A 56,607-nucleotide genomic window follows, 5' to 3' on the forward strand; every position below is an offset into this window, starting at 1 on the left:
CCACCTCGCGCAGTGCGAGAGCTGCCGCGACGAGGTCGCCTCCCTGCGCGAGGCCGCCGCCCTGCTCCCCTTCGCCGCCGAGGTCGCCCCTCCGGCCGGCCTGCGGGCCTCCGTGCTCGCCCAGAACTCCAACGTCCGGCCGCTGCCGCCCGAGTCCGACGCCCCGGTCCCCGCCGTCGGCGCACCGGCCGCGTCGACCGCCCCGATCGGGGTCCCGGCCGGGGTCGGCGCGAGCCACGCCACGGCTGCGGCACCGGGGGGTGACCTCCCGGGCCGCGACACCAACGTGGTGCCGCTGCGGAGGCGTCGGTTTCGCACCGCGCTGGTCGCGGCAGCCGCGGCGGTGATCGTCGCCGGCGGCGTCGGCACGGTCGTGCAGCTGACGGGCGACGACTCCTCCAGCAGCCAGAACCAGGCGGACGAGCCCGTGACCGCCGAGGCGGTCCTGGCCGCGGCGGACGTCCAGGCGACCCACTCGACGCTCCCGCTGCCCGACGGCGCGGAGGCGAGCGTGCACTGGTCGGACGACCTGGGCGCGGCCGTGATCAGCACGGCGGACATGCCCGGGCTGAACGCCGACCAGGTCTACCAGCTCTGGTTCCAGGACGAGGACGACGCGATGGTGCCGGCCGGCCTGATGCCCGGCGACACCGACCTGGTGCTGCTGGACGGGGACGCCGACGCCGCGAACGCGGTCGGCATCACCGTCGAGCCGGCGGGCGGCTCGGACGAGCCGACCTCCGACCCGATCGCCCTGTTCCCGCTCGAGGAAGCATGAGCACTCGCTCCACCCGCGTCGCCGTCGTCGGCTCCGGCGTCGCGGGCCTGACCGCTGCCTACGTCGCCTCGCGCAGCGCGCACGTGACGCTGTACGAGGCCGACGACCGCCTCGGCGGGCACGCCGACACCCACCTCGTGCCCGTCCCGGACGGGCGCGGCGGCGAGACGACGGTGCCGATCGACACCGGCTTCATCGTGCACAACGAGCGCACCTACCCGGTGCTGCTGCGCATGTTCGCCGAGCTCGGCGTGGCGACGCAGGACTCCGAGATGTCCATGTCGATCCGCGACGACGCCGCCCCGGGCGGCCCGCTGGAGTGGGCCGGCGCGCTCGGCCTACCGGGCCTCTTCCCGACGTGGCGCAACGCGGCGCGACCCGGCTACCTGCGGATGCTCACCGAGATCCCCGCGTTCCACCGGCAGGCGCGACGCCTGCTCGACGCGGAGGGCTCCGACACGGACGCCCGGGTCACCTTCGGCGAGTTCCTCGACGCCGGCGGCTTCTCGCCCGCCTTCCGCACGCACTTCGCCGAGCCGCTCGTCGGCGCGGTCTGGTCGACCGACCCCGCCGAGGCGCTGGACTACCCCGCCCGCTACCTCTTCCGGTTCCTCGACCACCACGGGATGCTCGGCATCTTCGGCTCCCCGCAGTGGCGCACCGTCACGGGCGGGTCGCGGGAGTACGTCGAGCGCGTCGCCGCGCTGCTGCCCGACGTGCGTACCTCCACCAAGGTGATCGGCCTCGAGGAGACCGCGACGGGCGTCGAGATCACCGACGGCAACGGCGCGGTCGAGACGTACGACGCGGTCGTCGTCGCCACCCACCCGCACCAGGCGCTGTCGCTGCTGACGCAGCCGACCGCGGTCCAGCGCGAGCTGCTCGGCGCGATGACCTACACCCCCAACACCGCGCAGCTGCACACCGACACCTCGGTGCTGCCGCGCCAGGAGCGGGCGCGGGCGTCGTGGAACTACCTGCGTCGCGAGCCGGCCACGGGCGCGGCGCTGGAGCAGCGCGGCGGCCCGGTCACCATCACCTACGACCTCACCCGGCTGATGCGCGTGCCGCACCTGCCGGGCGCGCCCGACACCCGCTTCCTCGTCACCCTCGGCGGTCTCGACATCGTCGACCCGGCGACGGTGATCGCGACGATGGAGTACGAGCACCCCCTCTACAACCGGGCCTCGGTGGCTGCGCAGGCGCGCCTCGGCGAGGCCGAGACCGACCGCGTCGCCCTCGCGGGGGCGTACCACGGCTGGGGCTTCCACGAGGACGGCGCGCGCTCCGGCGCCGAGGCCGCCGCCCGGCTCGGGTTCACCTGGGACGACACGACCACGACCGCGACGACCCCTGCGGCCGCCGCGCGACGCCAGGCCACGCCGGGCACCGACCCGGCGGGCACCGTCTACCGCACCACCGTGCGGCACACACGGCGCCGGCCGTGGAAGCGGACGTTCGAGCTGACCTCGCGCACGTGGGTCGTCGACGTCGACGACCTGCCCGACCACGGCCGCCTGGCCTGGGCGAAGGGGTCCTTCGAGGCCCGCGACCACCTGGGCGAGCCCGACCGCTCGATCCGCGCGAACGTCGAGCACCTGCTCGACCTCCAGGGGATCGAGCTCGACCGCGACGGTCGCCGCGGGCGGATCCTGATGGCGGCCCAGCCCCGGGCGTTCGGCTACTGCTTCAACCCCATCAGCGTGTTCTGGTGCTTCGAGGCCGGCGCCTCGACCGCGGACGTGCCGACGGCGGTCGTCGTCGAGGTGCACAACACCTACGGCGACCGGCACGCGTACGTCGTGCACCCCGACGCGCAGGGCCGGGCCCAGACCCCGAAGGCCATGTACGTCTCCCCGTTCCACGGCACCGACGGCACCTACCGCATCGCCGTACCGACGCCGAGCGCCGGCGCCCACGGCCGCCTCGACATCGCCGTCACGCTCGACACCGACGACGGGGCGCGGTTCACCGCGACCCTCGCCGGCCGCCCCGAGCACCGGCGTACCAGGGTCTGGCGCGCCGCGCCCGAGGCCCTGAGAGGATCCCTGCTGATCCGGCTCCACGGCGTCTGGCTGTGGGCCCGCCGGCTGCGGATCCAGCCCCGTCCCGACCACCACCAGGAGGGTGTGCGATGAGCACCGACGCCGCTTCCGGTCCCCTCGTCTCCGTCCCGCCGCCGGACCGCCACCTCGACCGCGGCCGCTGGCCCGGGCTGCTCGACGTGCCGCACGGCGCGCGCACCCAGGCGTACGCACGCATCGCCCGCGCCCTGTTCCACCAGGTCGTCGAGCGTCTCGACCTGACCGTCCGCGTCGGCGAGGGCCCCGACGCCCCCGTGTGGGGCCGTGGCGGGCCGGTGATGATCCTGCGCCGGCCCGACGAGTTCTTCGCCCGGCTCGGCCGTGGCGGCCTGATCGGCTTCGGCGAGGCGTACCTCACCGGCGCCTGGGACGTGCCCGGCGGCGAGGAGGGCGCCTCGCCCAGCGCGCTCGGCGACGTCCTGACCGTGCTGGCCGCGCAGATGCCGACGCTCGTGCCCGGATGGATGCAGCGGCTGCGCACGGCGTACGTCCAGCGGCCCCCGCGCCACCAGGTCAGCTCGACGGAGAACAGCCGCTCCAACATCGCGCACCACTACGACCTGTCGAACGACCTGTTCACGGCGTTCCTCGACCCGACGATGAGCTACTCCTCGGCGCTGTTCGAGCACCAGACGATCGCGCGGATCGACCCCGTCGGCGGCCACGAGGTCGCCACCGCCCCCGACCCCCGCGAGCCCGCGTCGCTCGAGGAGGCACAGGCCCGCAAGATCGAGCGGCTCCTCGACGAGGCCCGCGTCGGCCCCGGCAGCCGGGTCCTGGAGATCGGCACCGGCTGGGGCGAGCTCGCGCTGCGGGCCGCGCGCCGCGGCGCGACCGTGCACTCCGTGACGCTCTCGACCGAGCAGCAGGCGCTGGCCCGCGAGCGGATCGCCGCGGACGGGTTCGCCGACGCGGTCACCGTGGACCTGTGCGACTACCGCGACGTCGTCGCCCCGGAGGGCGGCTACGACGCCGTCGTGTCGGTCGAGATGATCGAGGCGGTCGGCTTCGACTACTGGACGACGTACTTCCAGAAGATCGACGAGGTGCTCGCGCCCGGCGGACGGGCCGGCATCCAGGCGATCCTGATGCCCCACGACCGGATGCTCGCGACGCGGCGGACCTACACCTGGATCAACAAGTACATCTTCCCGGGCGGCTTCCTGCCGTCCGTGCCCGTGATCGACGAGATCACGCGGGACGCGACGTCCCTGCGCCTGCTCGGCGAGGCCAACCGGCTCTCGTTCGGCGGCCACTACGCGGAGACGCTGCGCCGCTGGGACGAGGCGTTCCTGACGTCGTGGGAGGACGTGCGCGCGCTCGGCTTCGACGACACGTTCGCCCGGATGTGGCACTTCTACCTCGAGTACTCCCGCGCCGGCTTCGCCTCGGGGTACATCGACGTGCAGCAGCTCGTGCTGGAGAAGCGGGCCTGAGCCCTGCGCAGGAGTTCCCGGTTAACCGGGGAGTCCTGCACTGTGTGCCCGTCGAAACGGTAGCCAAGTGTCGGAGTTCCCGCTTAAGCGGGAACTCCGACGAAGAAACAGACGTGGAGACCCCATGACCACCACCCCCATCGCGCCGCGCCTCGAAGAGGCGCTGCGTCCGTTCGTCGGCGGCGACCTCCCGGTGCGGCTGCGCGCCTGGGACGGCTCCGAGGCCGGTCCGGTCGGCGCGCCGCTCGTCGAGCTGCGCTCCCCCGCCGCCGTGCGCCGCCTGGTGCGCCACCCCGGCGAGCTGGGCGCGGCGCAGGCGTACGTCACCGGGGAGCTCGAGGTGCACCACGACCTCGACGACGCCCTCACCCACGCCTGGGCGGTCGTCGCCGAGCGCGACCTGTCGGGCGTACGCCCGGGACCCCAGGCGTACGCGGCCGCCCTGCGCGTCGCGCTCGACTCCGGCGCCGTCGGCCTGCCGCCGCGGGCACCGCGCAGCCAGGCCCAGGTCGGCGGTCCGCTGAACGCCCTGCTGGGTCGCCGCCTGCACTCGAAGCTGCGCGACCGGTTGGCGATCAGCCACCACTACGACCTGTCCAACGAGTTCTACGCCGCGATCCTCGACGACCACATGGCGTACTCGTCGGCGTACTACACCCAGGACCCCGCCACCCCCGGCTACACGCTGGAGGACGCGCAGGCCGACAAGCTCGACCTCGTGTGCCGCAAGATCGGTCTGCAGGCCGGCGACCGGTTCCTCGACGTCGGCTGCGGCTGGGGCTCGCTGTCGCTGTTCGCGGCGGAGAGGTACGGCGCGCAGGTCACCGGCGTGACCATCGCCGCCGAGCAGAAGCGGTTCATCGACGCCCGCATCGCCGAGCGCGGCCTGGCCGACAAGGTCGAGATCCGGCTGCAGGACTACCGCGACGTGCCCGAGGCCGACCCCGCGCGCAACGGCGGGAAGGGCCACTTCGACGCGGTCGCGAGCCTCGAGATGGGCGAGCACGTCGGCCAGCGGAACTACCGGGCGTACGCCGGCGTGCTCCACGACGCCGTCAAGCCCGGCGGTCGCGTGCTGGTGCAGCAGATGTCGCGCTCCGGCGGCCGCAAGGGCCACCCCGGCGGCGGGCCGTTCATCGAGTCGTTCATCGCGCCGGACATGCACATGCGACCCGTCGGCGAGACCGTGGACCTGCTCGAGCAGGGCGGCCTCGAGGTGCGCGACGTGCACGCCCTGCGCGAGCACTACGTCTGGACCGTCGACGCCTGGATGGAGCGCTTCGAGAAGAACGAGGCACGCCTGACCGAGCTGGTCGGCGAGGAGGTCGTGCGGGTGTGGCGGCTCTACCTCGTGGGCGGCCGGATGGCCTTCCGCGACGGCCGCATGGGCGTCGACCAGATCCTCATGGTGCGCCCCGGCGCGGCGCACACGCTGCCGCGTCGCCGCGACTTCTGACGTGGCCGTCCTCCTCACGCTCGCCGCGGCCGCGGCGACCGTGGCGGTGCTGATGACGGGTACGGCGGTGCTCGCGCGCCGCACCGACCGCCTGGCCGTCGTCGACGTGACGTGGGGCGTCGGCTTCGTCGTGGTCGCCGCGGTGATGATCGTCGTCGGCGCCTCGCTCGCCGACGACACCTCGACGTGGCGCTCGGCGCTGCTGCTGGCGCTCGTCGCGGTGTGGGGCGGACGGTTGGCCTGGCACGTGCGCAGCCGCGCGCACGGACTGCTCGGCCCGGGCGAGAAGCCGCCGGAGGACCCGCGCTACGCGGAGCTGATGGAGGGGCGGCCGTTCTCCTACGCCGTCACCCGCGTCTTCCTCACCCAGGGCGTCGCCATGTTCCTCGTCTCGACCCCGGTCGCGGTGGCGATGGCGCTGCCGGTCGCGGGTGGAGCGGAGGGCGGCTGGGGCTGGTGGGTCGTCGGCCTCGGCGTCGTCGTCTGGCTCGTCGGCATCGTCTTCGAGGCGGTCGGCGACGCGCAGCTGGCGGCGTACAAGGCGATCCCGAAGCCCGAGCGGCCCCTGGTGATGGACCGCGGCCTGTGGGCCTGGACCCGGCACCCGAACTACTTCGGCGACGCGTGCGTGTGGTGGGGCCTGTGGCTCGTGGGCGGCCTGGCCTCGGGCTGGGTCGTCGGGCTGGCCACGCTCGTCGCGCCGGTCGCGATGACGTGCTTCCTGCTCTTCGCCACCGGCGCGCGCCTGCTCGAGCGCGAGATGATGCGGCGGCCGGGCTACCCGGCGTACGCGGCCCGCACCTCCATGTTCGTCCCGCGCCCGCCCCGCCGCGCGTAGGCCCCGGTCCGCCTGCGTCGCGCCCGCCCGTCGGGCAGGATCGGCGCATGAGCGAGACGCGGGTGGCCCTCTACCTCGACTTCGAGAACCTGGTGGCGTCGCAGTACGACGCGGTGCACGGCCGCAACGCCTGGCACAAGGACCGCGTGGTGCACGCGCCCGCCGGGGAGCCGGAGGTGCGCGCGAAGCTCAAGGCCTCGCGCCTCGACGTGGACGCGATCGTCGACTACGCCGCCTCCCTCGGGGTCGTCGCGGTCAACCGGGCGTACGCCAACTGGGCGTGCCCGGCGTTCACCGGCTACGCCGAGGACCTGACCTCGCGGGCCGTCGACCTCACCCAGCTGTTCCCGCTGTCCGGCACGAAGAACGGCGCCGACATCCGGCTCGCCACCGACGTGCTCGACGACCTCGGGCGCTTCCACGACCTCACCCACGTGGTCATCGCGGCCGGCGACTCCGACTACGTCGCCGTGGCGCAGAAGGCCCGGCGCGCCGGGCGCTCGGTCGTGGGCGTCGGGGTCGCGGGGTCGATCGGGAAGTACTGGGAGGCGGCCTGCGACGAGTTCAAGCGGTACGACGCGCTGCCCGGCGTGGACCCGCAGCCGGCGGAGGAGCCCGCTCCGGAGACCTCGACCGCGGACCCCGCCGAGGGGTCCGACGCGGGCACGCCGGACGACCGCGCCAAGCCGGTGCCGTACGCCAAGCTGTTCCGCCGCGCGATGAACAACATCCTGCGCCAGCGCAGCGACGACCGCGTGCCGATGAGCGAGCTCAAGCAGGTGCTGATGCGGATGAGCCCCGGATTCGACGAGGCGACGCTCGGCTACTCGTCGTTCTCGGCGTACGTGCGCGACCAGGCCGGCGTCGCGACCGACGCGAAGAACCAGCTGGTGTGGTTCGAGGGCTGAGCGCTGGGCGGAGGGGACCGCTGGCTCGGCGGCCAGCCGGAGAAAACGCGGACGGCGTGCGGGAGAACGCGGACGGAGCGGCTCCGCCCGGCGGCCCGGGTCCGCGTTTTCTTCCCGGTGAGGCACCCGGCGGCTCAGCCGGGGTCCGTCCACCCGCTCACGCCGGCACGTCCACCGTCGTCGTCACGCGCGTCGCGGAGGGCCGGCGCGGGGTGGAGCTGAAGCCGAACCGGCAGGGCGGGTCGACGGGCGCCAAGGCGCCGAGGTCGGCGCCGTCGAAGCGGCCCTCGGCGGCGACCAGGGAGCGTACGCCCGTCGCGCCGTAGGACTCCGTGCGTCCGTTGCCGGCCGTGCCGCGGGTGCGTACGCCCCGCAGCACCACCCGCGCCACGGGGTCGGTGACCGCGCACCACGCGGGCGAGGTGGCGACGCGCCGCGGCACCAGGCCGACCAGCCGGCCGAGCAGCGTGGGGGCGCCGAGGCGCCAGGTCAGCTGCAGCGAGGGGCTCTCGAAGCGGCGGGCGGGGCCGTCGGCGATCGCGGTCACCGGCTCGATCCGGACCTCGTCGAAGGTGTAGGTCGCGGCGATGAACTCGGCCAGGTCCTCGGTGGGCGCCACGAGCACGCGGTGGCCGTCGGCCCGCTCGACCATGGCGTCGGCGACGTCGCCGAACGGCGAGTCCCACCACCGCCCGACCACGACGCGGGTGCCGCTGGTCGACCCGACCCCGGAGATCTCGCCCTCGAAGCGCATGCGCATCCGTCCAGCCTGCCAGCCCACTCTTGAACTACGTTCAACAGCGTGCGACGATCCGCGCCATGACCGTCGACCTGGCCGACCCGCTCGTCCTGCCCTGCGGCCGGACGCTGCCGAACCGCCTCATGAAGTCGGCGCTCTCCGAGTCCCTCGGCACGTCCGCCGGTGCCCCCACCCGCCGTCTGGAGCGGCTCTACGACGCCTGGGCCGGCGGCGGCTGGGGCCTCGTCGTGACCGGCAACGTGATGGTCGACCTGCGCCAGCGCGGCGAGCCCGGCAACGTCGTGGTCTCCGACGAGCGCCACCTCGACGCCCTGACCCGCTGGGCGGGCGGCTTCCGCGCGTCCGGCACCCCGTTGTGGATGCAGGTCAACCACCCCGGTCGTCAGGCCAACGCGCTCGTCGGCCGCGCCCGCCCGGTCGCCCCCAGCGCGGTCGCCGCGAACGTCCCCGTCGCCACCCGGCCGCGCGAGCTCGGCGACGCGGAGATCCGCGCGACGGTGGAGCGGTACGCCGCCACCGCGGCCGTCGCGGAAGCCGCCGGGTTCGACGGAGTGCAGGTGCACGCCGCCCACGGCTACCTCGTCACCCAGTTCCTCTCGCCCCTCGCCAACCGCCGCACGGACGCGTGGGGCGGCGACCCCGAGCGCCGTCGCCGCTTCCTGCTGGAGGTCGTGCGGGCCGTCCGCGCCCGGGTCTCGCCGGGCTTCGCCGTCGGCATCAAGCTCAACTCGGCCGACTTCCAGCGCGGCGGGTTCACGGAGTCCGAGTCCCGCGACGTCGTCGCCGCGCTCGCCGCGGAGCGCGTCGACCTGATCGAGATCTCCGGCGGCACCTACGAGGCGCCGGTCATGTTCGGGCCGGACACGCGGCGCGCGTCGACGCGCGAGCGGGAGGCGTACTTCCTGGAGTACGCGAGCAGCGTGCGCGCCGCGGCCGGCGACGTGCCGCTCGCCGTCACCGGCGGCTTCCGCAGCCGCGCGGCCATGCTCGGCGCCGTGACCTCCGGCGACTGCGACGTGGTCGGGCTGGGACGCCCGGCGTCCGCGTACCCCCACGTCGCCGGCGAGCTCGTCGCCGGGACCCGCGAGCGCATCGACCTGCCGACCGTGCGCGTGGGGGCGGGGCGCGGCCTCGTCGGGCGCGTGACGACGCTGCACACCCTCGACAGCGCGCTCGACCTGTCCTGGCACACCGACCAGCTGCATCGCATCGGCGCCGGCAAGGCGCCCGACCTGGCGCGGCCGTGGTGGCGCACCGCCGTCAGCGCCGCGTTGCGCAACGGCCCCGGCGCGTTCGTGCCCAACCGGGGCTGAGGCCGCAGGCTGACCGGTGCTCGCCTCAGTTCGCGAGCCAGCGCGCGGCGATCTCGGCCAGCTCGCGGCGCCGGGCGCCGTCCATCCGGTCGAGGGTGCGCACCGTCATCGCGGTGCGTTGGTTGGCCTCGAACCCGTCGCGGTGGTCGGTGACGAACTGCCAGTACAGCGCGTCCCAGGCCTCCGCCCAGCCGTGGCCGTCCTCGTCGTGCTCACCGTCCGCGCGGCGGAAGTCGCTCATCTTGCGCAGGTAGTTGGACCCGGAGACGTACGGCTTCGTGGTCACGGCCTCCGCGGCGGCGAACTGGCTCATGGCGTACACGTTCGGCACCATCACCCAGTCGTAGGCGTCGACGAACAGCGCCGAGAACCACTCGTAGACCTCGTCGGGGTCGATGCGCAGCAGCAGCATCGCGTTGCCGAGCACCATCAGCCGCTCGATGTGGTGGGCGTACCCGTGCTCGAGCACACGACGCACCACCACGTCGACCGGGTGCAGACCGGTGGTGCCGTCCCACCAGCCGGGGCCGAGCTCGCGGGTCAGGTGCAGGCGGTTGGTCGTGCGCAGCCGGCGACCCTGGGTGACGTAGACGCCGCGCATGTACTCCCGCCACCCGATCACCTGCCGCACGAACCCCTCGAGGCTCGCCAGCGGCACGTCCTCGGCGGCCAGTGCGGCGTCGAGGACCTCGCCCGGCGAGAGGAGGCCGATGTTGATGACGGGGCTCAGCGTGCTGTGGAAGCCGAACGCCTCGTCCGCGGCGATCGCGTCCTCGTAGGGGCCGAAGCGCTCGAGCCGCTCCGCGACGAAGACCGCGAGCCAGCGCCGCGCCTGGGTACGCGTGGTCGGCCAGCGGAAGTCCTCGGGGTCGCCGGGGTTGTCGGGGAACTCGGCGGCCACCCACGCGATCGCGGCGCGGACGTGCTCGTCGCGCCGTAGCCGCGGCAGCGGCGGGATCTCGACGCCGCCCTTCGGGAACGGCTCGCGGTTGTCCTCGTCGAACGACCAGCGGCCGCCGACCGGCTGGTCGCCCTCCATCAGCACGTCGAGGCGGCGACGCTGCCAGGAGTAGAAGGTCGCCATCCGCGGGCGGCTGCCGCGCCGCGGCGCGAGCTGGGCGTGCACGTCGGCGTCGCTGGTGAGGAAGGCGGGCGTCTCCTCCACGACAAGCTCCGCGTGCGCCTTGCCGACGATGCGGCGCAGGTCGCGCTCGAGCCAGTCGTCGACGACGTCGAAGCAGCTCACCGTCGTCGCGCCGCGCTCGGTCAGCAGCTCGGTCAGCTGGGCGTCGGTGCCGCGGTCGGCGCGGCTCTCGACGTACGCCGTCGCGTGCCCGGCCGCCTGCAGCTCGGCCTCGAAGCGCCGCATCGACGCACGGTGCAGGACCAGCTTGTGGGTGTGGAAGGCGTACTGCCGGAAGAAGAGGTCCGGCTCGACCAGCACGACGAGGTCGGCCTCGACGCCGCGCTGCTCCTCGAAGAGCTGGTGCGGGTGGACCAGGCGGACGTGCACCTCAGGCCCGCTCGGACCCGTCGGCGCCCAGGTGTGCGGGCAGCCGGTCGAGGCAGCTGACCCAGCCCTCGCGGTGGCTCCCGACGTCCTCGGGGCGCAGGCCGTCGTGCAGCAGGTGCAGCCGCGTGCCGTCCGGGGTGTCGAGCTCCGGCGCCGTCGGGGCGAGGGTGACGGCGACGACGCTCTCGTGCTCCTCGCCGTCCCAGCGCCACGTCCAGCTCAGCGAGAGGGGGCGGGCGACGGCGAGGAAGCGGCCGCCCACCGCCGTGCCGTCCGGCGCGGAGGCGATCCGCCACGCGCCGCCGACCACCGGGTCGCACTCGACGGCGGGGGCCATCCGCTCGGGCCAGTACCAGGCCGCCAGCTCGGCGGGGTCGGTCAGCGCCCGCCAGACGCGCTCCGGGTCGGCGGGCAGGTCGCGCTGCAGCTCGACGGTCGTCATGCGTCGAATCTAGCCACACCGGGTCGCGGTACCTCCGGTAGTTCTCGACCATCGGAGGTACCGCAACCCTCGCCGCCGTTGGTTACCCGGTGGTAGGAAGTGCTCCATGACCTCCCGGACGATCTTCATCACCGGCGCCGCCGCCGGCATCGGGCGAGCCACCGCCCTCACCTTCGCGCGCGCCGGCTGGACCGTCGGCGGCTACGACGTAGACGAGGCCGGGCTGGCCTCGCTCGCCACCGAGGTCGCGGCGTCGGGCGCCACCGCGATCACCGCGCGTCTCGACGTCAGCGACTCCGCCGCCTTCGCGGCCGCGGTGGGCGACTTCGTCGAGCGGACCGGCCGTCTCGACGTCCTGCTCAACAACGCCGGGATCCTCAACGCCGGCCGCTTCGAGGACATCGACGTGGCGCGCCACCAGCGCGAGGTCGACGTCAACGTCCGTGGCGTCGTCAACGGCCTGCACGCCGCGCACCCCCACCTGCGACCGGGCTCGACCGTGGTGAACCTGGCCTCGGCGTCGGCGATCTACGGGCAGGCCGAGCTCGCGAACTACAGCGCCACGAAGTTCTTCGTGCGCGGCATCACCGAGGCGCTGGACCTCGAGTGGGGCGCGCAGGGCATCCGGGTCGTGTCGCTGTGGCCGCTGTTCGTCGAGACCGCGATGACGCAGGGCGTCTCCACGGGCACGACCGAGTCGCTCGGCATCCACCTCGGCCCGCAGGACGTCGCCGACCAGGTGCTCGCGGCCGTCACGCCCTCGCGCCTGGCCCGCACGCTGCACCAGGTGCACTTCCCGGTCGGACGTCAGACCCGGGCGCTGTCCCTGGGCTCCCGCTTCTCGCCGGCCTGGCTGACCCGGCTGGTCAACAAGCGGCTCGCCTCGCACTGACGTCCGCCCCAGGCACGTGGTGCCCGGCGCCCGGGCTCAGCCGGCCGCCGCCTCGAGCTCGCCGAGCACGGCGTCGAGCTCGGTGCAGAAGCGGTCGACGTCGCCGGAGGAGAACGGCAGCGGCGGACGCACCTTCAACGTCGACCCGTGCGGGCCGCACACCGACGTGAGCACCCGGCGCCGGCGCATCAGGTTGATGACGTCGGCCGCCGTGGTCGTGCCCGGTTCGTCGACGCCCGGCGCGGCCCGCAGGTCGACGCCCAGGTAGAGCCCGGCGCCGCGCACCTCGCCGACCAGCGCGCGCCGGGCGGCGACCTCGCGCAGCGCGGTGAGGAACTCGTGGCCCACCCGCGCGGCGTTGGCCTGCAGCTGCTCGTCCTCGATGACGTCCAGCACGGCGCTCGCCGCGGCGATGCTGACGTGGGTCCCGCCGAAGGTGTTGAAGTACGGCGTCGACGCCGCCAGCGCGTCCAGCACCGAGCGTCGCCCGGCGAGACCCGCGACGGGCAGCCCGTTGCCCATCGGCTTGCCCATGGTGACCAGCTCGGGGTCGAGACCGTGACGCTCGAACCCCCAGAACGTCGCGCCCGTACGGGCGAACCCGGGCTGGACCTCGTCGGCGATCAGCACGCCGCCCGCCGCCCGCACCGCGGTGGTCGCGGCGGCCAGCCCGTCGACGTCGGGGTGGACCCCGTCGGAGGACAGGACGGTGTCGACGAGCAGCGCGGCCGGGCGCACGCCCGCGGCCGACATCTCCGCGAGCGCCTCGGCGACCGCGGCGGCCATCTCCCGCACGGGCACCCGCCAGACGTGCTCGCCGCGGGGTGCGCCGGGGCCCAGCGAGGGGGACACGCCGGTGACCAGCGCGGTGTTGCCGTGGTACGCCTCCTCGCTCACGATCACGCCGGTGCCCCCGGTGACGGCGCAGGCCGCGCGCAGCGCCAGGTCGTTCGCCTCCGAGCCCGTGCAGGTCAGGACCAGCCGGTCCAGGGCCGCGGGCATGGTGGCCAGCAGCCGCTCGGCGTACCCGACCAGGCCCGCGTCGAGGTAGCGGGTGTGGGTCGTGAGCGTCGCCACCTGTCGCGCGACCGCAGCGGCGACCCGGGGGTGGGCGTGGCCGACCGCGGCGACGTTGTTGTACGCGTCGAGGTACTCCGCCCCGTCCGCGTCGTAGAGGTGCACGCCGCTGCCGCGCACGAGCTGGACGGGCTCGCGGTAGAAGAGCCGGTACGCCGACGCGAGCACGTCCGCGCGGCGGCGCACGAGGGTCCCGTCGGCGCCCCGGCCCTGGTACGCGTTAGCGTCGAGGATGCTGGACGTGGTCGGAGCGGAGCCCGAGTTTTTGGTCTGCTGCACGGGCCAAGCATGCCCGGTTGCTTGTTACGAGTGCGTGAAGACTGTGTCGCATTTGGTCTGCCCCCCGGTTCCGGCGGGTTGACTCGTCCCCGTGCTGCTGACGACCGACGACTGCGACGAGCTGCTGGCGCTGGCCCTGCCCGCCTACGGGATGGGCCCGGCGGTGGACGTGCGCCTGCTCAGCCTGTCCGAGAACGGGACCTACCTCGTGCGCGACGACGACCGGGTGGTGGTCGCCCGGGTGCACCGGCACGGCTACCAGGACGCCGCGTCGATCCGCTCCGAGCTGGCCTGGACCGACGCCCTGCGGGTCGACGCCGACGTGCGTACGCCCGCGGTCGTGCCCACCCTGGACGGCGAGCAGGTGGTCCGCCTCGACCGCCCCGAGGGCGAGCGGCACGTCGTGCTCTTCACCTACGTGCCCGGCACCACCGCGGAGGAGTCCCCGCTGCCCGTCGCGTACGACGCCCTCGGTGCGCTCACCGCTCGGATGCACCGGCAGGTCGAGGACTGGCCCCGGCCCGACGGGTTCACCCGCTTCCACTGGGACGCGGCCGCCTGCCTCGGCCCGGACGCCCGTTGGGGTTCATGGCGCGACGCGCCCGGCGTGGACGCCGGCTCGGCCGTCCTCGCGGAGGCCGAGGAGGTGGTGCTCGCGCGCCTCGAGGAGTACGGGACCGGGCCCGGCCGCTACGGCCTCGTCCACGCCGACCTCCGCCTGGCGAACCTGATGGTCGACGACGAGCGCCGGCTGACGGTGATCGACTTCGACGACTGCGGCCACGGCTGGTTCCTCTACGACCTCGCCGCCGCCCTGTCCTGGCAGGAGCACGAGGCGCACGTGCCGGCCGCCGTCGCCGACTGGCTCGCGGGCTACGCCACCCAGCGGAGCCTGGGCGCCGACGACCTGGCGATGGTGCCCGTCTTCGTGATGCTGCGGCGCCTGATGCTGACCGCCTGGCTGGGCACCCATCCCGACTCCCCGCCCGCGCTCGGGTGGGGGCGGGCGTACGCCGCCGGCACGGCCGACCTGGCCGACCGCTTCCTGTCCGACCCCACCTGGCTCCGTGCCGACCCCGAGGAGCGACCGTGACCGACCTGTCCCACACCCGCGTGCTCGTCACCGGCGGTTCCCGCGGCATCGGCCTCGGCATCGCCCGCGTGCTCGCCCGCGCCGGCGCGTCCGTCGCCGTCACCGCCCGCTCCGGCGACGCCCTGGCCGCCGCGGCGGCCGAGCTGGAGGCGCTCGGGGCCCCGCAGGTCGTGGCCGTCCCGGGCGAGATCGGCTCGCGGGCGGGCGCGCACGCGGTCGTCGAGGCGGCCACCGAGGCCCTGGGCGGTCTCGACGTGCTGTGCGCGAACGCCGGGATCTTCCCCGAGACCCGGATCGGCGATCTCACCGAGGCCGACCTCGACGAGATCCTGGCCGTCAACGTGAAGGGCACGATCTTCGCGGTCCAGGCGGCGGTGCCCGCCCTGACCGCGTCGGGCCGCGGCCGGGTGGTGCTCACCTCGTCCATCACCGGTCCGCTCACCGGCTACCCCGGGTGGTCGCACTACGGGGCGACGAAGGCCGCCCAGCTCGGCTTCATGCGCAGCGCGGCCATCGAGCTCGCGCCGGCCCGGATCACGGTCAACGCGGTGCTGCCCGGCAACGTGCTCACGGAGGGTCTGGCCGAGCTCGGCGAGGACTACCTCGCGTCGATGGCGCGCTCGGTGCCGCTGGGGGCGCTCGGGACGACCGACGACATCGGCCACGCGGTGGCGTACCTGGCCAGCCGCGAGGCCGGCTACGTCACGGGCCACGCCCTCGTCGTCGACGGCGGGCAGGTGCTGCCCGAGTCGCCGGAGGCCCTGGCCGGACCCTGAGCGGGCATGATCCTCCCGTGGACGAGACGGAGGGCGGCGCGGTCGCCGAGGAGGTACGCCGCCGCCTGCTGCGCACGATCGCGTCCGGCGCGCTGGGGCCCGGCGACCGGCTCGGCACGGAGCGCGAGCTGGCCGAGCGCTTCGGCGTCGCCCGCGCGACGCTGCGCAGCGCGCTCGTCCCGCTGCACCGCGCCGGCGTCCTCGAGCGACGCACCGGCCGGGGCGGTGGCACCTTCGTGCGCGGCGGGGTGATCGAGCGGGAGGCCGCCGAGCGCCTGGGCCTGCCGGAGCGGCTCGAGTCCGGTGGGCACCCGTCCGCCACCGTCGTGCTGGGCGCGCGCGTGCGGCCGGCGACGCCCACGGAGCGGGCGCTGCTGGAGCTGGAGGCCGGCACGGCGGGCACGGGGGACCCGCAGGTCGCCGAGGTCGAGCGCCTCCGCTTCGCCGACGCCCTGCCGCTCTCCGTGGAGACCGCCCGCTTCCCCGCGGCGCTGGTGCCCGGCCTCGTCGACGGGAGGCTCGACGGCTCCCTCTACGACCTGCTCGCCGACCACCACGGCCTGCGGCCCGACGTGGCCGAGGAGCAGATCACGGTGGTGCACGCGACCCCCGCCGAGGCCGAGAACCTGGAGGTCCCGGTCGGTGCGCCGCTGCTGCACCTGCTGCGGGTGGCGCGCACCGCAGTCGGCACGCCCTTCGAGCTCTCCGACGACCTGTTCCGCGCCGACCGCGTCCGCCTCGTCGCGCGGCGCGACGCCGCCGACCGGCACGAGGTCACCCTGCGCTGAGGCGCCCTGGTGCCTGGGGTTGCGGTTCCTCCGATAGTCGTCGACTACCGGAGGTACCGCGACCCGGGCGACTCAGGGGATGTCGGGCAGGGTCGGCAGCTTCGCCGGGTTGCGCACGAGGTCCACGCGCAGGATCCGGCCGTCGGCCACGGTCAGCGACGCCACCGTGGTCACCGCGCCGCCCTCGACCAGCGCGAACCCGAGCCGGCCGTTGACCTCCACGGGCAGCACCGTGGCGCCCGAGGCCTGGCGTCCCAGCGTGCCGACGAGGAACCGGCCGACCCGGTCCGCGCCGTGCACGGGCCGGCGCGCCGACGAGACCACGCCGCCGCCGTCGCCGGTGAGCACGACGTCGGGGTCGAGCACCCGCACGAGCGCGTCGAGGTCGCCGGCGGTCGCCGCGAGCGCGAAGGCGCCGACGACCGCGTCGTGCTCGCTGCGGGCGACGGGACGGCGTACGCGCTCGGCCGCCAGGTGGCGCCGCGCCCGGCTGGCCAGCTGCCGCACCGCGGCGGGCGTACGTCCCACGACGCCCGCGACCTCGTCGAACCCCATCCCGAACACGTCGTGCAGCACCCACGCCGTGCGCTCGGCCGGCGAGAGGCGCTCCAGCAGGGCGAGCAGGGCGTAGTGCACCTCGTCGGCCAGGGTCACGGTCTCCGCGGGATCGGCGCCCAGCCCCACGACGACGGGCTCCGGCAACCAGGGGCCGACGTACGCCTCGCGCCGCACCCGCGCCGAGCGCAGCACGTCGAGCGCCCGGCGCGAGACCGCCACCACCGACCAGGCCTCGACGTCGCGCACCGGGCCGCCGGCCGCCGGCGCGTCGGCGGCGGCGAGGCGCAGCCACGTGTCGGCGACGACGTCCTCGGCGTCGGCGGTGCTGCCGAGCAGGGCGTACGCGACGCCCACGAGGCGCGGACGGAGGGCGGCGTACCGCTCCGCGAGCTCCCCGAGATCTCCGGACCCGGCGTGCTCAGCCACGCAGCCACTCCGCGAACGCCTGGCGGCCGACCAGGTCGGGCGCGTCGGTGGTCAGCGCCCCGGCCCGCACGGCCCGGCCGAAGGCGCCGGGCACCGGGACGCCGAGCACGAACCGCGGACCGCCGCCGCGACGGGCCGTGCGCCGCGCCATGTCGGCGAGGTCCTCCCGCGCCGGCCCGGCGAGCTCGAGCACGGCCCCGCGAGCCGGCTGCGCAGCGAGCCGCGCGAGGTGCTCGCCCACCTCGGCCACGGCGACCGGCTGCACCGGCATCCGCGGCGCCAGCCCGACCGGCCCGAACGAGAGCCGCTCCAGCATCTGGCCCGCGAACTCGTGGAACTGCGTGGCGCGCAGGATCGTCCAGGGCAGCGACCCGGCCTGCACCAGCTCCTCCTGGCGCAGCTTGCCGACGTAGTAGTCGTAGGGCGCGCGGTCGATCCCGACGATCGAGAGCACGAGGTGGTGGCGTACGCCCGCCCGCTCGCCCGCCGCGAGCAGCGCGGCGGTGGTGCGCTCGAAGAAGTCGCGGGACTCGTCGGCCTTCATCGTCACCACGTTGAGGGTGTCGACCACCGCGTCGACGCCGGTGAGCCGATCGGCCAGCGCGGCCGTCAGCTCGTCGTGCGGGCGCGCGAGGTCGATCCCCGTCGAGCGAGCCAGCACGACGGCCTCGTGCCCCGCCCGCTCCAGCGCCTGCACCGTCAGCGCACCCGTCAGTCCCGTGCCGCCCGCCACCGCGATCCGCATCGCGTCCGTCCTCTCGTCCGAGGCCCCGTCGGGGCCGCTCGCACCCAGGACGAGACGGCCGCGCGCAGTGTGACACTCCTCCACCTCCCGGCGAACCGGCTGCGGGCGGGCGAGGGGTGTCCTACGGTCGCCCGGTGATCGACCTGCGCCCCGACCTCGTGCAGCTGTTCCTGGATCCCGTGGCCGGCGCCGACGGGCGCGCCGCCCGGCACCACGCCGTCGTCGAGCTCGCCCGCGCCGAGGGCCTCGTCGGCTCGGCGTTCGAGGACCCGGACGGCAGTGGCCTGCTGTCGGTGCTGCTCGCGGTCGACGCCGACGGGCGCGCCGTGCGCCTGCGCGACGGCACGCTCGGCCCCGGTCGGGCCCTCGCCGAGATCGAGGCGGACCTGACTGCGCGGCTGGCCGCGCTGCGCGCGGAGCGGGCCGGTGCCGCCCCGACGCCCGCCCACGAGCCGGTCCCGTCCGCCGACGCGCCCGTGCGTCGTGTCGCCGTCCTCGAGCGTCCGGCCGTCGTCGACGACGCGCTGGCGATCGAGGTCGCCGGGATCCTCGGCACGGACGTGCTGCTCGTGCCCGCCGACGCGCGGCTGCTCGCCGTGGCGACCGACGGGGAGGCGATGCCGGTGTGGCCGCGCCGGCTCCGGCCGGTGCTGGTGCTGGAGGAGGTCGGCGCGGACCTCACGCTGGAGGCGTACCTGCCCGACGCGGGAGCCGGGCAGCGCGGCGTCCGCGACCGCCTCGCGGCGCACGCCCTGCCGTCGTGGTCGTGGACGTGGTCGGCGCACGAGGCGACGCTGTTCGTCGACGGCGAGCGGCTCGCGGCGCTGGCGGCGGGCGTACGCACCGAGGTGCGCGAGCTGCAGGGCCAGGCCGACCCGCAGGTCCTGGCCGACGCGCTCGCGCTCGACGCCACCGGCGCCCGAGCCTGGGCCGCGCTGCTGGACCGGACCTCCGCGGCCTCGGCGGCCGAGGTCGTCGCCGCCCTCGGTCTGCCCGCCGCCGTGCCCGGCCTGCTGGCGGGCACCGCCCCCGCGGAGGAGGCCGAGGAGGCCCCCGGCGCCCGGTCGGCCGCGTACGCCGGGGCGGTGCGCGGCATGGCGGCGACCGTGCTGGCGCGACCCGAGGGCGACTCGCTGACCGCGCGGGTGCGGCGCTGGGACTGGGACCGTCCGCTGCTGTCGGTGCTGTGGATCCTGGGCGAGCTGGCGCTGGCGGGCGTGGCGGGCTGGTTCGCCGCGACGAGCGGGCACGCGCTGGACGCGACGCCGTGGCGGATCGGCCTCGGCGTCGTCGCCGCGCTGCTCGCGGTCGAGGCGGCCGGCAGCACCGTCACGCTCGTGGCGGTGCGCCGGCGGCTGTCCCGGTCGGCGGCTCAGTAGGACTTCGGCAGCCCCAGCGTGTGCATCGCGACGAAGTTGAGGATCATCTCCCGGCTCACCGGCGCGATCCGGCCCAGCCGGGCGGCGATCAGCATGTTCGCGAGGCCGTACTCCTGCGTCAGCCCGTTGCCGCCGTGCGTGTGGACCGCGACGTCGGTGGCGTTGCAGGCGATCTCGCCACCGGCGTACTTGGCCATGTTGGCGTACTCGCCCGCCCCGAAGTCGTCGCCCGCGTCGTAGAGGGCGGCGGCCTTCTGCCAGAGCAGTCGCGCCTGCTCGAGCTCGATCTTCACCTTGGCCAGCGGGTGCGCGATGCCCTGGTGGGCGCCGATCGGGGCGTCGCGCCACACCGAGCGCTCCTTCGCGTACGCGACCGCCTTGCCCAGCGCGAAGCGCGCCATGCCGCAGGAGAACGCGGCGCCCATGATCCGCTCCGGGTTCAGCCCCGCGAACAGCTGCCACATGCCGCCGTCCTCGGAGTGCGGGTCGCCGACCAGCGACGTCGCGGGCACGCGCACCTCGTCGAGGAACAGCGTGAACTGCTTCTCGGGGGCCTGCCACGCCATCGGGATGACCTGCTTGGTGAACCCCGGCGCGTCGGTCGGCACGACGAACAGGGCGGGGCGCAGCTTGCCGCTGGCCGCGTCCTTCATCCGGGCCACGACCAGGACGCTCTGCGCCTCGTCGACGCCGGAGATGTACGTCTTCTGGCCGCTGAGGACGTAGTGGTCGCCGTCCCTCGTGGCCGCGGTGGTGATGTTGTGGGAGTTGGAGCCGGCGTCGGCCTCGGTGATCCCGAACGCCATCAGGTGGGTGCCGTCGGCGATGCCGGGCAGCCAGCGCTCCTTCTGCTCGGGGGTGCCGCAGCGGGAGATGATCGAGCCGCAGATCGCGGGGCTGACCACCATCATCAGCAGCGGGGCGCCCGCCGCGGCCGACTCCTCCAGCACCGCCGCGAGGTCGGCCATCCCGCCGCCGCCCCCGCCGTGCTCCTCGGCGATGTTGACGCCGAGGAAGCCGCTGCGGCCCATCTCGAGCCACATCTCGGTCATCTTGCCGCCCTCGCGGGCCTGCTTCTCGACGTACTCGTGGCCGTACTTCCCGGCCAGCCTGGCGACCGACTCCCGCAGCGCCACACGCTCCTCGGGCTCGACGAACATCGTGCTCATCCCTGCTCCTCCCGGTCCTCGGCGGGCTCGACGACCGCCAGCACGTCGCCCGCCGCGACCTGCTGCCCTGCTGCCACGCCGATCTCGGTGACCACGCCGTCGTGCGGCGCCGCCACGGTGTGCTGCATCTTCATCGCCTCGAGCACGAGGACCGGGTCGCCGGCGCCCACCCGCGCGCCCGCCTCGACCGCGACCCGCACGACCGTGCCGGGCATCGGCGCCAGCAGCGACCCGCTGGCCACCGCGTCGGCCGGGTCGACGAAGCGCGGCACGACCCGCAGCTCGACGTGGCCCTGGGGCCCGTCGACGTCGACGGCACCGACGCCGCCGGGCGGCACGACGACCGCGTAGGTCGAGCGCACCCCGTCGGTCTCCAGCGTCACGGCGTCCGGAGCGGCGGCGACGACGGTGTGCCCGTCCAGGACGTAGCCGTCGCGCCCGCCCCACCACGCGACCTCGACCCGCTCCTCGGCCCCGGACCCGGACCCCGCGACCTCGAACGCCGTCACCTGCGGCTGCGAGACCACGTTGCGCCAGGCCACGGGCACGCCGCGCTGCACGGTGCGCGCCGCGCGGGCCGCCTCCGCGAGGGCGAGCGCGGCAGCCGCGGCTGCCGGGCGTACGCCCGCGGACCCACCGCCCCACGACCGCTCGCCGAGGAACGCCGTGCTCACGTCGCCGGCCAGGAAGGCCTCGTCCGTGAGCAGGGCGACGAGCTGGTCGCGGTTGGTGCGTACGCCGTGCAGGCGCGCCCGCCGCAGCGCCCCGGCGAGCCGCCGGGCCGCCTGGCGCCGCGTCGGCGCCCACGCGACGACCTTGGCCAGCATCGCGTCGTAGTGCGTGCCGACCTCGTCGCCCGCGGCGAACCCCGCGTCGAGGCGCAGCCCCTCCGCGGCGGTGCCGACGGCGAGCTCGGTGTCGACGTCCGGCACCTCGAACGCGCCGAGCCGGCCCGACTGGGGCTGGTAGTCGGCACCCGGGTCCTCGGCGTAGAGCCGCACCTCGATGGCGTGGCCGACCGGCTCGGGCCGGGCGGCCGGCAGCGGCGAGCCCTCGGCGACCGCGATCTGCGCGGCGACCAGGTCGACGCCGAAGACCTGCTCGGTCACCGGGTGCTCGACCTGCAGCCGGGTGTTCATCTCGAGGAAGAAGAAGTCCTGGGTGGCGGCGTCGAGGAGGAACTCGACGGTGCCCGCGCCGCGGTAGTCGATCGCCTCGGCGGCCTTGCGGGCCGCCTCGTGCAGGGCCCGCCAGGTCTCCTCGCGCAGCCCGGGCGCCGGGGCCTCCTCCACCACCTTCTGGTGGCGCCGCTGCAGGGAGCAGTCGCGCTCGCCGAGCACGACCACGCCGTCGTCGGTGCCGACGACCTGCACCTCGACGTGGCGCCCGCGCTCGAAGAAGTGCTCCACGAAGACGGTCGGGTTGCCGAAGGCGGAGGCGGCCTCGTCGGAGGCGAGCCGCACCGCTTCGTTCAGCTCGGCCAGCGTGCGCACGACGCGCATGCCACGTCCGCCGCCGCCGGCCGAGGCCTTCACGATCACCGGCAGCTCGGCCTCGGTGACCGCGCCGGGCTCCAGCCGGCCGAGCTGCGGCACGCCCGCGGCGTGCATGAGCTCCTTGGCGCGGATCTTGTCGCCCATCGCCTCGATCGACTCCGGCGACGGACCGATCCAGGTCAGCCCCGCATCGAGCACGGCCCGGGCGAAGGCGGCGTTCTCCGACAGGAAGCCGTAGCCGGGGTGGACCGCGTCGGCGCCGGAGGCGCGGGCCGCGGCCAGGACGAGGTCGGCGCGCAGGTAGGTCTCGCCCGGCGCGTCGCCCGGTAGCCGCACGGCGGTGCCGGCCTCGGCGACGAACGGCAGGTGGGCGTCGGCGTCGGAGTGCACGGCGACGGTGTCGATGCCGAGGCGTCGGCAGGTGGCCATGACGCGGCGGGCGATCTCGCCGCGGTTGGCCACCAGGACCCGGGTGATGGTGGGCATCGCGCTCACATCCTGAAGACGCCGAAGCGGTCGGTCCCGCGGATCGGCTGGTTGTCGATGACGGACAGGCAGATGCCGAGGACGGTGCGCGTGTCGCGCGGGTCGATCACGCCGTCGTCGTAGACGAGCCCGGAGAGGAAGAACGGCAGGCTCTGCTCCTCGACCTGCTGCTCGACGTAGGCGCGGATCCCGGCCGCGCCCTCCTCGTCGTACGCCTGCCCCTTGGCCTCCGCGGCCGCCCGCATCACGAGGTCCATCACCCCGGCGAGCTGCGCCGGGCCCATCACCGCGGACTTCGCGGAGGGCCACGTGAACAGGAACCGCGGGTCGTACGCCCGCCCGTTCATGCCGTAGTTCCCGGCGCCGTAGGAGGCGCCCATGATCACGGTCAGGTGCGGGACGGTCGAGTTGGAGACGGCGTTGATCATCTGGGCGCCGTGCTTGATGATCCCGCCCTGCTCGTACTCCGCGCCGACCATGTAGCCGGTCGTGTTGTGCAGGAACAGCAGCGGGGTGTCGACCTGGTTGGCGAGCTGGATGAACTGGGTCGCCTTCTGCGCCTCCTCGCTGAACAGCACGCCCTGGGCGTTGGCGAGGATCCCGATCGGGCGTCCGTGCAGCCGCGCCCAGCCGGTGACCAGCGAGGGGCCGTAGAGCGGCTTGAACTCGTCGAACGCCGCGTTGGCGCCCGGCCCCACCCCGGGTCGGGTGCCGTCGACGATCCGCAGGATCGCCTCGCGGGGGTCGAAGGGCTCCTTCAGGTCGCTGGGCACGAGGTCGAGCAGGCCGTCGGGGTCGAGGTCGGGCTCCGCGTACGCCCCCAGCTCGGCGTCGGCGCGCGCCTTGCGGTGGCCGAGCCGCGCCACGATGCGGCGTCCGATCCGGATCGCGTCGTGCTCGTCGGCGGCCAGGTGGTCGGCCAGGCCGGAGACCCGGGCGTGCATCTCGGCGCCGCCGAGCGACTCGTCGTCGGACTCCTCGCCGGTGGCCATCTTGACCAGCGGGGGGCCGCCGAGGAAGACCTTCGCGCCCTCCTTGACCATCACCGTGTAGTCGCTCATGCCGGGGATGTACGCCCCGCCCGCGGTCGAGTTGCCGAAGACCAGCGCGATCGTGGGTCGGCGCTCGGCGGAGGCGCGGGTGATGTCGCGGAACATCCGCCCGCCGGGGATGAAGATCTCCTTCTGCGTGGGCAGGTCGGCCCCGCCGGACTCCACCAGCGCGATGGTCGGCAGGCCGTTCTCCGCCGCGATCTGGGCCGCCCGGAAGGCCTTCTTGAGGGTCCAGGGGTTCGACGCCCCGCCCTTCACGGTGGGGTCGTTGGCGGTGATCATGCACTCGACGCCCTCGACCACCCCGATGCCGGTCACCAGCGAGGCGCCGACGGTGAAGTCGGAGCCCCAGCCGGCCAGCGGCGAGAGCTCGAGGAACGCGCTGCCCTCGTCGACGAGCAGCTCGATCCGCTCGCGGGCCAGCAGCTTCCCGCGGGCGTGGTGGCGACCGACGTACTTCTCCCCGCCACCGGCGACGGCCTTGGCGTTCTCGGCGTCGAGGGCGGCGATCTTCTCCAGCATCGCCTCGCGGTGCGCGCTCATCGCTCCTCCTCCAGGACCTTCTTCATCCGCTCGAGGGTGGTGCGCATGCCGGCCCGGTTGGTGCGACCGCGCAGGCGGCCGAGGACGAACCAGTAGATGCGCACCGGCAGGGAGGGGTGCAGCCGGAAGTACTCGGTCACCCGCGTGCCGCCCGCCTCCGGCTCGAGCCGGTAGCCCCAGTTGTTGACCGGCACCGCCTCGGTGCCGACGGCGAACTCGAAGACCCGCTCCGGCTCGCAGACCGTGACGCGGCACGGGGACCAGTAGGTCGGGCCGACGCCGTTGCGCTTCACGTGGCCCTTGAAGGTGGCGCCGACCTCCGGGCCGGTGTGCCCGCGGGTCCAGCGCGCCTCGAAGGTCTCGGGCGAGAACTCCCCGATCCGGGTCACGTCGCTCACCAGCGCCCACACCCGGTCCACGGGCGCGTCGACGTGGACGCTCACCTCGTCGCCGAGCGGCTTCAGCAGTCCCATCCTCGTCCTCTCCTCACGCATATCCCAGGAGCCGGGCCGACAGGTCGGCCAGCACCTCGTTCGCCCCGCCGCCGATGCCGAGCAGCCGCACGTCGCGGTAGTGGCGCTCCACCTCGGAGCCGTGCATGTAGCCGGCCCCGCCGAACAGCTGCACCGCCTCGTGGCACACCGACTCCGCCGTGCGCACCGCCGTCTCCTTGGCCAGGCAGGCCTCCGCGACGACCTGCTCGCCGGCGACGTGCCGGGCGGCGACCGCGTGCGTGTAGGTGCGGGCCACCTCGACCTGGCGCCGCATCTCGACCAGCTTGTGGCGCACGACCTGGCGGGCGGCGAGCGGCTTGCCGAACGTCTCGCGCTCGTGGCACCACGCGGCGGCGAGGTCGAGCGCGCGGGCCGCGGCCGCGTAGCCCTGCACCGCCAGCCCGATCCGCTCGACCACGAACTGCTGCGCGATCTGGACGAACCCGCTGCCCTCCTCGCCGACCAGGTTGGCGGCCGGCACGCGGCAGCCGTCGAACGAGAGCTGCGCGGTGTCCGAGCAGTGCCAGCCCATCTTCGTGAGCCGCCGGTCGACGGTGAACCCGGGCGTACCGGCCTCGACGACCAGCAGCGAGACGCCCCCGTGCCCGCGCCCGGGCTCGTACGCCCCGCCCGTGCGCACCGCGGTGGTCACGAAGTCCGCGCGCGTGCCGGAGGTGATGTACGTCTTGGCGCCGTCGACCACGTAGTGGTCGCCGTCGCGGCGCGCGGTGGTGCGGATCGAGGCGACGTCGGAGCCGCCGTCGGGCTCGGTGATCGCCAGGGAGCCGATGGTGCGCCCGGCCAGCGTGGGCCGCACGAACCGGTCGACCTGGTCGGCGTCGCCCGCCGCGGCGATGTGCGGCAGCGCGATGCCATGCGTGAACAGGCTCGCGACCAGCCCCCCGGAGCCCCCGCCGTCGAAGATCCCCTCGGTGACGGTCAGCGAGTCCAGCAGGTCGCCGCCGTCGCCGCCGACCTCCTCGGCGAAGCCGACGCCCAGCAGCCCGGCCTGCGCGGTGGTCGCGTGCAGCTCGCGCGGCAGCGCGCCCGCGTCCTCCCACTCCTGCAGGTGCGGGGCCACCGAGCGGCGGGTGAAGGCGGTCGCGGCCTCGCGCAGGGCGGTGCGCTCCGGCGTACCGGTGAAGGCGACCGCGGCGCCCAGCGTGCTCACAGCAGACCGTCCTCGACGCTGACCATCCGGCTGCGCACCCACTCCCCGAGGCCCTTGGCCTGCGGGTCGAAGCGGGTGGAGGCGGCGACGCCGGCGCCGAGCAGGCCCTTGACGACCACGTTGACGCCGCCGAGGTTCGGCAGCGGGTGGACCTCGACCTCGAGGTCGGCGGCCTCGGGCACGAGCTCGCGGACGCGGCCGGGGTCGACCAGCTTGGTCAGCCACACCACCCGCGCGTCGTGACGCTCGGGGTCGTGGCGCTGCCCGGTGGTCGCGACCCACAGCCCGATGTTGGCGTCGCCGCCCTTGTCGCCCGAGCGGGCGTGGACGAAGGTGCCCAGCGGCATCCGGCGGGTGAGCGTGTCGACGGGCGCCGGGTAGGGCGAGGGACGCTGCGCCTGCGTCGGGTCGCCGATCTCGGCCGTCGCCTCCGGGTGCGGCACGAGCACACGCTCGGTCTCCTCGCCGTCGGCGCCGAGGACGACGACCGCGTGCTCGACGGCCGCGCGGTCGACGTACGCCGGGCGGTAGACCCCGTAGGGCGACGGGCGCGCGGGCGGCGCGGTGAGGGCGAAGCCGGGGTACGACGCCAGCGCCAGCTCCACGGCGGCCCCCGTGAAGGCGCGGCCCACCTTCTCGGCGTCGGGGTCCAGCGCGGTCGCGCGCAGCAGCACCGAGGCGGACTCCTCGGTCGGGGCGTCCGCGGTCGCGGGCCCGGTGTCCGACCAGTCGAGGGTCGCCGGCCGGCCCGTCGGCGACGCGTCCAGCGCCGCCTCGACCTGGGCGCGCACCCAGGCGGCCTTGTCGTCGATGTCGAGGCCGGTCAGCACCATCTCGACGCTGTTGCGCCAGCCCCCGAGGACGTTGACGGCGACCTTCAGCCGCGGCGGCGGGGCGCTGCCGACGACACCGTCGACGCGGACCCGGTCGGGCCCGTCGGGCGTGAGCCGGATGCTGTCGAGGTGGGTGGTGACGTCGGGACCCAGGTAGCGGTGCGTCTGGATCTCGTAGACCAGCTGCGCGGTGACCGTGTCGGTGGTGACCGCCCCGCCGGTGCCGTCGTGCTTGGTGACGGTGAACGACCCGTCGGCCTCGATCTCGGCGACGGGGAAGCCGAGCGGGGTGCTCAGGGCCTCCGGCGGGAGGTCGCCGAAGCCGGAAAAGTTGCCGCCCGTGGCCTGGGCGCCGCACTCGATGACGTGGCCGGCGACGGTGGCGCCGGCGAGCCGGTCGTGGTCGTCCGGGGTCCAGCCGAACCGGGCGATCGCGGGCCCCACGACGACCGAGGCGTCCGTGACGCGGCCGGTGACCACGACGTCCGCGCCCTCGCCCAGGGCGCGGGCGATGCCGAAGGCGCCGAGGTACGCGTTCGCCGTCAGCGCCGCGGACCAGTCCCCGTCGGGCTCGAGGGCCACGGTGCCCGCCTGCAGCCCGGGCCGCAGGTCGTCGCCGGACACGTACGCCACCCGCGGCGCCAGCCCCAGGCCGTGCGCGACCTCGACCAGCTTCCGCGCGAGGCCCGCGGGGTTGAGGCCGCCGGCGTTGCTGACGATGCGCACGCCCTTCTCCAGCGCGAGGCCCAGGCAGTCCTCGGCCTGGTGCAGGAAGGTGCGGGCGTACCCCGCCGAGGCGTCCTTCATCTGGTCCTTGCCGAGGATCAGCATCGTGAGCTCGGCGAGGTAGTCGCCGGTCAGCACGTCGACGCCGTGCGGCCCGTCGGGGCCGGTCGAGACGCCCTCGAGCATCTCGCGCATGGCGGAGAGCCGGTCGCCGTAGAAGCCGGAGCAGTTGCCGACGCGCAGGACCTCGCTCATGCGTCGCCTCCCTCGGGTCGGTGGGCAGCCGGGGCGCGGCCGCCGCCGGGCGGGCCGGCGAAGGCCTGGGCGAGGTCGAGCCAACGGTCGACCTCGGCGCCGTGGGCGGTGAGGGCCAGGTCGTCGCGGTGCCGGCGCTGGGTCACGAGCTGGGCGAAGTCGACCGCGGGGCCCTCGACGCGCTGCTCGGCGTCGTCGGGGCCGTAGGTCCACACCTCGCCCGACGGGGCGGTGAGTTTCACGTGGAACGGGGCTGTCGGCGGCTCCAGACCGCGGTTGCGGTGGGCGAAGTCGCGGGTGCGGAACCCGATGTGGCACACGTGGCGCACCCCGTCGTCGTGCTCGGGGACCACGTCCAGCGCGTCGTGCACGTCGAGCCCGTGGGCCCAGGTCTCCATGTAGCGCGCGCTCGCCATCGACGTCGGGCTCATCGGCGGACCGAACCACGGCAGCTTCTCGCCCGGGTGCTCGGCCGCGTGGGCGAGCAGGGCGTCGACGAGCGCCGTACGCCCCGCGCGCCAGGTCGCCAGCAGCTCCGTCGGCGGCACCGCCCCGCCGGCCAGGGCCGAGGTGTCGACCGCGCCGTCGGGGTCCTCGAGCACGGTCAGCACGATCGCGTCCCACTCGGCCTTGTCGGTGGCGGCGTTCGCCGCGGCGGTGGCGGCCACGTCGGTCCACCACAGGTGGGCGACCTGGGTCGCGACGTCCCAGCCCTCGGCGGGGGTGGCCCGACGCCAGTCGGCCTCGGGCCGCGCGGCGACGAGGGTGTCGAGGCGCTCGGTGAGCACGACGAGGTCGGCCAGCACCGCGTCGAGCGCGCTGCCGGGGGTGGGTCGGGGATCGTTCACGCGTGCTCCTCGGTGGGGGCGGGACGGGCGAGCTCACGGTCCAGGGTCACGGCCCACTGGTCGAGGATCCGGCCGCGGCGGGCGGTGTCGTCGCCCAGCGTCGTGGCCAGGCCCAGGCCGCGGACCAGGTCGAGGGTGGCCTGCACGAGCTCGCGCACGCCCGGGCGCGACTCGTCGGCGCCCAGCAGCTCGACGGCGAGGCGGTGGGTCTCGCGGCCGAGGTGGCGCTCGAACGGTGCGACGGCCTCCAGCAGCGCGGGATCGGTGCGCGCCGCGACCCACAGCTCGAGCGCCGAGGCGAAGACCGGACCGACGAAGTGGTCGGCGAACATGCCGAGCACGGCCCGGGTGCGGCCCTCGCCCTCCGGCAGCCGCGCGACGGCTGCGGCGAGCTCGTCACGGCGTACCGCCGCCAGGTGCTCCACGGCCGCCACCACCAGGTCGGTCTTCGACGGGAAGTGGTGCAGCTGCGCCCCGCGGCTCACCCCGGCGCGCTGCGAGACCACCGTCGTGGAGGTGCCCGACCAGCCGCGCTCGGCCAGCACCTCGACGCACGCCTCGAGCAGACGGGCCCGCATCGCGCGGGTGCGCTCCGTCTGCGGCACGCGGGTCGTGGTCACGCGGCCCACCCTGGGGGACGGAGAGACAAACAGTCAAGACTGACTTTTAGTGGGTCGGCCCGGCGAGCCGTCCCCGCCAGCGGCCAAGAAAACGCGGACCCGCTCCCAGGGAACGCGGACGCAGCCACGCCGGAAGGGCGTCTCCGTCCGCGTTCTCCCGCCGCCCGTCCGCGTTTTCTCGTCGACGAGCCCGGTCGCTCGACCCGGTCGCTCACGCCGACCCCGGGCGTACCGGCCGGTAGCCCCGCGACCGCCCCTGCGCCACACTGCGTCCATGGCGACGATCCTCATCACCGGGGCGAGCTCGGGCCTGGGCGCGGAGATGGCCCGGCAGTTCGCGGACAAGGGCTACGACCTGGCGCTGTGCGCGCGGCGCACCGAGCGGCTCGAGGAGCTGCGCGAGGAGATCCGGCTGCGGCACCCGGAGCGGCGGGTGGAGGTACGCACGCTCGACGTCACCGACGAGGACGCCGTCTTCGAGGTGTTCCGCGACCTCGCCTCCACGCTGGGCCGCCTCGACCGCGTGGTCGTCAACGCGGGGCTCGGCAAGGGCGCCCGGCTCGGCACCGGCAAGCAGCACGCCAACCGGCAGACCGCGACGACCAACTTCCTCGGGGCGCTCGCCCAGACCGAGGCGGCGCTCGAGGTGTTCCGGGCGCAGGACGCGGGCCACCTGGTGATGGTCTCCTCGATGGCCGCCGTGCGGGGGATGCCGGGCACGACGACGACGTACGCCGCGACCAAGGCCGCCGTGGCCCACCTCGCGGAGGGCGTGCGGGTCGACGTCTACGGCACGCCGATCAAGGTGACGGTGCTCTACCCGGGGTTCATCACCTCCGAGATGAACGACGGCACGAACGGCGACCCGCCGCTGATCGTCTCGACCGAGAAGGGCGTGCGGGCGATGGTCGCGGCGATCGAGAAGGAGAAGGACTCGGCGTTCGTCCCGCCGCTGCCCTGGGCGCCGCTGAGCCTCGTGATGCGGCACGCGCCGCTGCCGCTGTACCGCAAGCTGGTCTGAGCCGGTCGGTCCGGCGTCGCACCGGACCGTGCACCGGACTCTGTGCCGGTTCGCTCGACCTGGGCCCCGTTCAGACGGGGCCTAGGACGAGCGTTACCCGGTGAACCGGGTAGTCCAGAGGGTCACGGACACGGCCCGGCCTCGAGGTGCGTGTGCTCGTTGAACGACACGAGGCGTACGCCGCGCAGGCCCACCGTCACCTTCGTCACGGACGAGTTGACGACCACGGGGTGCAGGCGGCTCCACGCGCCGGCGAGCTCGCTGGGCGGCAGCTCGGGCGCCCACAGGCCGATCAGCGCGGCGGTGAGCCAGGCGATCGGGCCGCCGGAGGTGACCACGACGACGGTGCTGGTGCTGCCCGCCCGGTCGGCGGCGTCGAGCAGCGCGCCGTGCGTGCGCAGGGCGAAGTCGGCGAAGCTCTCGCCGTAGTCGTGGTGCTCGCCGCTGGTCCAGCGCAGCATGGCGGCCTGCATCCACTGCTGGAACTGCTGCGGCTCGGGCGCACCGCCGCCGACCATGGTCGGGATCCGGTCGCGCAGGACCCCGTCGCGGTCGTACTCGTCCCACCGCTCGTCGACCACGACCCGGGGCGTCCAGCCGGCCGCCTCGACGAGCCCCTCGGTGGTCTCGCGCTGCGTCCCGAGCGTGCCGCGCACGACGATGTCGGGCGTCACGCCGCGCGACGCGAGCGCGCCGCCGAGCAGCCGCGACTGCTCCCAGCCGAGCGGCGAGAGCGTGTCCTCGTCGCCGGACTCCCAGGTCGCCTGGCCGTGGCGCACCAGCAGCAGGGTGCCCATCAGGACCTCGGCTCCCGTGCGTACGAAGCGTGCTGGGTGTCGATGTCCGTGCTCCCTCCGGCGCGTCCGCGCCCGCTCTGCGGCCGATCGCCATTGTGTCGGAGAGGATGGGTCCGCGAGGCCGAATGGAGGAGTTCACGACGATGCGCACCACGACGAGGTCCCCCGGCGGGGCGAGGACGCGGACGGCGCTGCTCGCGCTCGCCGTCGCGGCGACCGGCACCCTGAGCGCCTGCAGCGACGACGGCCGCGAGGAGGCCGCGGACGCGGCGGACCGGTTCGCCGAGGCGCTGGTCTCGGGCGACTTCGACGAGGTCGGGTTCACCGACGCGGACACCGCGGACGTCGCGGAGCAGTACGCGACCATCGTCGCCGGCATGGGCGGCACCGAGCCGGACGTGGCCGCGGACGAGGTGGACGTCGAGGACGGCACCGGCACGGCCCGGCTGTCGTGGTCGTGGGACGTGCGGGCCACGACGTGGACCTACACCACCGAGGTCGCGCTGCGGCGCGCCGACGACGACGCCTGGCAGGTCGGCTGGACCCCCGAGGTCGTGGAGGGCTCGCTCGCACCGGGCGAGCGGCTGAGCGCCTCCGTCGTCGCGCCCCAGCGGGGCGACGTGCTCGCCGGCGACGGCCAGCCGATCGTGACCCTGCGCGACGTGATCCGCTACGGCATCGACCGCTCGCTGACCGACCCCGAGACGGCGCAGACCTCCGCCCGGGCGCTCGCGGAGGCGCTCGAGATCGACGCGGACGCCTACGTCCAGCGCGTCGCCGCCGCCGGCGAGCGCGCGTTCGTCGAAGCCCTGGTGGTGCGCGCGGAGGACGCCGACCTGGAGCTCCTGGCCGGTACGCCGGGGGTCGCCGCCCTGCCCCAGCAGCGCTCGCTCGCGCCGACGCGCACCTTCGCGGCGCCGATCCTCGGCTCCGTGGGGGAGGCGACCGCCGAGGTGGTCGAGGAGTCCGACGGCGCGGTCGCGGCCGGCGACGTCGTGGGGCTGAGCGGGTTGCAGGCCCGCTACGACGACCAGCTGCGCGGCGAGGCCGGGCTGCGCGTGGTCGCGGAGGACGAGGACGGCGAGCGGCGCGAGCTGCACACCGTCGAGGCCGTCGCGGGCACGCCGCTGCCGACCACCCTCAGCATCGGGCTGCAGCAGCTCGCGGAGACGCAGCTCGCCGGCGTCGGGCCGGCCAGCGCCCTCGTCGCGATCCGCCCCTCGGACGGCGCGGTCCTGGCCGCGGCCAGCGGCCCCGGCTCGGGCGGGCAGAACACGGCGACCTTCGGCCAGTACGCCCCGGGGTCGACCTTCAAGGTCGTCACGTCCCTGGCCCTGCTGCGCGCGGGCCTCACCCCCGACGCGACCGTCACGTGCCCCGCGACCACCACCGTCGACGGCCGCACGTTCGGCAACTACAGCGACTACCCGGCCGGCGGCACGGGCGACATCCCGCTGCGCACGGCGGTCGCCAACTCCTGCAACACCGCCTTCATCACCAGCCGCGACCTCCTCGCCCCGGGCGACCTCGCCGGGGCCGCGGCGGCGCTCGGCCTGGGGGTCGACCACGACCTGGGCTTCCCGGCGTACTTCGGCCAGGTGCCCGAGCCCGAGAGCCAGACCGAGGACGCCGCGTCGCTGATCGGCCAGGGCCGCGTGCTCGCCTCGCCCCTGACGATGGCGACGGTCGCCGCCTCGGTCGCCGCGGGCCGCACCGTGGTGCCGCAGCTGCTCCCCGAGGTGGACACGGCGCCGGCCGAGCCCGCGACGCCCCTGACCGCGGAGGAGACCGCCGCCCTGCAGGAGATGATGCGCGGCGTCGTGACCGACGGCAGCGGGCGCGTGCTCGCCGGCGTGCCCGGCGACCCCGTGGGCGCCAAGACGGGGACCGCGGAGTACGGCACCGAGACCCCGCCGGCCACCCACGCCTGGATGATCGCCTTCCAGGGCGACCTCGCCGTCGCCGTGTTCGTGGAGACCGGCGAGTCCGGGTCCAGCACCGCCGGCCCCGTCCTGGCCGCGTTCCTGGAGGGCGCTCGAGGTTGAGCACGGGCCGCGACCCGACGCGGCCCGACACCCGGACGTCACCGACCGGTCACGCCCAGGGGGTTACCCGCGGGTGCCTCCCGGCGGTAACTTGCGCGTACCACGCATCAGCTCCGTCGCGGTCTCGGGCCCCGGTGACGGCGCCCTGCCGGCTGCGGCCGGTGGGGTGCTGACTCCTCGGCGCAGGGCCGTGGCCCTTCTCGGGGAGTCACACCGTGTCCGCGTCCGCACGCCTCCGCCCGGCCGTCCGGGTCGCCGTCGCGCTCCTGCTCGTGCTGCTCACCCTGGCGCTGACCGGCCCTCCCGCGCAGGCCACCACGGGACTCGAGGTGGGCATCCAGGCGACGACGGAGCGCGAGCAGGCGTCGGGCTCCCGCTTCGAGTACGAGCTCAAGGTCGTGTGCACCCGCGCGGAGGGCTGCACGGAGGTCTCCGCGACGGTGCCGCTCGAGGAGACCGCCGGCTGGTCGGTGACCCCCGGCACGGTGCGGACCCCGTCGGCCGAGGTGACCGCCGCGCCCGTCGTCGAGGGACCCGACCTGCAGGTCCCGGTCACCGGGACGCTCGCGACCGGCCACGCCGTGACCGTGCGGTTCTCCCTGACCCCGCCCACCGACGTCCTCGCCGACGGCACCACCTGGGAGCTGCGCCCGACCGCCCGGGCGGGCGACGCCACGACCGGCACGACCGCGCCGACCGGCTACCGCTCCAGCATCGAGGGCTCGGTCGAGGCGGCCGCGCACCTCGACGTCCGCGCCGGCGTGAGCGACGGGACGCTGCGCGAGCCCGGCGACGAGGTCACCTTCCGCCTCGCCGTGTCCTGCCTGCAGCCCGAGACCGGCAACCTGTTCCCCGGCCGGATCGCGTACGAGGCCCAGCTCGGCGAGGGTCTCGATCTCGTCTCCTCCGAGCCGGAGGGCCACGTCGTCGGGTCGCGAGTGCAGTGGCAGGACACCGGCGACGAGCGCCCCGACAGCTGCGTCGAGCGCGGCCGGACCGGCGAGCGCGAGGTCGTGGTGACCGCCGAGATCACCGACGAGGCGGAGGACCGGGCCGAGCTCCCCCTGACGTTCACCGCGGTGCCGACCACCGCGGGCGCGGGCCCCTCCGAGGTCGGCGAGCGGGTCGAGACGACCGCGGTCGTGACCATCCTGACCGACCCGGGCGCCAGCCCGGGCAACCTCCTGGCCGCGCCGTTCGGCCAGCTGCGCACCAGCGACCCGGGCCCGGGCAGCCTCGAGGACGCCTCGCTGGCGACCTACCCCGGCGCCTGGCTCGGCACCGTCGACGAGCTGCCCGCCGACCTGCTCCCCCGCTTCGAGCCCAACGCGGCGACCGGCTTCACCCAGGCCGGCTTCAAGGCCGCCTACACGAACGTCGCGGGCGGCACGGGGTACCAGGTCTCCCTGACCCAGCTGATGCCGTGCCTGTCGAGCGGCACGCGGCACGAGCCCTCCGCCACCCGCTGCGCCCCCGCCTTCCACCCGACCACCGTCGGGTTGTGGGTCGACAACGACGCCGCCGGCGACGCCGGGCCGGCGCTGCCGGACGACTACACGGCGTACGCGCGGCTGGCCGACGGCAGCCGCGTGGCGCTCGAGCGCACCGCCGGCTCGGCCGAGCTCGCCGACGGCGGCCAGTGGCTCTCGCTCGCGGTGCCCTCGGGCGCCGTCGGCCGGGTGCGCGCCGTCGAGATGCCGGCCTCCGAGGGCATCGCCTCGGACCGCGTCTACTGGGCCTTCCTCGGCTACGCCGACGAGGACACCGAGCCCGGCGACGTGCTGGTCAGCCGCGCGGAGGGCACCTCCGCGCGGGGGTCGTGGAGCGGGCCGCTGGGCTCGAGCGACGCCACCCTGACCGTCGCGGGTCGCCCGCAGCTGGGCGTCGGGACGCAGTACGCCCCCGGCCGCGTGGAGGTCGGGGCCGACACCTCCCTCGAGATCTCGGCCCGCGCCGCGTACCCGGCCGCGCCCACGCAGGACACCGTCGTCGCGACCCGGCTGCCCAGCGGCCTGACCTGGTCCGGCGAGGTGCCCGCGACCGTGCCGGCGAGCCTCGACCTCGTCACCTCCGAGGCCGGTGCGCAGACCGTCTCGACCGCGGAGGTCGACCTGCCACTGACCGTGAGCGCCAACGTCGGCGGCAGCGGGGAGACCGTCGTGCGCGCCGTCCTGACCGAGGACGAGCTGGCTGCGCTCGTGCCGGACGGCTCCGGCGTCCAGGTCGACGCGACCCTCGCCCTCCCGCTGCGGCCCACCGCCGCCGGGGTGCACCGCCCGCAGGTGCGCGTCGTGCTGGCGGGCACCGACGTCTCCCGGGTCTGCGCGCAGGACGGCTCCCCGCTCGCCGGCGACGTGCCGCGCTCCGCCACGGGCCTCGACGGGCGCGCGACGGGCTGCAGCACGACCGCCACCCTGCGGGCCGTGGTCGGCGACGGCTCGGCCGGCTTCGCGGTCACCAGCCGCGTGCAGGGCGACCGCGACGGCCAGTCGAAGGTCTCGCCCGCGCTCGGGCTCGTCTCGGCCGCCGAGGGCACCGCGACCTACACGGTGCAGTGGCGCAACACCTCCGAGGTGCCGCTCAAGGACGTCGTGCTCTACGACGTGCTCCCCGCCGAGGGCGACACCTTCGTCGCCGGCAGCGGCGCGCGTCGCAGCGGCTTCGACGTGAGCCTCCTCGACGTCGAGGCGCCCCACGGCGTGCGGGTGCAGACCGCCTCCGGCGCCGAGGTGTGCCGCTCGGAGGTCGGCGTGCCCGACACCGACGGCTGCCTCGGGTGGGACGACGACGTCGACACCGAGGACGCCCGCGCCCTGCGGATCACCTCGGGGCGCACGTACGCCCTCGGCGAGGGGTTCGACGTGCGCGTCACCGTGGCCGTGCCCGACGCCGTGCCCACCGGCGCCGTCGCCTGGCACTCCGCGGCGGCCACGGCCCGCAACGCCTGGTCGGGCAGCCTGCTGCCGGCGCTGGAGAGCCAGAAGCTCGGGATCACCCCGTACGCCGAGCAGCTGCCGCCGGTCGTCACGCTCGACACCGACCGGGCGTACGCGGGCGAGGGCGAGGCCGTCACCTACGACCTCACCATCGCCAACCCCGGCCCCACCCCGATCACCACCCCCGCGCCCGTGGGACGGCTGCCCGTCGGGCTGCAGTTCCTCTCCGCGACCACCGGTGCCGTGGTCGAGCTGCTCTACGACGTCGTGGACTGGCTGACCGGCGGCCTGCTCGGCACGGTCCTGCCGCGCGACGAGGTCGTGCCGCAGGTGCCGGTCGAGCCCGTCGAGCCGGTCGACCCGACGGTCCCGGTCGTCCCGGTGCTCCCCGGTGACCCGGGGGTCCCGACCGAGCCGGACCCGACGACCCCGCCGCTGGGCCTGGGCAGCGAGGTGACGTGGCCCGAGATCGAGCTCGGGGCCTACGAGAGCCGGACCATCACGCTGACGGCCGCGCCCGACGCGTACTCCTCCGGCAGCCTGCTGAGCCGCTTCCTCGTCGAGGGCGCGATCCTCCCGCAGCCCTGCGCCGACGGCTCCGGCGTCTGCGCCGAGGTGAACGTGCCGTCCGGGTCGCTCACCGTGACCCACACCGCGGTCGGCGACGGCGCCGACCTGTTCGCCGGGCAGGAGCCGGCGACGGTGCGCCTCGACTGCGTGCGCGACGGCGTGGCGGTGCACGGGTTCCCGCGCACGGTCGCCCTCGCGGACGGCGCGACGAGCGCCGCGGTGCCGGTGCCCTTCGGGTCGCTGTGCTCCGCCTCCGTCACGCAGGACCGGGGCGGCTCCTGGACGGCGACCGAGCAGTCCAGCGCGCAGGTCGACGCCCCGTCCGACGCCGGGTCGGGCGCCGCGACCGCGCTGGCGGTCGAGACGCGGTTCGACCTGGCCCGCCTCGTGGTGCAGCGCCAGGTCACCGGCGTCGGTTCCGTGCTCGCGCCCGAGCGGGCCTCGGTGTCGGTCGAGTGCACGTGGCGCGACGAGACGCTGCCGGGGTTCCCGGTCGTGCTCGACCTCGGACGGGACGAGGAGACCGAGCTGACCGCGCCGCTGCCGGTGGGCGCGGTGTGCAGCGGCACCGACCCCGACGGGGGCGCCGACGAGGACGAGTCGCCGGAGGTCCAGCTGCAGGTGGCGGCCGCCGAGGGACCCGCGACGCTGCCGGTCTCGGGGGCGTACTCCGCCGGGCGGCTCGTGGTGCGGGGCGCCGAGGAGCTGGGCGCGGCGACCCAGGTGGTCGCGACGTGCGTGCGCGAGGATCGGACGGTGTGGAGCGGCCCGCTCCAGGTCGCGCCCGGCGGGAGCGCGGTGGCGTCCCGGTCCGGCGCGGCGGTGCTGCTGCCGGTCGGCACGGCCTGCACCGCGCAGGCCGGCGACGGGCACCGCGTCGACGCGGACGAGCCCGGCGAGGCGGTCACCGTCGTCGCCGGGGACCCGTCGCGGATCCAGGACCTGGTCATCACCGTCTCGCCGGGCTCGCCCGTGCGGCCCGGGGCGTCCGGGCAGCCGGGGCTCGGGGCGGTGCTCGACGTCGCGCGGGGGGCGACCGGCCGCGGCGGCCCCGTCACCCGCTCGGGCGGGTTCCTCGACGGGCTGCCCCGCGGGCTGGTCGGGGCGCCGGGCGTGCCGGGCGGCGCGACGCCGCTCGAGGACCCGACCTCCCGCGCCACCCCGGGCGCCGACGACCCGGAGGCCGCCAGCGGCCTCGGCGCGGGCCCGGAGGCGGAGGACGAGGCGGCCCCGGAAGGACGCGACGTGCCGGTCCTGCCGATCACCCTCGGCGGCCTGCTCCTGCTCGCCGCCGGCGCCCTCTGGTCCCGGCTGCGCGCCTGACCCCCGTACTCCCGCTGAGTTGGCACGAACGGCACGCGGTACACGTCGAGTTGGCACGAACGCCGTGCGGTAGACGTCGGGGCGCGGGCTCTGCCGCGCGCACGACGGCGTACGCCTGTGCCCGAGCCGTTCGTGCCGACTCGACGCCCGCACCCGTGCCGTTCGTGCCGACTCGGCGCGGGATCGGGAGGGGGTCAGGCGGCGCGGGGGCGGGTGCGCAGCAGCCAGGCGACGCCGAGGAAGGGCAGGACGAGCGGCAGGAAGCCGTAGCCCATGCCGTAGACCGACCACACCGTGTCGTCCGGGAACCAGTCGGCGTGCACCACGCTGACCGTGCCGATCGCGACGACGCCGACCAGCTCGACCAGCACCGCGACCCAGGCGACACGGCGCCAGACGTCGCCGTCGCGGGCGAGGCCGAGCGTCGCGGCGATGTAGACGAGCGCGGCGAGGGCGGACAGGGCGTACGGCACCGGGGCCTCGTCGGCGTGCGTCAGCAGCTGCACCGAGGAGCGGCCCGTGGCGGACAGCGCGAGGACGGCGTACACCGCGACGAGCACGCGCCCGGCGCCCGACGAGGTACGCCGGCCCTGCGTGGGACGGGGACCGGGGGCGGGACGGGACTCAGGCACTCGCGGGGTTCCAGATCTGCTCGAGGCGGACGACGAGGACGGGGATGACGAGCAGCACGACCAGGAGCACCCCCGTGCCGGCGCGCGACGGCTCGCCCGCCGCCCACCAGATCCCGATCGGCACCATCACCACCAGACCGACGAGGTAGCCGACGAACGTCACCAGGCTGACCCCGGCGGGCACGTCGCCGAACGCCTGGACCACGCCGACCACGAGCTGCGCGACCAGCAGCAGCTCGACGATCCACAGCGGCAGGCCGAGCCGGGGGTCGGGGCGCAGGTCGCGCGCCACGTACCACCCGCACCAGGCGGCGACGGCCAGCGAGCTCGCCACGATCGCGATCTGGAGCGGGTCCCACATGTCCGCCATCGTAGGGAGGCGACGGCGCCCCCCTCGCCGCGCCCTAACCTGGGCCGGTGACCACCGGCCCCAGCTCCCCGCCCACCGCGCTGCCCAGCGCAGCCGACGTCGACCGCGCCGCTGCGGTGCTGGCCCCCGTGGTCCCCCCGACGCCCCTGCAGCGCAGCGCCCGGCTCTCCGCGGCGACCGGCCTGGACGTGTGGCTCAAGCGCGAGGACCTGACGCCGGTGCGCTCCTACAAGGTCCGCGGGGCGTTCACCGTCATCGCCGGGCTCGACGCCGAGGCCCGGGAGCGCGGGGTGACCTGCGCGAGCGCGGGCAACCACGCCCAGGGGGTGGCGTACGCCTGCGCCCGCGCCGGGGTGCGCGCCACGATCTTCCTGCCCCGCACGACGCCGCGGCAGAAGCGCGACCGGGTGGCGACGCTGGGCGGCGAGCACGTGGAGGTGGTGATCGCGGGCGAGGCCTACGACGACGCCGCCTCCGCCGCGGCCGACTTCGCCGCCGCCTCCGGCGCCACGGTGGTGCCGGCCTTCGACCACCCGCAGACCGTCGCCGGCCAGGGCACGGTCGCGACCGAGATCCTCGAGCAGTCCGCGGCGGCCGGCATCAACCCCGCCGCGGTCGTCGTGCCGGTCGGCGGCGCCGGGCTCCTCGCCGGCATCGCGACGGTGGCCGCGGAGCGGGCGCCGCACCTGCGGGTGCTCGCGGCCGAACCCGCCGGCGCGGCGTCGCTGGCCGCGGCCCTCGACGCCGACGGCCCGGTCGACCTCGACCGCGTCGACCCCTTCGTCGACGGCGCGGCGGTGCGGCGCATCGGTGCGGTGACGTACGCGGCGGTCGCGGCGGCCCGGCGTACCGTCCCGCTCGCCACCCTCGCGGTGCCCGAGGGCCTGATCTGCGTCGAGATGCTCGACCTCTACCAGGCCGAGGGGATCATCGCGGAGCCCGCGGGGGCGCTGGCCTCGGCCGGGCTGCGCCTCGCGCTCGACCCGCGCTCGGGCGTCGAGCCGCTCGCGCCCGGCAGCACGGTGGTGTGCGTCGTCTCGGGCGGCAACAACGACGTGTCCCGCTACGCCGACGTGGTCGAGCGGGCGCTGGTCTTCGAGGGCCGCAAGCACTACTTCCTCGTCGAGTTCCCCCAGGAGCCCGGCGCCCTGCGCCGCTTCCTCGACGAGGTGCTCGGCCCCGACGACGACATCACGCTGTTCGAGTACACCAAGCGCAACAACCGCGAGACCGGCCCGGCGCTGGTCGGCGTCGAGCTCGGCGACCCCGCGTCGCTGCCCGACCTCGTCGGCCGGATGGGCGCCTCGAACCTGCGGGTGGAGAAGGTCGACCCGGACAGCCCGCTGTTCGGCTTCGCGCTCTGACCCGCGAGCCGCCCGCGGCCGCCTTGTGACGTGCGGCACACTCGAAGGTCCGACGGTCACCGCCGACCGTCGCGACGACGTGGAGGTGGCCCGTGCTGCAGCGCACCGACCTCGGCGGCGGAGGGCTCCGGTCCACGGTGCTCGCCCTCGCGCTGCGCGCCACCGTGCGCCCGGTGATCACCGCCTGGACGCTCGCGCCCAGGCTCCCGTGGCCCTACGGCGTGGTCGACCACGCGGGCCGGTTCCTGCGACCGGTGCGCGACACCGGGTACGCCCGGTACCGCCTCCCGCACTGCTCCGCCACCCGCGTGACCCCGCCCGAGGGCTCGGCCACCGGTCGCACGGTCGTCTACCTGCACGGCGGCGCGTTCCTCGTCGGCGGCCACCACCTGCACCGCCAGCTGCTGGGGCGCGTCGCGGTGCGCACGGGCGCGGAGGTGCTGGCGCCGCAGTACCGCAAGCTGCCCCGCCACACGGTCTCCGACGCGCTCGCCGACGCGCTCGACGCGTACCGCCACGCCCTCGACCACGGCGCCGACCCGACCCGCACCGTCCTGATGGGCGACTCGGCGGGCGGCTTCCTCGCGGTCATGCTGGCGGTCGAGATCCAGCGCGCCGGCCTGCCCGCCCCGGCCGGCGTCGTCGCGATGTCGCCGCTGGTCGACATGGTGGCCGGCGACGTGCCCTACCCCGGCTGCACGCTCTTCCCGCGCTCCGCGATCGGCCGGTTCCAGGCACTGGCCGCCCGCGTCGAGGGCCGCGCCGGCCGCGGCACCGACCCGATCGACTCCCCCACCCACGCCCCGCGACGCGGGCTCCCACCGACGCTGGTGCAGGTCAGCTCCGCCGAGAGCCTGTACGCCGACGGCGTGCGCCTCGCGGAGGCCCTGGCCGACGCGGGGGTCGCGGTGGAGCTGGAGGTGTGGGACCGCCAGGTGCACGTCTTCCAGGCCGCCGCGGGCCTGCTGCCCGAGGCCGCCGCCGCGATCGAGCGGGTGGGCGACTTCGTCGAGCGCGTCGCGACCGGGCGCGCCCGGCTGCGGGCGGTCGGCTGAGCGGACTCAGTCGTCAGCGGGGTCCACGATCCCGTTGACGGCGACGGCGAGCGTGACGCTCCCGTCCGGGTGCAGGGTCTGGCGGTAGGGACCCGTGGCCCGCAGTTCGTTCACCTCCAGCTCGGCGTCCAGCGCGATCCACGCGTCCGCCGTGCTTCCCGGTCGCTCGCCGAGCCGCACGACCGCGGCCCGCTCGGCGGAGGGGAACGAGATGGTCCGGGTGGCTGCGGGCGGCGCGGCACCGACCAGGGCCGCCGCCACGACGATGGTCCTCTCGTGCGTGGTGCCGTCGAAGCCCAGCACGACGTCGCGGTCCGGCGCTGCCGCGTCGGCGCCGAGGACGGCGAGCAGGCGTCCGACCGCGTCGGGGATCTCCGTCTCGTCCTCGACGGTCTCGACGACCCCCTGCAGCTCCACCGCCGCCAGCGACGAGAGCGCGAACGTGCTCGCGATGGTGCTCCGACTCGCCTCCATCGAGCGCAGGCGCTCCCTCACTGTCGCGAGGGCCGCGGTGTCGGCGGCGACCCGGTCCACCAGCTCGGCCTCGCGTCGGCGCAGCAGCTCGACGAGGCGGGACTCGGACAGGCCCTGGTCGAGCAGATCGGCGATCGCGTCGAGCCCGAAACCCAGGGCCCGGAGTCCCGCGATCGCCCGCACCCGACCGGCCTGCGACGCCGCGTAGTGACGTCGACCGGTGCGGGGGTCGACGCCTGCCGGCTCGAGCAGCCCCTCCGCCTCCCAGTGCCGCAGCATCCGTCGTGACGTGCCTGTCCGCCGTGCCAGCTCACCGATGCTCTCCACGGGCTCAGCACACCCCCTGACACCGTGTGAACCGCAAGCGCGCCGAACCGCTCAGTCCCGCAGCGGGCCGGGGTCGACGACGTTGCGCGGGTCGCGCATGGCCCCGAAGAGCGCGCCGTCGCCCGACAGGCGCGTGGTGCCGGGGTCGTCGACGAGGTCGACGACGAGCACGGTGACGTTGTCGCGACCGCCGCCCTCGAGCGCGGCGTCGACGAGGGCGTCGGCGGCCTGCTGCGGGTCGGGGGTGAGCAGCAGCCGGCCGACGGTGTCCTCGTCGGTCATGTCGGTGAGCCCGTCGCTGCAGACGAGGAACCGGTCGCCCGGCAGGGCGTCGACCACGGCGATGTCGGGCTGCACGTCGGCCTCGCCGCCGGACCCGGCGTGCAGCGAGCGCATCACGACGTTGCGCATCGGGTGGCTGCCCGCCGCGTCGGCCGTGATGTCGCCGGAGTCGACGAGGGCCTGCACGAACGTGTGGTCGTGGGAGAGGCGGGCCAGCCGGCCGCCGCGCTGGACGTACGCCCGCGAGTCGCCCACGTGGGCCATCACGACACGGTGGCCGTCGGTGGCCAGCGCCGTCAGCGTCGTCGCCATGCCGGCGCGCTCCGGCACCTCCGCGGCGCCCCGGTGCAGGTCGACCACGACGCGGTGGATCGCCTGGCCGAGCACGACGACGGGGTCGGTGTCGGGCTGCGTGCGCGTCGAGGCGGCGACCACGTAGGCCGCCGTCGCGGAGGCGACCTCGCCCGCCGCGGCGCCACCGACGCCGTCGGCGACGAGCGCGAGGTACGGCGAGCAGTAGGCCGCGTCCTCGTTGTGGTCGCGCACCCGTCCGACGTGCGACGTACCCGACCCCACGAAGCGCAGCATGACCCCATCCTCGCAGAGCCGGCGCAGGGATGTCCGGTGTGAGTCAGGCCACGCGCGCCCCCGCGGAGGTGTCGCTCGCGGCCCGCAGCCCTTACCGTCGTCCGGTGCCTCTCCCGCCCCATGTGACCTGCGTCGGCGGAGCCGTCCTCGCCCGCTCCTACCGGATCGCCGGTCCCGTCGTCCCCGGGGCGTCGCACGCGGCGACCGGGGGGACGTCCTACGGCGGCGTCGCCCGCAACGTGGCCGACAACCTGGTGCGCCTCGGCGTGCGGGCCGCGCTGGTCTCCGTCGTCGGCGACGACGTGCCCGGTCGCGCGCTGCTCGACGACCTGGACCGGCTCGGCATCGACCGGTGGGCGGTACGACCGCTGGCCGGCCGCACCAGCGCCACCCGGACCGTCGTCCTCGGCCCCGACGGCGAGCTCGTGATCGGCGCCTCCGACATGGGCGCCCTCGACGAGATCACCCCCGAGGTCGTCGCCGAGCCGCTGTCGCGGGTCGACCCCGGCTCCTGGGTCTTCGCGGACGCCAGCCTCCCGAGCGCCACGCACACCCGCCTGGCCACGGCCCGGCGTACCCGCGGGTTCCGCCTCGCCGTCGACACCGTGTCCGTCACCGACGCCGCCCGGCTACCCGCCGACCTCGCGGCGATCGACGTCCTGTTCACCAACCTCGTCGAGGCGCGGGCGCTGCTCGCGGACCGCGGGCGACCCGCCGACGGCACGCCGGCGGAGGTGGCCACCCAGCTGCGCACCGCGGGGGTGCGCTCGGTCGTGATCACCCTCGGCGCCCAGGGCCAGCTCGTCGCCGACGCCGCCGACGCCCCGGACGTGACGATCCTGCTGCCGGCCGCGCAGGCCGCCGTGGTCGACGTCGCCGGCGCGGGCGACGCGATGGTGGGAGGCACGCTCGCCGACCTGGTGCGGGGCGTGCCGCTGACCGACGCCGTGCGCTCCGGCGCGGCCGCCGCGGCCCTGTCGACGGAGTCGCCGCTGAGCGTCCACCCGGGCCTGTCCCGCGAGCTGGTCGCCGCCCGCCGACCGCCCGTGCCGCAGGCCGTCGGGTGAGCGGCCCGGCCGATCTGCCGGGCCTGACGGGCCTGCCGGGCCTGCCGGTGCCGCTGGCGCAGCGCGTACGCGAGCGGCAGGGCGACTTCCTGCTCTTCGCGCTCACGCCGCCACGTCGCACCACCGCACCCGAGAAGGTCGCCGAGATCGCGGGCCGCACGCTGGCGCGGCTCGCCCCGCTGGACCTCGACGGCGTCCTGCTCTACGACATCGACGACGAGAGCGACCGCACCGACCAGGAGCGACCGTTCCCGTTCCTGCCCACGCTCGACCCGGCCGACTACCTGCGCGACCACCTCGGCGCGGCCGGGCTGCCGGCGGTCGTCTACCGCGCCGTCGGCAAGTACGCCCCCGACGAGCTGGGCGCCTGGGCGGCCGCGCAGGACCCGACCGACGTGCTGAGCGTCTTCGTCGGCAGCGCGAGCCGCGACACCCCGGTGCGCACGACCCTGCCCGCGGCCCACGCCCTGCGCACCGAGGCCGCCCCCGACCTGCTCGTCGGCGGCGTCGCCATCCCCGAGCGCCACACCCGCCGCGGCGACGAGCACCTGCGGATGCTCGCCAAGCAGGCGTCGGGCTGCGGCTTCTTCGTCACCCAGGTCGTCTACGACGTCAACGCGGCGAAGAACCTGGTCTCCGACTACCGCTACGCCTGCCTCGAGCAGGGCGTGGAGCCCGTGCCCGTCGTGTTCACCTTCTCCGTGGTCGGCGGGGTGCGGACGCTCGAGTTCCTGCGCTGGCTGGGCGTCGACGTGCCCCGCTGGATCGCCAACGACCTGACCCACGCGCACGACCCGCTGCAGGCCTCGCACGAGCACTCGGCCGCCGCGGCGCGCGAGCTGCTGGCGTACGCCCACGCCTCCGGCGTGCCGGTCGGGCTCAGCGTCGAGAGCGTCTCGGCCCGCCGCGTCGAGATCGAGCAGTCCGTCGCGCTGGCCCACGAGCTGCGGAGCCTGCTGGGCTGAGCCCGGCGGCGCCGCTACCGGTAGCGTGCGGCGCCATGCGGGTGCTGGTGGTCGAGGACGACGACCGGGTGGCGCGCGGGCTGTGCCGGGCGCTGCTGCGGGAGGGCTACCGCGTCGTGCGCGCGGCCGACCTCGCCGAGGCGGCCGCCCTGGTCGCCGAGCAGCTGCCCGACCTGGCCCTCGTCGACATGGGCCTGCCCGACGGGCACGGCAGCGAGCTGGTGCGCCGGCTGCGGGTGCACCCCGCGATCGGGATCCTCGTGGTCACCGCGCAGGGCGAGGAGTCCGACCGCGTGGTCGGGCTGCGCGCGGGCGCCGACGACTACGTCGTGAAGCCGTTCAGCCTGGCCGAGCTGATGGCCCGCATCGAGGCGGTCAGCCGCCGCACGCGTCCGCTGCGCCAGCAGGTGGACCCGACCCCGACCGTGCTGGCGTGCCCCGGCCTCGAGGTCGACACCGCCGCCCGGGTGGTGCGCGGCACCGGCGAGGACCCGTGGCAGGTCGCGCTCACCCAGACCCAGTGCGCGATCCTCGGCCACCTCGTCGCGCGGGCCGGTCAGGCCGTGGAGCGGGCGTACCTCCTCGACCAGGTCTGGGAGGCCCCCTCCGAGTCGTCGTCGCGCAGCCTCGACACCCACGTCGCGGCGCTGCGGGCCCGGCTCGGCGAGCGGGTCAGCATCCGCACGGTGCGCGGCGTCGGCTACGTGCTCCAGCCGGAGGACTGAGCGGTGCGCCGTCGGCTCCTGCAGGTGCTGCTGCCGCTGCTGGCGCTGCTCGTGGTCGGGATCAGCGTGCCCGCGGCGACCGCGATCGCCGAGCGCCACACCGGCGAGCTGGTCGCGGACCGCATCAACGACGCCAGCCGCCTGTCAGTCGCCGCGTTCGCCGCGCTCTCCGGCGGCGCCGGCATCGAGGGCGGCATCGAGCGGCTGGCCGCCGAGCTCGACGACTACGCCGAGCTCTACGACACCGGCGTCTGGCTGGTCGACCGCGACCGCGAGCTGCTGCACGCCGCCGGCGCCGGTACGCCTCCGCTGCCCGCCGGCGCCGACGGCGCGCTCGACCAGGTCCTCGCCGGGCAGTCGCCGGAGGTCGCGCGCACCGTGTGGCCCTGGCAGACCGCGGGCGAGCTGATCGTCGCCCCGGTAGGCCGCGACTCCCAGGTCGTGGCGGCCCTCGTGCTCGACGTGCCGGTCACCGCCGTGCGGCACGCGACCCTGCTCGACTGGGGCGTGCTCGCGCTCGCCCTGCTCGTGCCGCTCGGCGCCGCGGTCGCGCTCGTCGGCCCGACCACCCGGTGGCTGCTGCGGCCGGTGCACGCCCTCGAGAGCACGGCCGCGGAGGTCGCCTCGGGCGACCTGGAGGCGCGCGCGGCCGCCGACACCGGGCCGCCCGAGCTGCGCACCCTGGGCCGCAGCTTCAACACGATGGTCGACGCCGTGCGCACGACGGTCGAGCGGCAGCAGGCGTTCCTCGGCGACGCTGCCCACCAGCTGCGCAACCCGGTCGCCTCGCTGCGCCTGTCGGTGGAGAACCTGGAGGCGCACGTCGACCGCCGCGACCCCGAGGCCCGGGCGACCTACGCCGACGCCATCGACGACCTCGACCGGATGTCGGGCGTCATCGACGGCATGCTCGCCGCCACCCGCTTCCAGAACCGACCGAGCCGCGAGACGCCCGCGGGCGAGGCCCTCGAGCCGGGCCGTGCGGGCTGGCTGGCGCGCTGCGCCGAGGCGGGCCTCGAGGCCGAGGTGGTCGTCGCGGACCCGGGCACGCGCATCGTGGAGCCCACCGGCGGCCTCGTCGCCTGCGTGGACGAGCTGGTCGCCAACGCGGTGCGCCTCTCGGGCGGGACGCGCGTGCTGGTGCGCGCCGGGCGCGGCGGGGCGGGCGCGTACCGCGTGGAGGTCGTCGACGACGGCCGCGGCCTCGACGCGCAGGAGCGGGAGGCGGCCACGCGGCGGTTCTGGCGCTCGCCGCGGGTGCAGAACGTCGCCGGCACGGGACTCGGCCTCACCATCCTGGGCCAGGTCAGCGCCGACGCGGGCGGTCGCCTCGAGCTCGCGGAGACGCCCGGCGGGGGGCTCACCGCGACGCTGGTGCTGCGGGTGGTCTGAGCCCACCGGGGCCGTCGGGGTCCACCGTCCCCTCAGGGCTTGTGGTCGCGGAACCAGTCCCGCGCCGCCGGGTGCAGCGCGATCGGCGTGGTCGCGGCGCCGGTGCGCGGGTTGATCTGACTGGCCTCGGGCCGCACGGCCGACAGGTCCGCCGCGCGGTCGAAGAGCACCTCGACGCAGAAGCGCACCACGTCGTCGGAGGTCGAGGTGGGCGCCACCAGCAGCGTCGGCACCGCCACCGCGGCGGCCGACGGCATCGGGGGGTACATCGTCGTGGGGATGACGACGCTGAGGTAGGACAGCGGGTACGCCGCCACGAAGCCCGGCAGGTCGGCCGTCAGGTCCGCCAGCCGGGTCGGCAGCGCGGCGTCGGCGAGGTCGGTGACCGCGGGGGTCGGCATGCCGGTCAGCGACGCGACGACCTCGACCTCGCCGTCCAGCAGGGCGGCCACCGAGTCGGCCTGCGACATGGTGCGGATCTCGGCCCGCACACCGGCGTGGGCGAGCATCCGCTCGAGCACGAACCGGGTGCCCGACTCCTCCAGGCCCGCCGCCACCACCCGACCCTCGAGGTCGGCCAAGGAGCGCACGTCGGAGTCGACGGTGACCACGAGGTGCAGCACCGAGTCGAAGACCCGGGCCAGGGCCCGCAGCTCGTCGGGGTGCTCGGCCGCGACGTCGACGTTGACCAGGCCGATCTCCGCCTCGCCCGCCACGAGCATCCGCGCGTTCTCGACCGCGGCGTCGGTGTGCAGCACGTCCACCACCCGGGCGCCCCAGGCCTCGTCGAGCACCCCCGCGTACGCCGTGCCGATCTCGCGGTAGACCGCGCCCGCGGGCCCCGTCGCCAGCCGGAACCGCTCGGGCACCGGCGGCGGGCCGGCGCTGCAGCCGGACAGGCCGACGAGGCCGGCGGCCCCGGCGAGGCCGCCGAGGGCGACCGGCAGGGTCGCCGCGCCGCGCAGCAGCGCCCGTCGTCCCACCCGCTCCATGGCGCCCGACCCTACGGCGCCGGCCGCGCACCGGGCGACGTCCGCCTCGAGGTCCACGTCAACGTCAAGGCAATCTGAAGAATCGGCCTCCGTCGTGGCCCAGGTCACACGCTGCGGTGAGGGTGGCGTGAACAGCGTCACGAAGGAGACCCATGAGCATCACCGAGCAGAAGCCGGCGAAGACGCCGCGCAAGAAGACCCCGCTGTGGAAGCACCTGTACTTCTGGGTGCTCCTCGGCATCGCGGCCGGCATCTTCGTCGGCATCGTGTTCCCCGAGCAGGGCGCCAAGATGCAGTGGCTGGCGCAGCTGTTCATCAACCTCGTCAAGGTCGTGATCGCGCCGACCATCTTCGCGACCGTGGTCGTCGGCATCGCCGGCCTCGGCAACCTGGCGAAGGTGGGCGGGCTCGCGCTGCGCACCGTCGTCTACTTCAACGTCACGACCGTGGTCGCCCTCGGCCTCGGCCTGCTGACGATCAACGTGTTCCGCCCCGGTGACGGCCTGGGCTACGACGCCGACACGTTCGACGGCTCCGCCGCGGAGGGCACGATCGAGTCGGCCGACGCGGCCACCGGCGGCCTCAGCGGCTTCATCCTGCAGCTCGTGCCGACGTCCTTCGCCTCGGCCTTCGTCGACGGCCAGCTGCTGCAGGTGCTCCTGCTGGCGATCCTGTCGGGCGTCGCGATCACGATGCTCGGCGAGCGCGGCCACGGCGCCGTGCGGGCCCTCGACGTCTTCGCCAAGGTCATGTTCGGCGTCATCAAGCTGGTCATGTGGGTCGCCCCGATCGGCGCCTTCGGCGGCATGGCGTTCACCATCGGCGAGCACGGCAGCTCGATCCTCGGCAACCTGGCGATGTTCATGGGCACCTTCTGGTTGACGTGCCTGCTCTTCATCTTCCTGGTGCTGGGCCCGATCTGCTGGTGGGCGGGTTTCTCGATCTTCAAGTACCTGCGCTACATCAAGGACGAGCTCCTCATCGTGCTCGGCACCTCGTCGTCCGAGACCGTGCTGCCGCGGATGATGACCAAGCTCGAGGCGGCCGGCACGCCCAAGCACGTCGTCGGCCTGACCATCCCGACCGGCTACTCGTTCAACCTCGACGGCACGGCGATCTACATGACCATGGGCGCGCTGTTCATCGCCCAGGCCTTCGGGGTGGACGTGCCGATCGGCACCCAGATCGGGCTGCTGCTCTTCATGCTGGTCTCGTCGAACGGCGCCGCGGGCGTCTCCGGCGCCGGCCTCGTGACCCTGGCGGCCTCGATCGCGGCCTTCGACCACATCATCCCGCTGGTCGGCCTCGCGCTCATCGTCGGCATCGACCGCTTCATGTCGGAGGGCCGCGCCCTGACGAACCTCACCGGCAACGGCATCGGCACCCTCGTCATCGCCCGCTGGACCGGCGACCTGGACCGCGAGCGGCTGCGCGAGGTGCTCGACGACCCGCACCAGGTGGACGTCGACGAGCTGATGAAGCAGGACGCCGGCATCGGCCTGGGCCTGGAGAGCTCGTCGGACGCGATGGACCGCAAGGCCTCCATCGCCACCGCCGGCGCGGGCCCCGCGTCGAAGGAGTAACCGAGCACGACGGGGTACGCGCGGAGCGCGAGCACCGCGCGTACCCCCCGCACGCGGCCCGGTCCCCTCGGGGCCGGGTCAGCTGCGTTCGGGCCGCTCCACCTGGACGGCGAGGCGCTGCGGCGCCTGGATGCAGTAGGAGTCGGTGAGCAGCTCGCCCACCTCGGTCCAGTCCGTGCGCTCGTCCAGCAGCATCCCGGCGCCGTCGCCCGACCAGCCCAGCACGAAGTAGGGGTCGCCGAGGTGCTGGAAGGCCATCACCTCGTCGGGCTCCGCGCGGAACGTGACCCGGAACAGCTGGTCCTCCCCGCCGAAGACGTGCGCCACGGTCGCCTTGCCGACGCGCCAGCGCACGCCGGTCCACGCCGCCTCCTCCTCGCACTCCGGGAAGGCGCCGAGCACCGCGCGCAGGCGCTCGATCATCGCGTCGGGGACGGCGGGGCGAGCCATGGCGGGAGCGTCCCACAGGGCTCCGACACCGGCCACCGATGAGTCCGCGCCCGTGCGGGGGTCGAAGGTGCGAGGCGGCCCCGACGGCGGGGCCCCGGACCCCGAGGAGCCCGCCATGGCGCTGCACATGAACCCCTACCTGATCTTCGACGGCCGCACCCGCGAGGCCCTCGAGCTCTACCACTCGATCCTCGGCGGCGACCTGCAGATCATGACGTTCGGCGACATGGGCTCCGAGGGCCCGGTCCCGCCCCCGGACGGCGTCATGCACGCCTTCCTCGGCACCGAGCACGGCTTCCGGCTGATGGCCTCCGACGGCGGTCCCGACGACCCGGTCGTGCACGGCACCGACTTCGCCGTCGCCCTCAACGGCGACGCCGCGGACGAGGAGCTGATGCGGGGCTGGTGGGAGAAGTTCGCCGCCGCGGGCACGATCGACGTCCCGCTGGAGAAGCAGATGTGGGGCGACTGGTTCGGCCAGGTCACCGACCCCTTCGGGATCGCGTGGATGTTCAACATCGCCGTCGCGCAGCAGCCCGGCGCCTGAGCGGGGCGGCGCCCGGGCCCGGAGGTCGCCCCAGGGCCGGTCAGAGCCGGCGCACCCCGGGCGCCTCGGCCCCGAAGAAGTCGCGCATGGTGCGCTCGACGACCCGGTCCGCCCACGCGTCGAGCCGGCGCTCGCCCCCGGGCAGGCGCCGGCCGACGCGGTAGCGCCACGTGTTGAGGACGAGGAGGTACGCGTGCGCCCACGGCGGGCGGCGCGGCAGACCGAGGTCGCGCATCGACTCGCGCCCGAGGAACGTCGTCAGCATGCTGAGCGTGCGCTCCTGCTTCCACCGCCCGTGCGGCAGGTCGCCGAGCATCGTGATGATGTCGCGCGAGAGCCGGGCGCCGGCGGGCGTCACACCGCCCTGGGCGAGCAGGACGTGGTAGTTGAGCCGGTGCCGCTCGCGCTCGCTCTCGACCAGCCACTGCTCGTCCACCCCGAGCAGCCAGCCGACGTAGCGCCACAGGTGCATCACGGCGCGGGCGTCCTCGCGTCCGACCGGGACGCCCAGCGCCCGGGCTCCGAGCAGCACGACCCCGTCGAAGAGCCCCAGGGTGCCCGCCTGGTCGGCCTGGTTGATCGGCAGGCCCCACCGGGCGGTGTCCCAGCGCTCGGCGAAGCCCGCGTTGACCAGCGCGTGCATCGCCCGCACGTGGACGGTGAGCCGCCAGGCCTCGCCCCAGGTCCCGTCGGCGTCGCGCTGCAGGCCGCCGGGCCGCGAGATCGCCGTGGTCCAGTGCTGCGTCTCGGCCAGCCGGCGGCGCGTGCTGTCCCCGGTCAGCCCGCCGGTGGCCACCAGCAGGTCCGGTGGTCCCCCGAAGCGGTAGCCGCCGATGAGGGAGAGCTGCAGCAGCACGTCACCGGCGTTCTGGCCGAGCCGCAGGTACGCCCGGCGCCCGCGCTCCAGCAGCTCGGGGTCCACCCAGTCCGGCGTCGCCTCGACCTCGGCGAAGAAGTCCGCGAGCGCCGGCGGCGGGTCCTCGACGGCGCCGATGCCCTCGGCCAGCGCCGTGCGGAACGCCGCCATCGGCACGCGGCCCGGCGACCCGGCGGGCAGCCGGATCGCCTCCGCGAGCCGGGCGCCCACCTCGTCGACCTGCCAGAGGCCGGCGCCGATCCGGGCCATCAGCTCCTCGTCGACCTCGCGCACCCCGGCGGCCAGGCGCAGCACCCGGCCGAGGCGACGTCCCCGCGCCTCGGCCGAGCGGAAGCGGCGGGGCGGGTCGGTGGGTACGTCGGTGGGCAGGTCGGGGGCGGTGGGCCGCTCCTGCGGGGCTGCGCTCATGGCACCGAGCATGAGACGAGCGATCACTCGCGTTCAAGTCGCGTTCGCCGATCCCTCCCCGCCCCGCCACCCCGGGCCGCAGGCCCGGCCGACGTACCGCTCGTTCGCGACCCGCTCGCGCGGCACGACCCGGAAACCTCCGGATGACGCCGACGGGGAGACGGCCCTAGCGTCGAGGCCGACGGTCCAGCAACGGCCGTCCGGACTCGGATCGGAGGTGCGCGATGGGCTTCGTCGGTGCAGACGTCGAGGAGCTCCGCGCCCTCGCGACCGAGCTGGAGAGCGGCGCCGGCGAGCTGCGCGATCTCGGGGCACAGCTCGCCGCGTCGATCCAGGCGGCCTCCAGCTGGCAGGGCGCCGACGCGGAGCGCTGCAAGAGCGAGTGGGGCGGCCTGGCGCAGACGCAGGTCGCCGACGTGGCCGCCGCGCTGGAGGACGCGGGTCGCATCGTCGAGCGCAACGCCGACGAGCAGGAGGGCATCAGCAGCGCCGACTCGGTGCGACCGGACGGGTACGGCTGGCTCGGCCTCGTGCCCGGCGGCGTCGCGACCGCCCGCGCCGTGCAGAAGCTCTGGGGCGCCGGCAAGGGTCTGCTCGGGCTCGGCGCGTTCTTCGACGCGCTGAAGCACCCGGCCCGCGGGTTCGGCGCCCTGAGCCGCTTCGAGAAGGTGCGCGACGCGATCGAGGCCGTGCTCGCCACCCGCAAGACCGGCATCCTCGGCATGCTGAGCCGGATCAGCGTGCCGCTGACGATGGTCACGGCGGGGTGGGAGGCGATCACCGGCACCGGCTACGAGGGCTGGCGCGACGTCGCCGGACGCGGCTTCGCCGCCGCGGGCGCCCTGGGAGCCGCGACGCTGGTGATCGGCGGCACCGCCCTCGCGGCGCCCGTCGCCACCGCGGCCGCCATCGGCGTCGCCGCCTACGGCGTGTGGAGCGCCGGCAACTTCGTCTACGACAACCGGGCCGCGATCGGCGACTTCGTCTCCCGCACCTACGAGGGCGCGCGGGGCTGGGTCTCCGAGCAGGGCACCCGCGCCCTCGACGCCGCGCGCGCCTGGGCGGCCGGCTTCCTCGGTGGCGCCCGCACGGCCGGGGCGGGTGCATGAGCGCCGCGACCACCGAGATCCCCGAGGCCACCGAGGCTCCCGGGGGCCCCGCCACCTACGTCGTCACCCTCACCGACGAGGAGCTCGCCGCGCTCGGCCACGCCGAGGGCGTCGCCGTGCTGCCGTACCTCGCCGACCTCGACGACACCGCCTCCGACCTGGTGCAGGCGACGGCGCTGCGCGGCCTGGTGGCCCGCGGCATCGTCTCGCCGCCCGAGGGCGGCGACCCGCGGCCCGAGGTGGCGGGCGACCGCGCGGAGGTCGACCTGCTGGTGCGCCAGGACGTGCTCTCGGTGCTCACCCTGCGCCGGGCCGCGCCCGTGGCGGTCGCGGTGGCCCGGGCGGGCGCCGCGACGCAGGACTTCTGGTACGCCCACGTGGTCGAGGAGTACGTGCTCCTCGAGGAGGTCACCCCCGACGGTCAGCACCGCTTCGCGCTCGCCCGCACGGCCTCGCTGGGCGGGCTCGTCGAGGCGGCGGTCCTGCACCCCGAGGCCGCAGCCGCGGCCGACGGGTCCGAGGCACCGGTGACCCTGCGGGTGCCCGCCGGGGCCGGGCAGGCCGCCGGGGACCTGGCCGTGGCCACGGCGCCGCCGGAGCTGATGGCGCGCCTGGGCGCGGCGTACCTGCGCAGCGACGTCGTCGTGGTCCGCCGCGACCGCGGCGAGCGGGCCGGCGAGCTGCTGGGCGTCTTCTCTGGCCCGACCGGCTGCTGGACCAGCACGGCCGTGGCCGGCTCGGGCACCGTCGAGGTCGTCGCCACCACCCCGGACGCGCTGCGCGCACGGCTCGGGTCCCTCACCGCGAGCGTCGAGACCGGAGGTCCCCGATGAGCTTCCACGGCATGGACACCGAGCAGGTCGCGGCGCTCGGGTCGCAGATGACGTCGCTGGCGGCGCGGCTGCGCGAGATCGAGGCGCGCTACACCCAGCGGCTCGACGCGGCGCCGTGGGTGGGCGCCGACCGGGAGCGCTTCGTGGGGCAGTGGAACGGGGGGTACGCCGTGGCCCTGCGCACCGCGGCCGAGGCGCTCGAGGCCGCCGGCGACGTCGCGGCCGCCAACGTGCGTGAGCAGGAGCGGATCAGCTCCTGACCGGAGGCGGTCAGCCCTCGACCTTGGCCTCCGCCTCGGGGGTGCGGGTGCCGGGACGCCCGAAGCGACGCACGCTGTAGACGATGAGGCCGAACGCGATCGCGCTCGAGACGATGAGCGTGATGCCGGTGCCGACGCCGCCGAGGAGCCAGAACGAGTCGCTGACCGGCCACCAGTCGGGCGCGGGCGGGCTGACGATCCACAGCACCCCGAGGCCGAGCAGCCACAGGGCGCCCAGGCACGACAGCACGAGGCGGAACCAGGTCTCGACGCCCTCCGCGGCCGTGCGCATCGCGGCCCGCTCGATCGGGGCGAGGCGGCGCTCGGCCCACTCGTACTGCTGCGAGAGCACCGCGAGACCGCCGAAGAGCATGAGCAGGCCGGGGCCGGGCAGGACAAGGGCGGCGATGCCCGCCACCACCAGGACCCAGCCCACGACCTCCAGGAAGATCCGCTTCGTCGCTCCTCGCACGGGCTCAGCCTGACAGATCGGTCCGCGTCACGGGAGCCTCTTCCTCGCTCACAGGGCGCCGGACTGCGACAGCGCGCCGTAGGCGTCGCCCGCCACGAAGAACCCGACGATCGCCAGCACCCACCAGATCGCGCCCTGCGTCTTCGTCGCCAGCCAGGCCGAGAACCGCGCGAGGGGCACCTCGACCCGGCCGGCGAGGGCCAGGCGGAGCACGAGCAGGAGGGCGGCCGGCAGCACCATCACGAGGGCGTACGCCACCACCACGCCGACCGCGCCCGCCACCGGGAGGTCCGCCGCGGTGATGATCCCGACCGCCGCGAGGAACGGCAGCATGCTCGCGACCTCGACGAGCGCGGCGCTGATCCCGACCGCGACCACCACGCGGTAGGAGGCGTGCTCGCCCACGATGCGCTCGGCCCAGGCCTGCGTGCGGCCCGACGGCGCGGGCGTACCCCGTCGGGCGCGGACGCGCTCGAGCACCTTGTCGCCGACGACGCCGGCGGCGAGCAGGGCGGCGCCGACGACGAGCTGGGCCCAGCGCAGCGGGGTGAGGTCGCCGGCGGAGCGGGCGATCTCGGTCAGCGCCGAGGCGCCGAGCACCAGCCCGACGCCGACCAGCGCGTAGAAGCCGCCCACCGTGGCGAGGTAGACCACGAAGCGGCGGGCGTCGACCCGGGGCGCGACGAGCAGGACGAGCGGGAGCACCAGCGTGCCGATGCTGGTGCTGTCCACGAGCGCGAGGCCCGCGAGCGCGAGCAGGGTGACGACCTCCACGACTCCAGCCTGCCCGGGCGTCGCGGCCCGGCGGCACCGCCGCGGGTCGGTGACGGCGCGTCTTCGGTAGGGGCAGGATGGCGCCCATGGACCAGGTGCTGGAGCTGCTCGTCCTCGGTGTGCTCGCCATCGCGGCGGCCGCGGTGGCGAGCCGGCGGGTGGGCGTCGCCTCCCCGCTGCTCCTGCTGGGGCTGGGCGCCGTGGTGGGCCTGCTGCCGTTCGTGCCGACGGTCGCGGTGCAGCCGGAGTGGATCCTGGCAGGCGTGCTGCCGCCGCTGCTGTACTCCGCGGCTGTCTCGATGCCCGCCATGGAGTTCCGCCGCGAGCTGCGGGCGATCAGTGGGATGTCGGTGGTGCTGGTCGTGGCCAGCGCGCTCGTCCTCGGCTGGTTCTTCACCCTGGTCGTGCCCGGTCTCAGCTTCGCGTGGGGCGTCGCGCTCGGCGCGATCATGAGCCCGACCGACGCCGTCGCCACCTCCATCGTCAAGCGCATCGGCGTCTCGCCCCGCGTCGTCGCGATCCTCGAGGGCGAGGGCCTGCTCAACGACGCGACCGCGCTGGTCCTGCTGCGGGCCGCGACCGTCGCGGCGGCGACCTCGTGGAGCGTCGGCGGCGTGGTGCGCGACTTCGTGGTCGCGGCGGTGCTCGCGGGCGCGGTGGGGTACGTCGTGGGTCGCGCCAACCTGTGGGTGCGCGCGCGTACGCCCGAGGCGGCCGTCGCGACCGCGGTCTCCCTGACGGTGCCGTTCGCCGCGTCGGTTCCGGCCGAGCGCCTCGAGGCCTCCGGCCTGGTGGCGGCGGTGGTGGCCGGCCTCGTGACGGGTCGCGGCGCGCCCCGGGTGCTGAGCCCGCAGGCGCGCCTGTCCGACGCGGAGGTGTGGCACACCGTCGAGCTGCTGCTCGAGGGCGCCGTGTTCCTGGTCATGGGGCTCGAGCTGTACGGCCTGCTCGTGGACCTGGACGAGGCCGACCACCGCCTGCTGCCCACCGTGCTGGTGGCGTTCGCCGCGCTCGCCATCGTGCTGGTGGTGCGGGCGGCGTACGTCGTGCCGCTCCTGCTCGCCGTGCACCGCCGAGCGGCGAGGGGGGCGGCCGTACGCCCGCGGGTCGACGCCCTGCGCGAGCTCACCGAGGA

General features: G+C 75.3%; 51 protein-coding genes (2 of these 51 running past the window's edge). 27 read left to right on the top strand and 24 right to left on the bottom strand.

Annotated elements, in window-relative coordinates; all coding sequences use genetic code 11:
- From RDV89_RS07195 to RDV89_RS07220, 6 genes are all read left to right on the top strand, one after another.
- On the top strand, positions 1–778 hold the 3' portion of the coding sequence (locus tag RDV89_RS07195; protein ID WP_315732280.1) for an anti-sigma factor. The gene continues 80 nt to the left of window position 1, outside the view; the window shows 778 of its 858 coding nt (coding positions 81–858); the start codon falls outside the window, past its left edge; it ends in the stop codon at positions 776–778.
- The gene (locus RDV89_RS07200) at positions 775–2,916 is read left to right on the top strand and encodes an FAD-dependent oxidoreductase (RefSeq protein ID WP_315732281.1); all 2,142 of its coding nucleotides are present in this window, start codon (positions 775–777) and stop codon (positions 2,914–2,916) included. Before RDV89_RS07195 ends, RDV89_RS07200 begins: the two co-directional genes overlap by 4 nt.
- A complete protein-coding gene (locus RDV89_RS07205; protein WP_315732282.1) occupies positions 2,913–4,298 on the top strand; it encodes a class I SAM-dependent methyltransferase in 1,386 nt (461 codons plus the stop codon). The genes RDV89_RS07200 and RDV89_RS07205 overlap by 4 nt, the downstream gene beginning before the upstream one ends.
- Positions 4,299–4,422: 124 nt before the next feature.
- A complete protein-coding gene (locus tag RDV89_RS07210; RefSeq protein ID WP_315732283.1) occupies positions 4,423–5,754 on the top strand; it encodes a class I SAM-dependent methyltransferase in 1,332 nt (443 codons plus the stop codon).
- A 1-nt stretch (position 5,755) separates the two neighbouring features.
- On the top strand, positions 5,756–6,592 hold the full coding sequence (locus RDV89_RS07215; protein ID WP_315732284.1) for a DUF1295 domain-containing protein: 837 nt from the start codon (positions 5,756–5,758) through the stop codon (positions 6,590–6,592).
- Positions 6,593–6,639: 47 nt separating this feature from the next.
- Positions 6,640–7,500 carry an NYN domain-containing protein gene (locus RDV89_RS07220; RefSeq protein ID WP_315732285.1) on the top strand — a complete coding sequence of 287 codons (861 nt, stop codon included), beginning with the start codon at positions 6,640–6,642 and terminating at the stop codon, positions 7,498–7,500.
- 157 nt (positions 7,501–7,657) lie between these two features.
- On the opposite strand, the gene RDV89_RS07225 is transcribed toward RDV89_RS07220, so the two are convergent.
- On the bottom strand, positions 7,658–8,260 hold the full coding sequence (locus RDV89_RS07225; RefSeq protein WP_315732286.1) for a hypothetical protein: 603 nt from the start codon (positions 8,258–8,260) through the stop codon (positions 7,658–7,660).
- Positions 8,261–8,319: 59 nt separating this feature from the next.
- Between RDV89_RS07225 and RDV89_RS07230 the strand changes: the two genes are divergently transcribed.
- Positions 8,320–9,573 (top strand): NADH:flavin oxidoreductase/NADH oxidase family protein, encoded by a 1,254-nt coding sequence (locus RDV89_RS07230; protein WP_315732287.1) that lies wholly within the window; start codon positions 8,320–8,322, stop codon positions 9,571–9,573.
- A 25-nt stretch (positions 9,574–9,598) separates the two neighbouring features.
- Here RDV89_RS07230 and RDV89_RS07235 read toward each other — a convergent pair whose 3' ends face one another.
- Both RDV89_RS07235 and RDV89_RS07240 read right to left on the bottom strand, forming a co-directional pair.
- Positions 9,599–11,086 (bottom strand): cryptochrome/photolyase family protein, encoded by a 1,488-nt coding sequence (locus RDV89_RS07235; RefSeq protein WP_315732288.1) that lies wholly within the window; start codon positions 11,084–11,086, stop codon positions 9,599–9,601.
- Position 11,087: 1 nt separating this feature from the next.
- Complete coding sequence (locus tag RDV89_RS07240; RefSeq protein ID WP_315732289.1) at positions 11,088–11,528, bottom strand: SRPBCC family protein; 441 nt, start codon at positions 11,526–11,528, stop codon at positions 11,088–11,090.
- Positions 11,529–11,634: 106 nt separating this feature from the next.
- On the opposite strand from RDV89_RS07240, the gene RDV89_RS07245 reads away from it, so the two are divergent.
- The gene (locus tag RDV89_RS07245) at positions 11,635–12,420 is read left to right on the top strand and encodes an SDR family oxidoreductase (RefSeq protein WP_315732290.1); all 786 of its coding nucleotides are present in this window, start codon (positions 11,635–11,637) and stop codon (positions 12,418–12,420) included.
- Positions 12,421–12,456: 36 nt separating this feature from the next.
- On the opposite strand, the gene RDV89_RS07250 is transcribed toward RDV89_RS07245, so the two are convergent.
- Positions 12,457–13,776 carry an aspartate aminotransferase family protein gene (locus RDV89_RS07250; RefSeq protein ID WP_315732291.1) on the bottom strand — a complete coding sequence of 440 codons (1,320 nt, stop codon included), beginning with the start codon at positions 13,774–13,776 and terminating at the stop codon, positions 12,457–12,459.
- Between the two features lie 91 nt (positions 13,777–13,867).
- On the opposite strand from RDV89_RS07250, the gene RDV89_RS07255 reads away from it, so the two are divergent.
- The 3 genes from RDV89_RS07255 to RDV89_RS07265 are packed head-to-tail and all read left to right on the top strand — an operon-like array spanning position 13,868 to position 16,433.
- Complete coding sequence (locus RDV89_RS07255; protein ID WP_315732292.1) at positions 13,868–14,869, top strand: phosphotransferase enzyme family protein; 1,002 nt, start codon at positions 13,868–13,870, stop codon at positions 14,867–14,869.
- Positions 14,866–15,645 (top strand): 3-oxoacyl-ACP reductase FabG, encoded by a 780-nt coding sequence (gene fabG, locus RDV89_RS07260; RefSeq protein WP_315732293.1) that lies wholly within the window; start codon positions 14,866–14,868, stop codon positions 15,643–15,645. The genes RDV89_RS07255 and fabG overlap by 4 nt, the downstream gene beginning before the upstream one ends.
- Before the next feature lie 17 nt (positions 15,646–15,662).
- A complete protein-coding gene (locus tag RDV89_RS07265) occupies positions 15,663–16,433 on the top strand; it encodes a GntR family transcriptional regulator (RefSeq protein ID WP_315732294.1) in 771 nt (256 codons plus the stop codon).
- Positions 16,434–16,505: 72 nt separating this feature from the next.
- Here the strand turns inward: RDV89_RS07265 and sigJ are convergent, their stop codons facing one another.
- Positions 16,506–17,417 carry an RNA polymerase sigma factor SigJ gene (gene sigJ / locus RDV89_RS07270; protein WP_315732295.1) on the bottom strand — a complete coding sequence of 304 codons (912 nt, stop codon included), beginning with the start codon at positions 17,415–17,417 and terminating at the stop codon, positions 16,506–16,508.
- The gene (locus RDV89_RS07275; protein ID WP_315732296.1) at positions 17,410–18,162 is read right to left on the bottom strand and encodes an SDR family oxidoreductase; all 753 of its coding nucleotides are present in this window, start codon (positions 18,160–18,162) and stop codon (positions 17,410–17,412) included. The genes sigJ and RDV89_RS07275 overlap by 8 nt, the downstream gene beginning before the upstream one ends.
- Positions 18,163–18,296: 134 nt before the next feature.
- Here RDV89_RS07275 and RDV89_RS07280 point away from each other — a divergent pair, with 134 nt between their 5' ends.
- Entirely contained in the window at positions 18,297–19,541 is a 1,245-nt protein-coding gene (locus RDV89_RS07280; protein ID WP_315732297.1) for a hypothetical protein, read from the top strand.
- On the opposite strand, the gene RDV89_RS07285 is transcribed toward RDV89_RS07280, so the two are convergent.
- Genes RDV89_RS07285 through RDV89_RS07320 form a run of 8 tightly spaced genes read right to left on the bottom strand, consistent with a single transcriptional unit; the run spans position 19,535 to position 29,234 of the window.
- Positions 19,535–20,710 carry an acyl-CoA dehydrogenase family protein gene (locus RDV89_RS07285; protein ID WP_315732298.1) on the bottom strand — a complete coding sequence of 392 codons (1,176 nt, stop codon included), beginning with the start codon at positions 20,708–20,710 and terminating at the stop codon, positions 19,535–19,537. The genes RDV89_RS07280 and RDV89_RS07285 overlap by 7 nt on opposite strands.
- A complete protein-coding gene (locus RDV89_RS07290; RefSeq protein ID WP_315732299.1) occupies positions 20,707–22,692 on the bottom strand; it encodes an ATP-binding protein in 1,986 nt (661 codons plus the stop codon). Before RDV89_RS07290 ends, RDV89_RS07285 begins: the two co-directional genes overlap by 4 nt.
- A 5-nt stretch (positions 22,693–22,697) precedes the next feature.
- Positions 22,698–24,287 (bottom strand): acyl-CoA carboxylase subunit beta, encoded by a 1,590-nt coding sequence (locus RDV89_RS07295; RefSeq protein WP_315732300.1) that lies wholly within the window; start codon positions 24,285–24,287, stop codon positions 22,698–22,700.
- Positions 24,284–24,760, bottom strand: coding sequence for an SRPBCC family protein (locus RDV89_RS07300; RefSeq protein WP_315732301.1), 477 nt, complete (start codon positions 24,758–24,760; stop codon positions 24,284–24,286). The genes RDV89_RS07295 and RDV89_RS07300 overlap by 4 nt, the downstream gene beginning before the upstream one ends.
- A gap of 13 nt (positions 24,761–24,773) precedes the next feature.
- Positions 24,774–25,952, bottom strand: a complete 1,179-nt coding sequence (locus tag RDV89_RS07305) for an acyl-CoA dehydrogenase family protein (RefSeq protein WP_315732302.1) — start codon at positions 25,950–25,952, stop codon at positions 24,774–24,776.
- The gene (locus RDV89_RS07310; RefSeq protein WP_315732303.1) at positions 25,949–27,766 is read right to left on the bottom strand and encodes an acyclic terpene utilization AtuA family protein; all 1,818 of its coding nucleotides are present in this window, start codon (positions 27,764–27,766) and stop codon (positions 25,949–25,951) included. Before RDV89_RS07310 ends, RDV89_RS07305 begins: the two co-directional genes overlap by 4 nt.
- On the bottom strand, positions 27,763–28,614 hold the full coding sequence (locus RDV89_RS07315; RefSeq protein WP_315732304.1) for a TIGR03084 family metal-binding protein: 852 nt from the start codon (positions 28,612–28,614) through the stop codon (positions 27,763–27,765). Before RDV89_RS07315 ends, RDV89_RS07310 begins: the two co-directional genes overlap by 4 nt.
- Positions 28,611–29,234 carry a TetR/AcrR family transcriptional regulator gene (locus tag RDV89_RS07320; protein WP_315732305.1) on the bottom strand — a complete coding sequence of 208 codons (624 nt, stop codon included), beginning with the start codon at positions 29,232–29,234 and terminating at the stop codon, positions 28,611–28,613. The genes RDV89_RS07315 and RDV89_RS07320 overlap by 4 nt, the downstream gene beginning before the upstream one ends.
- Before the next feature lie 274 nt (positions 29,235–29,508).
- On the opposite strand from RDV89_RS07320, the gene RDV89_RS07325 reads away from it, so the two are divergent.
- Complete coding sequence (locus RDV89_RS07325; protein ID WP_315732306.1) at positions 29,509–30,255, top strand: SDR family oxidoreductase; 747 nt, start codon at positions 29,509–29,511, stop codon at positions 30,253–30,255.
- Between the two features lie 122 nt (positions 30,256–30,377).
- On the opposite strand, the gene RDV89_RS07330 is transcribed toward RDV89_RS07325, so the two are convergent.
- Positions 30,378–31,052, bottom strand: a complete 675-nt coding sequence (locus tag RDV89_RS07330) for a histidine phosphatase family protein (RefSeq protein ID WP_315732307.1) — start codon at positions 31,050–31,052, stop codon at positions 30,378–30,380.
- A gap of 143 nt (positions 31,053–31,195) precedes the next feature.
- Here RDV89_RS07330 and RDV89_RS07335 point away from each other — a divergent pair, with 143 nt between their 5' ends.
- Together RDV89_RS07335 and RDV89_RS07340 are read left to right on the top strand one after the other, a co-directional pair.
- Positions 31,196–33,097: a penicillin-binding transpeptidase domain-containing protein gene (locus tag RDV89_RS07335; RefSeq protein ID WP_315732308.1), complete on the top strand. Its 1,902-nt coding sequence runs from the start codon at positions 31,196–31,198 to the stop codon at positions 33,095–33,097.
- Between the two features lie 215 nt (positions 33,098–33,312).
- Positions 33,313–37,926, top strand: a complete 4,614-nt coding sequence (locus RDV89_RS07340) for a DUF5979 domain-containing protein (RefSeq protein ID WP_315732309.1) — start codon at positions 33,313–33,315, stop codon at positions 37,924–37,926.
- Positions 37,927–38,120: 194 nt separating this feature from the next.
- Here the strand turns inward: RDV89_RS07340 and RDV89_RS07345 are convergent, their stop codons facing one another.
- Positions 38,121–38,558, bottom strand: coding sequence for a hypothetical protein (locus RDV89_RS07345; protein WP_315732310.1), 438 nt, complete (start codon positions 38,556–38,558; stop codon positions 38,121–38,123).
- The gene (locus tag RDV89_RS07350) at positions 38,551–38,919 is read right to left on the bottom strand and encodes a hypothetical protein (RefSeq protein ID WP_315732311.1); all 369 of its coding nucleotides are present in this window, start codon (positions 38,917–38,919) and stop codon (positions 38,551–38,553) included. Before RDV89_RS07350 ends, RDV89_RS07345 begins: the two co-directional genes overlap by 8 nt.
- 56 nt (positions 38,920–38,975) lie before the next feature.
- On the opposite strand from RDV89_RS07350, the gene ilvA reads away from it, so the two are divergent.
- Both ilvA and RDV89_RS07360 read left to right on the top strand, forming a co-directional pair.
- On the top strand, positions 38,976–40,292 hold the full coding sequence (ilvA, locus tag RDV89_RS07355; RefSeq protein WP_315732312.1) for a threonine ammonia-lyase IlvA: 1,317 nt from the start codon (positions 38,976–38,978) through the stop codon (positions 40,290–40,292).
- Positions 40,293–40,384: 92 nt separating this feature from the next.
- On the top strand, positions 40,385–41,347 hold the full coding sequence (locus tag RDV89_RS07360; protein WP_315732313.1) for an alpha/beta hydrolase: 963 nt from the start codon (positions 40,385–40,387) through the stop codon (positions 41,345–41,347).
- Positions 41,348–41,353: 6 nt separating this feature from the next.
- On the opposite strand, the gene RDV89_RS07365 is transcribed toward RDV89_RS07360, so the two are convergent.
- Both RDV89_RS07365 and RDV89_RS07370 read right to left on the bottom strand, forming a co-directional pair.
- A complete protein-coding gene (locus tag RDV89_RS07365; RefSeq protein WP_315732314.1) occupies positions 41,354–42,148 on the bottom strand; it encodes a MerR family transcriptional regulator in 795 nt (264 codons plus the stop codon).
- Positions 42,149–42,199: 51 nt separating this feature from the next.
- A complete protein-coding gene (locus tag RDV89_RS07370; RefSeq protein WP_315732315.1) occupies positions 42,200–43,018 on the bottom strand; it encodes a PP2C family protein-serine/threonine phosphatase in 819 nt (272 codons plus the stop codon).
- A gap of 104 nt (positions 43,019–43,122) precedes the next feature.
- Here RDV89_RS07370 and RDV89_RS07375 point away from each other — a divergent pair, with 104 nt between their 5' ends.
- The 4 genes from RDV89_RS07375 to RDV89_RS07390 are packed head-to-tail and all read left to right on the top strand — an operon-like array spanning position 43,123 to position 47,167.
- On the top strand, positions 43,123–44,085 hold the full coding sequence (locus RDV89_RS07375) for a PfkB family carbohydrate kinase (RefSeq protein WP_315732316.1): 963 nt from the start codon (positions 43,123–43,125) through the stop codon (positions 44,083–44,085).
- Positions 44,082–45,050 carry a methylenetetrahydrofolate reductase gene (locus RDV89_RS07380; RefSeq protein ID WP_315732317.1) on the top strand — a complete coding sequence of 323 codons (969 nt, stop codon included), beginning with the start codon at positions 44,082–44,084 and terminating at the stop codon, positions 45,048–45,050. The genes RDV89_RS07375 and RDV89_RS07380 overlap by 4 nt, the downstream gene beginning before the upstream one ends.
- Before the next feature lie 35 nt (positions 45,051–45,085).
- Positions 45,086–45,775, top strand: coding sequence for a response regulator transcription factor (locus tag RDV89_RS07385; protein WP_315732318.1), 690 nt, complete (start codon positions 45,086–45,088; stop codon positions 45,773–45,775).
- 3 nt (positions 45,776–45,778) lie between these two features.
- Positions 45,779–47,167, top strand: a complete 1,389-nt coding sequence (locus RDV89_RS07390; RefSeq protein ID WP_315732319.1) for a HAMP domain-containing sensor histidine kinase — start codon at positions 45,779–45,781, stop codon at positions 47,165–47,167.
- Positions 47,168–47,199: 32 nt separating this feature from the next.
- On the opposite strand, the gene RDV89_RS07395 is transcribed toward RDV89_RS07390, so the two are convergent.
- Complete coding sequence (locus RDV89_RS07395) at positions 47,200–48,159, bottom strand: TAXI family TRAP transporter solute-binding subunit (RefSeq protein WP_315732320.1); 960 nt, start codon at positions 48,157–48,159, stop codon at positions 47,200–47,202.
- A 152-nt stretch (positions 48,160–48,311) separates the two neighbouring features.
- Here RDV89_RS07395 and dctA point away from each other — a divergent pair, with 152 nt between their 5' ends.
- Positions 48,312–49,742, top strand: coding sequence for a C4-dicarboxylate transporter DctA (gene dctA, locus RDV89_RS07400; RefSeq protein WP_315732321.1), 1,431 nt, complete (start codon positions 48,312–48,314; stop codon positions 49,740–49,742).
- A 78-nt stretch (positions 49,743–49,820) separates the two neighbouring features.
- Here the strand turns inward: dctA and RDV89_RS07405 are convergent, their stop codons facing one another.
- Positions 49,821–50,192, bottom strand: a complete 372-nt coding sequence (locus RDV89_RS07405) for an MmcQ/YjbR family DNA-binding protein (protein WP_315732322.1) — start codon at positions 50,190–50,192, stop codon at positions 49,821–49,823.
- 115 nt (positions 50,193–50,307) lie between these two features.
- Between RDV89_RS07405 and RDV89_RS07410 the strand changes: the two genes are divergently transcribed.
- Positions 50,308–50,739: a VOC family protein gene (locus tag RDV89_RS07410; RefSeq protein ID WP_315732323.1), complete on the top strand. Its 432-nt coding sequence runs from the start codon at positions 50,308–50,310 to the stop codon at positions 50,737–50,739.
- Positions 50,740–50,779: 40 nt separating this feature from the next.
- Here the strand turns inward: RDV89_RS07410 and RDV89_RS07415 are convergent, their stop codons facing one another.
- Positions 50,780–52,024, bottom strand: a complete 1,245-nt coding sequence (locus RDV89_RS07415; protein ID WP_315732324.1) for an oxygenase MpaB family protein — start codon at positions 52,022–52,024, stop codon at positions 50,780–50,782.
- Between the two features lie 224 nt (positions 52,025–52,248).
- On the opposite strand from RDV89_RS07415, the gene RDV89_RS07420 reads away from it, so the two are divergent.
- Genes RDV89_RS07420 through RDV89_RS07430 form a run of 3 tightly spaced genes read left to right on the top strand, consistent with a single transcriptional unit; the run spans position 52,249 to position 54,226 of the window.
- Positions 52,249–53,133 carry a WXG100 family type VII secretion target gene (locus tag RDV89_RS07420; protein ID WP_315732325.1) on the top strand — a complete coding sequence of 295 codons (885 nt, stop codon included), beginning with the start codon at positions 52,249–52,251 and terminating at the stop codon, positions 53,131–53,133.
- The gene (locus RDV89_RS07425) at positions 53,130–53,966 is read left to right on the top strand and encodes a hypothetical protein (RefSeq protein ID WP_315732326.1); all 837 of its coding nucleotides are present in this window, start codon (positions 53,130–53,132) and stop codon (positions 53,964–53,966) included. Before RDV89_RS07420 ends, RDV89_RS07425 begins: the two co-directional genes overlap by 4 nt.
- On the top strand, positions 53,963–54,226 hold the full coding sequence (locus RDV89_RS07430) for a hypothetical protein (protein WP_315732327.1): 264 nt from the start codon (positions 53,963–53,965) through the stop codon (positions 54,224–54,226). Before RDV89_RS07425 ends, RDV89_RS07430 begins: the two co-directional genes overlap by 4 nt.
- Before the next feature lie 10 nt (positions 54,227–54,236).
- On the opposite strand, the gene RDV89_RS07435 is transcribed toward RDV89_RS07430, so the two are convergent.
- Positions 54,237–54,698, bottom strand: a complete 462-nt coding sequence (locus RDV89_RS07435) for a PGPGW domain-containing protein (RefSeq protein ID WP_315732328.1) — start codon at positions 54,696–54,698, stop codon at positions 54,237–54,239.
- 48 nt (positions 54,699–54,746) lie between these two features.
- On the bottom strand, positions 54,747–55,472 hold the full coding sequence (locus RDV89_RS07440; RefSeq protein WP_315732329.1) for a GAP family protein: 726 nt from the start codon (positions 55,470–55,472) through the stop codon (positions 54,747–54,749).
- Positions 55,473–55,558: 86 nt separating this feature from the next.
- Between RDV89_RS07440 and RDV89_RS07445 the strand changes: the two genes are divergently transcribed.
- Positions 55,559–56,607 carry the 5' portion of a cation:proton antiporter gene (locus RDV89_RS07445; RefSeq protein ID WP_315732330.1) on the top strand. The gene runs 631 nt beyond the window's last position, so only the first 1,049 of its 1,680 coding nucleotides appear in the window; the start codon lies at positions 55,559–55,561; its stop codon lies beyond the right edge, outside the window.

This window comes from Nocardioides imazamoxiresistens (assembly GCF_032378595.1).
Lineage (GTDB): Bacteria > Actinomycetota > Actinomycetes > Propionibacteriales > Nocardioidaceae > Nocardioides > Nocardioides imazamoxiresistens.

What these genes read in the sequence shown, in the direction of transcription:
- RDV89_RS07310 (WP_315732303.1), bottom strand. Translation starts at nt 27,766, where the DNA reads ATGAGCGAGGTCCTGCGCGTCGGCAACTGCTCCGGCTTCTACGGCGAC.
- RDV89_RS07295 (WP_315732300.1), bottom strand. Translation starts at nt 24,287, where the DNA reads ATGAGCGCGCACCGCGAGGCGATGCTGGAGAAGATCGCCGCCCTCGAC.
- RDV89_RS07240 (WP_315732289.1), bottom strand. Translation starts at nt 11,528, where the DNA reads ATGACGACCGTCGAGCTGCAGCGCGACCTGCCCGCCGACCCGGAGCGC.
- RDV89_RS07415 (WP_315732324.1), bottom strand. Translation starts at nt 52,024, where the DNA reads ATGAGCGCAGCCCCGCAGGAGCGGCCCACCGCCCCCGACCTGCCCACC.
- RDV89_RS07370 (WP_315732315.1), bottom strand. Translation starts at nt 43,018, where the DNA reads ATGCTGCGCTTCGTGGGGTCGGGTACGTCGCACGTCGGACGGGTGCGC.
- dctA (WP_315732321.1), top strand. Translation starts at nt 48,312, where the DNA reads ATGAGCATCACCGAGCAGAAGCCGGCGAAGACGCCGCGCAAGAAGACC.
- RDV89_RS07245 (WP_315732290.1), top strand. Translation starts at nt 11,635, where the DNA reads ATGACCTCCCGGACGATCTTCATCACCGGCGCCGCCGCCGGCATCGGG.
- RDV89_RS07200 (WP_315732281.1), top strand. Translation starts at nt 775, where the DNA reads ATGAGCACTCGCTCCACCCGCGTCGCCGTCGTCGGCTCCGGCGTCGCG.
- RDV89_RS07290 (WP_315732299.1), bottom strand. Translation starts at nt 22,692, where the DNA reads ATGCCCACCATCACCCGGGTCCTGGTGGCCAACCGCGGCGAGATCGCC.
- RDV89_RS07405 (WP_315732322.1), bottom strand. Translation starts at nt 50,192, where the DNA reads ATGGCTCGCCCCGCCGTCCCCGACGCGATGATCGAGCGCCTGCGCGCG.
- RDV89_RS07230 (WP_315732287.1), top strand. Translation starts at nt 8,320, where the DNA reads ATGACCGTCGACCTGGCCGACCCGCTCGTCCTGCCCTGCGGCCGGACG.
- RDV89_RS07410 (WP_315732323.1), top strand. Translation starts at nt 50,308, where the DNA reads ATGGCGCTGCACATGAACCCCTACCTGATCTTCGACGGCCGCACCCGC.
- RDV89_RS07205 (WP_315732282.1), top strand. Translation starts at nt 2,913, where the DNA reads ATGAGCACCGACGCCGCTTCCGGTCCCCTCGTCTCCGTCCCGCCGCCG.
- RDV89_RS07210 (WP_315732283.1), top strand. Translation starts at nt 4,423, where the DNA reads ATGACCACCACCCCCATCGCGCCGCGCCTCGAAGAGGCGCTGCGTCCG.
- RDV89_RS07425 (WP_315732326.1), top strand. Translation starts at nt 53,130, where the DNA reads ATGAGCGCCGCGACCACCGAGATCCCCGAGGCCACCGAGGCTCCCGGG.
- RDV89_RS07330 (WP_315732307.1), bottom strand. Translation starts at nt 31,052, where the DNA reads ATGGGCACCCTGCTGCTGGTGCGCCACGGCCAGGCGACCTGGGAGTCC.
- RDV89_RS07350 (WP_315732311.1), bottom strand. Translation starts at nt 38,919, where the DNA reads ATGTGGGACCCGCTCCAGATCGCGATCGTGGCGAGCTCGCTGGCCGTC.
- RDV89_RS07385 (WP_315732318.1), top strand. Translation starts at nt 45,086, where the DNA reads ATGCGGGTGCTGGTGGTCGAGGACGACGACCGGGTGGCGCGCGGGCTG.
- RDV89_RS07430 (WP_315732327.1), top strand. Translation starts at nt 53,963, where the DNA reads ATGAGCTTCCACGGCATGGACACCGAGCAGGTCGCGGCGCTCGGGTCG.
- RDV89_RS07220 (WP_315732285.1), top strand. Translation starts at nt 6,640, where the DNA reads ATGAGCGAGACGCGGGTGGCCCTCTACCTCGACTTCGAGAACCTGGTG.
- RDV89_RS07225 (WP_315732286.1), bottom strand. Translation starts at nt 8,260, where the DNA reads ATGCGCATGCGCTTCGAGGGCGAGATCTCCGGGGTCGGGTCGACCAGC.
- RDV89_RS07395 (WP_315732320.1), bottom strand. Translation starts at nt 48,159, where the DNA reads ATGGAGCGGGTGGGACGACGGGCGCTGCTGCGCGGCGCGGCGACCCTG.
- RDV89_RS07325 (WP_315732306.1), top strand. Translation starts at nt 29,509, where the DNA reads ATGGCGACGATCCTCATCACCGGGGCGAGCTCGGGCCTGGGCGCGGAG.
- RDV89_RS07335 (WP_315732308.1), top strand. Translation starts at nt 31,196, where the DNA reads ATGCGCACCACGACGAGGTCCCCCGGCGGGGCGAGGACGCGGACGGCG.
- RDV89_RS07285 (WP_315732298.1), bottom strand. Translation starts at nt 20,710, where the DNA reads ATGAGCACGATGTTCGTCGAGCCCGAGGAGCGTGTGGCGCTGCGGGAG.
- RDV89_RS07420 (WP_315732325.1), top strand. Translation starts at nt 52,249, where the DNA reads ATGGGCTTCGTCGGTGCAGACGTCGAGGAGCTCCGCGCCCTCGCGACC.
- RDV89_RS07275 (WP_315732296.1), bottom strand. Translation starts at nt 18,162, where the DNA reads ATGCGGATCGCGGTGGCGGGCGGCACGGGACTGACGGGTGCGCTGACG.
- RDV89_RS07300 (WP_315732301.1), bottom strand. Translation starts at nt 24,760, where the DNA reads ATGGGACTGCTGAAGCCGCTCGGCGACGAGGTGAGCGTCCACGTCGAC.